The sequence below is a fragment of the Lysobacter panacisoli genome, from assembly GCF_009765165.1.
Classification (GTDB): domain Bacteria; phylum Pseudomonadota; class Gammaproteobacteria; order Xanthomonadales; family Xanthomonadaceae; genus Lysobacter_J; species Lysobacter_J panacisoli.
Genome location: NZ_VLNU01000001.1, coordinates 3,009,316 through 3,062,781 on the forward strand (window position 1 = coordinate 3,009,316; position 53,466 = coordinate 3,062,781).

Sequence of the window (53,466 nt, forward strand, 5' to 3'; positions counted from 1 at the left end):
GCGCTACGACGAACGCTTCCGCCGCATGTGGCGTTTCTACCTCGCTGGTTCGATGGCGGCGTTCCGCAGCCGCCATGCGCAGCTGTGGCAGGTCGTGCTGTCGCGCAATGGCGTGCCGGGCGGGTACGTGGCGCCGAGGTGAGGTCTCCCGTCAACTGCGAGAGGGTTATGGCTCGTCATTCCCGCGAAGGCGGGAATCCAGCTTTAGGCATCGATCCCGACTTCCGGACGGTGTGATTCGCGCACAGTTGGATTCCCGCCTTCGCGGGAATGACAGCCTGGGCAACGATGCCATTGCATCACTTTAGCGGGAGCGACCTGGCCTCAGAACTCCAGGTCCAGCGCCGCGCACAGGTAGTCGGTGAAACGCGCCAGTCCCTGCAGGTCGGTTTCCAGTGTCTTGAGAAGGCGCGGGCCGGTCATCGTGGCGTCCTCGATCGCGCGGTAGGCGACGAAGTTCTTGCGCTTGAGGTCGTCGGCGAACTCGAAATCGTCCGGGAAGCCGCGCGGCATGCGCGTGAGCACTTCGCTGTCGTCCAGGTCGAAGCGGCGACGGAACTTGGCGTCGTGCGCGGCGGCTTTCCAGCTGCCGGGGTTGTCTAGGATGAAGTGGCGCACGCGACGCAGCGTGTCAGGCTCCGGATGCCACAGGCCCGTACCGAAGAAGCAGTTGCCGGGCTGGATCTGCACGTAGAACGACGGTGCCTCGACCTGACGTCCGCGCTCATGGAACAACCGCGCACCCTGCCAGGTCTTGTACGGCGTCTTGTCGTTGGCGAAGCGCGTGTCGCGCTGGATGCGGAACAGCGATCCGCCGACGGTCTTGGGCTCGGCGCGGTAATGCGCGCTCACGCCGGCCAGCACTGGCTGCAGATCGGTGAGCAGGCGCTGGAACGGTTCGCGCACGTTCGCGTCGTAGTCGGCCTTGTGCGCCTGGAACCACTCGCGTTCGTTGTGGCGCGCGATGCCGCGCAGGAACTTGAAGCTTGCGTCGCTGAAATAGGTGGGCATGGGGATTCTTCGTCGGTTTCGTATCGCTTACGCGAGGCTCGCCGCGATCTCGCGGCCCCAGGCGTCCAGGCGGTCGAGCAATACCTGCTTGCCAGTGTCGTCCGCGTGCACGACGCGCAGCGCCGCGATTTCCTCGGCGTAACGCGCGAAGCTGTACTCCGACACGCCGGATTCGGAACACAGGCGCCAGCGGCGGTAGTCGTTCCAGCGCGTCCATTCGTCGTTGGACAGCGTCTGCGGCCAGTTGCGCGCGCGGTAGCGGAACAGCATCTCCGGCAGTCGCACGTCGCGGAATGGGAAATCGGCCAGCCCCAGCGCTTCCGGCGGCGTCGTGCGCACCTGCGGGAACAGGCGCTTGTCGCCGTCGCCGATGAAGCCGTCGTACAGCGACGCATCGACATCGGTCGGCGTGCGCACGCGCTGCGCGGAGAACACCTGTCGCACCTTCTCCACCAGCGACGGACCCGCTTCGCGGATGCGCGCGGCACGCGATTCGGCCAGCACCGGATCGATACGCAGCCGCTCGAAATCCGGGGCACGCAGATGATCCCAGCTGACCAGCGCGGGGCAGCGATTGGTATGGACTTCCTTCAGCGCCACGCGCGATTCGCCTTCCGGCAGGTCCGCGGCACGCACGTACAGGCGCTCGGCGATCTCGTCGGCATCGAGGCGGAGCAGGGCATCCGGATCCTGGTCGAGATCGAACACGATCACACGGCTGTCGATGCGCGGATGCCGCGCGACCGGCACGACCGCGGCGGACGACATCCTGCTCGCAGGAAAGCGTTGCGAGACATGAAGCACCGGCGTCATCGCGACCACGTCGAGCAGACTGGCGGCATAGCGCTTGTCGCGCAGGCGCATCGCGTAATCCCAGAACCGCGGCTGCGCGGTCTTGAGTCGCCGCGCCAGTCCGATCAATGCGCGCACGTCGGACAGCGCCTCGTGCGCGTCGCCGATACGCACGTCGTTGGCGAGGGCCAGATGTTCGAGCTTGAACGAGGTCGCACCGTCCTCGCGCTTGGGCCAGACCAGTCCGTCGGGACGCAGCGCATGCGCGAGCCGCAGCACGTCGAGCAGGTCCCAGCGCGAGTTGCCGCCGCGCCATTCGCGTTCGTAGGCGTCGTGGAAGTTGCGGAACAGGCCGTAGCGCACGAATTCGTCGTCGAAGCGCAGCGAGTTGTAGCCGAGCGAGCAGGTCTCCGGGCGCGACATCTCCTCGAAGATCAGCGAGAACGCCGCTGCTTCCGGCATGCCTTCGGCCAGCGCGTGCTGCGGCGTGATGCCGGTGACCATCGTCGCGCCCGGTGAGGGCAGCAGATCGTCGGCCGGGCGCACGAACACGCTGATGGGCTCGTCGATCTGCTCCAGGTCCGCATCGGTACGGATCGCCGCGAACTGCGCGATGCGCGAGGTGCGCGGGTCCGCGCCGAAGGTTTCCAGGTCGTAGAAGAGGAAACTCGCTGGCATCACGCGTCCACGGAAAGCGGCGACAGGCGCGCGTGCACGGCTGCGTCGACCGCGTGCCAGTCGAGCGTGTCCAGCGAATGGTGCCCGCGGGTCAGTTCGATCAGCAACTCGCGCTGCTGGCGGCCGCGTTCGTAGGCGGTGGCGTAGGGAACGCGCTGGAACGTCACCATCGAATAGCGCGGCACGAAGTGCGCCGGATGGCGCTCGGCCAGCTTGCGTTCGAGCGCGCGCTGCAGCAGGTAGTCGTCGTCGTCGACGCGGTCGCGCATCTCCAGGTAGTTCTCCAGCGCCATCGCCTGGATCGCGCGCGCGTTGGGCAGGCGTTCGGCCTGGAACGCGGCGTAAGCGGAGGCGAGATCCGGTTGTGCGTCGAGGTGTTCGGCCAGCGCAACGCAGTCCTCGAACGCGCAGTTCATGCCCTGGCCGTGGAAGGGCACCATCGCATGCGCAGCGTCACCAACCAGCACCGCGCGATCGTCGAAGTGCCAGCGATCGAGGTACAGCGTGGCGAGCAGGCCGGTCGGGTTCTGCTCGAAGTCGCGTTCGAGGTCCGGGATCAGCGGCAGAGCGTCGGCGAAGTCACGCTCGAACAGCGCGCGCGCATCGGCACCGTTGCGGATGGTGGCGAAACTCGGATTGCCTTCGTTGGGCAGGAACAGCGTGACCGTGAAGGTGCGCTCGTCGTTGGGCAGGGCGATGCACATGTAGCGGCCGCGCGGCCAGATGTGCAGCGCGTTGGGCTCGATCGGGAAGCTGCCGTCGGCGGCCGGCGGGATTTCCAGCTCCTTGTACGAGTGGCCGAGCAGTTCGGTGCGCTCGCCCAGATCCGTGCGCTTGGTCATCGCAGCACGCAACGACGAGCCCGCGCCATCCGCGCCGACCAGCGATTCGAACGCCACCTGGTGCGCGCTGCCGTCGCGCGGATCGGTGAAGGTGGCGATGCGTGCATCGAAATCCACATCGCGCAGCCCGCGATCGAAATGCAGGCGCACGCCGGCGCGCTCGGCGATGTCGAGCAGGACGACGTTGAGTTCGCCGCGGTGCACCGACCAGATCACCTCGCTGTCGTCGCGGCCATAGCGCTGCAGGTCGGTGCGGCCGTCGAGGAAGTGCACCATGCGTCCGCGCATCATCACCGCATGGCGCATCACCGATTCGTCCGCGCCGGCCAGGCGCAGCGCATGGCGTCCGCGTTCGGCCAGCGCGAGATTGATCGAGCGCCCGCCGCCATAGCCCTGCACTCGCGGATCGCCGCGCTTCTCGTACACGTCCACGCGCCAGCCGCGCTGCACCAGCAGCGTGGCGAGCACCGCGCCCGCGAGGCCGGCGCCGATGATCGTGATGTGGCGGTTGTGAGGTTCTGTCACGTTCGATTTCCCGATGTCATCCCCGCGAAGGCGGGGATCCATTTTTCAGATCGAGGCAAGCCCGGGCCAGAGATCGCTCCACTCCGGGTTCTGCTCGGCGATCAGACGAATCTTCCATGCCCGATTCCACTTCTTCTGTTGCTTCTCACGCTGGATCGCTGCCGCCATGTCGTCCCACAGTTCATACCAGACCAGCCGGGCGACGTCATGGCGTCGGGTGAAGCCGTCGACGAGGTGCTCCCGGTGCTGCCACGTCCTGCCGATCAGATTGCTCGTTACACCGACGTAGATCGTGCCATTCGGTCTGCTCGACAGCATGTAGACCGCCGGTTGCTTCTCCATGATCCTTCCGTGATGCGCCTGATCCTTGGATAGTGCCGCCGTTCGGCGGCCCAAGAGACCCCGCCTTCGCGGGAATGACAGCTGGCCTCAGCCGTCCCGCCATGCCTCCACCCCGCGCACGAACCGCAGTACGTCGGCGTGGGTGTTGTAGAGCGGAGCGGGGGAGATGCGGATTACGTCCGGTTCGCGCCAGTCGCCGAGCACGCCGTTCGCGGCGAGATGGTCGAACAGGGCGCGGCCGGCGTCGCGACCGGTCAGGTCGCGGCCGCCGATCACGCGCAGCGACAGCTGGCAGCCGCGCTGTTGCGGGTCGTTCGGCGTGACCACCTGCAGCGTGCCGGCGAGGCGTTGCTGGATCAGCGCTTCCAGGTAACCCGTCAGGCGTAGCGATTTCGCGCGCAATGCGGGCATGCCGGCGCGGTCGAAGAGTTCCAGCGAGGCGCGCAGCGGCGCCATGCCGAGGATCGGCGGATTGCTGAGCTGCCAGCCGTCGGCGCCGGGCGTGGGCACGAACTGCGGGCCCATGCGGAAACGCGTGGACTGATCGTGGCCCCACCAGCCGGCGAAGCGCGGGAGATCGCCGTGCGCGTGGCGCTCGTGCACGAAGCAGCCGGCGACGGCGCCGGGGCCGCTGTTGAGGTACTTGTAATGGCACCACACGGCGAAATCGACGCCGCTGTCGTGCAGTGCGAGTTCGAGGTTGCCGACTGCGTGCGCAAGGTCGACGCCGCACATCGCGCCCTGCGCGTGAGCGGCGTGTGCGATGCGCGCGAGATCGAACGCCTGGCCGGTGCGGTACTGCACGCCCGGCCACAGCACCAGCGCCAGGCGTGGGCCGTGCTCGGCGATGGCGCGTTCGATCGCGTCCATCGACGTGGTGCCGTCGGGTCGGTCGGGCTGCAGTTCGATGAGGTCGGTGGCCGGATCGAAGCCGTGGAATCCGATCTGCGACGCGACCGCATAACGATCCGACGGAAACGCGCCGGCTTCGATCAGGATCGCCGGACGCTCGCGGGTGGGACGGTAGAAACTGACCATCATCAGGTGCAGATTCACCGTCAGCGTGTTCATCGCCACGACTTCGAGCGGTTTGGCGCCGACCAGTCGCGCCAGCGATTCGCGCACGAGTTCGTGGTACGGCATCCACTGCGCCTGGCCGGTGAAGTGGCCTTCGACCGCTTCCTCCGCCCACTTGTCGAGCACTTCCTCCACGTGCGCACGCGCGCCGCGCGGTTGCAGGCCGAGGGAATTGCCGACGAAATAAGCCTGCTCGCGACCGTCGTGGCGGGGAATCAGGAATTGCGCGCGCAGTTCGCGCAGCGGGTCGGCATCGTCGAGGGCGCGTGCGTGTTCGTCGGAATACAGGTCGGTCATCGGATCGATCGGGTGCGTCTGGCGTGGAATGGGTCAGGCGAATCGCGACAGCGGCAGGCCCAGCCATTCCAGCGCGGTGCCGTGGTAGAGACGCTTCTGTTCGGTTTCGGAAAGGTTCAAGGCGGCGATGCCGGCGCCGGGTTCCTGCTCGCCGAGCGGGAAGGGGTAGTCGGTGCCGAGCATCACCCGGTCGACGCCGCAGGTGTCGAGCAGATAGCGCAGTGCGCGCGGATCGGCCACCCACGAGTCGAAGAACAGCTGGTCCAGGTACTCGCGCGGATTGCGGGGATTGTCGGTAGCGACCAGGTCCGGGCGCATGTTGAAACCGTGCTCGATGCGGCCGATGGTGTACGGGAAACTGCCGCCGCCGTGCGCCATGCACACCTTCAGGTTCGGCACGCGTTCCAGCACGCCGCCGAAGATCAGGCAGCACGCTGCGCGCGACTGTTCGGCCGGCATGCCGACCAGCCACGGCAGCCAGTACTTCGGCATCGTCGCCGCGCCCATCATGTCCCACGGATGCACGAGGATCGCCGCGCCGAGTTCGCCCGCGGCCTGGAAGAAATCGAACAGCTCCGGCGCGTCGAGGTTCCAGTCGTTGATGTGGCTGCCGATCTGCACGCCCTGCAGGCCCAGCTGGTCCATGCAGCGTTCCAGTTCCTGGATCGCCAGTCGCGGCGATTGCAGCGGCACGGTGCCGATGCCGGCGTAGTGGCGCGGGTAGTCGCGGCACGTCTCGGCCATGTGCTCGTTGAGCGCCTGGTGCAGTTCGAGCGCGTGGTGCGGCTTGGCCCAGTAGCTGAACATCACCGGCACGGTGCTGATGACCTGCACCTGCACGCCGAAGCGCGCGTAGTCGTCGATGCGCTCCTGCGCGTCCCATGTCTTCGACCAGATCTCGCGGAAGAACTTGCCGTCCTTGTAGATGCGATGGCGGCCGTCCTCGGTGTGGTGGATCACCGGGAAACGGTCGTCGCCGTACTTGCGCGCCAGGTTGGGCCAGTCGCGCGGCATGTAATGGGCGTGGGTGTCGATCTTCAGCATCGTCGCGGCGCTCAGGTGTCCGGCATCACATACTTGGACGGCGCGGAATTCAGGTGTCCGCACTGGGTGCAGGTGCGGTTTTCGCGCGAGGAATAGAAGCGGTCGAACACCGGCGGGAAATCGGTCTCGATGTTCTTGAGGATGAAGAACTCCTCGTACAGCTTGTGGTTGCACTGCTCGCAGAACCACAACAGGCCGTCCTTCTCGTCGGGCAGGCGACGGCGTTCGATCACCAGTCCGATGGAGTCGGGCATGCGCTGCGGCGAGTGCGGCACGCGCGGCGGCAGCAGGAAGATCTCGCCGGCCTTGATCGGGATATCGCGCACTTTCCCGTCTTCCTGGATGCGCAGCACCATCTCGCCTTCGAGCTGGTAGAACCACTCCGCGCCTTCGTCCCAGTGATAGTCGGTGCGCTGGTTGGGGCCGCCGACCACCATCACGATGAAGTCGCCGACGTAGATCACCTTGTTGCCGACCGGCGGCTTGAGCAGGTGGCGGTGTTCCTCGATCCAGGCCTGCAGATTGAGCGGGGCGGGCAGCATGCTTACTCCGTCGTTCCGCCGCGCAGCGCGGCGATGCATTTGAGTTCGATCGCGATCGGCGTCGGCAGCGCGGTGATGCCCAGCGTCGTGCGGCACGGCGCGCGGTCGATGTCGGGGAAAAACTCGGCCCAGACCGCGTTGTAGACCTTGAAATCGCGCGCCATGTCGGTGAGGTAGACGGTGACGTCCACCAGATCCTCCCAGCGCGCGCCGCTGGCTTCGAGCACCGTGCGCACGTTGGCGAACACCGAGCGCGTCTGCGCTTCGATGTCGTAGCTGATGAGGCGTCCGTCGGCGTCGTGCACGTTGCCGACGATGGCGTTGCTGGCCGGATCGCGCGGGCCGATTCCGGACAGGAACAGCAGTTCGCCGACGCGGCGCGCGTGCGGATACTGGCCGACGGGACGCGGTGCGGCGCTGGCGCGGACGACGTCGCTCATCGCGGCGAATCCCCGCCGTAGCCGTTGACCCGTGCGAGCGCGGCACGGTACAGCCCGTCGAGCTGGTCGTGCGCGCTGACGTCGATGCCCATGTCGTGCACCAGGCCGTTGCGCAGGCTGTAGACCCAGCCGTGCACGGTCAGCTCCTGGCCACGCGTCCAGGCGTCGCGGACGATGGTGGTCAGGCACACGTTCTGCACCTGTTCGATGACGTTGAGTTCGCACAGCCGGTCGTGGCGTTCGCCGTTCTGCGCGTGCGCGAGGCAGCCGTCGTGCTTCTCGGCGACGTCGGACACATGGCGCAACCAGTTGTCGGCCAATCCCACGCGTGTGCCATGCAGCGCTGCGTGCACGCCGCCGCAGCCGTAATGGCCGACGACGAGGATGTGCTTGACCTTGAGCACGTCCACCGCGAACTGAATCACCGACAGGCAGTTGAGGTCGGTGTGCACCACGACATTGGCGATGTTGCGGTGGACGAAGACTTCGCCCGGCGCCATGTCGATGACCTGGTTGGCGGGCACGCGCGAATCCGAACAGCCGATCCACAGATACTCGGGTGCCTGCTGCTTCGACAGGCGCTGGAAGAACTCCGGATCCTCGCGGTTGATCCGTTCGGACCACTCGCGGTTGTTCTTCAGCAGATCGGTCAGGGGTCCGGTGGTCATCGATTCATTCCAAGTGCAGTCCGACGTTCTTCGCGTCGGTGAAGAAACGCATCGCCTCGAATCCGCCTTCGCGGCCGAGGCCCGAAGCGCCGGCGCCGCCGAAGGGCGTGCGCAGGTCGCGTTGCAGCCAGGTGTTGATCCAGACCATGCCGGCGTGCAGTTGCGCGGCGAAGCGGTGCGCGCGGCGCAGGTCGCGCGTCCACACCGTGGCGGCCAGTCCGTAATCGCCGGCGTTGGCCAGCGACAGTGCGTGGGTGTCGTCATCGAACGGTTGCAGCGTCGCGACCGGTCCGAAGATTTCCTCGCGGTTGCTCATGCACTCGGGGCCGAGGCCTTCGATCAGCGTCGGTTCGACGAACCAGCCCGGACGGTCGAGCGCGTTGCCGCCGCACAGCACCTTGCCGCCTTCCTCGCGTGCGCGGGCCAGCGCGGCCATCACCTTGTCGAAGTGCGCCTGCGAGACGAGCGGGCCGAGCTGGTTGTCCTCGTCGATGGGATCGCCCACGCGCAGCTGTTGCGCGCGTTCGACCAGCGCATCGCGGAATTCGTTGTAGATGCGGCGTTCGACCAGAAGGCGCGAACCGCACAGACAGATCTGGCCGGAGTTCTGGAAGACCGAGCGCACCAGCGTGTCGAGGTGGTCGCGCCAGTCGCTGTCGGCGAACACCAGCGTCGGGTTCTTGCCGCCCAGTTCCAGCGAGATCTTCTTCAGCAGCGGCGCGCCGAGCCCGGCGATGCGGCGACCGACCGCGGTGCTTCCGGTGAACGACACCGCCTTGACGCGCGGATCGAGCACCAGCGGTTCGCCGACATCCGGGCCGAGACCGTGCACGATGTTGAGCACGCCACGCGGGAATCCGATCTTCGCGGCGAGCTCGCCCAGCATCGTCGCCGTCGCCGGCGTGACTTCGGACGGTTTGGCCACCACCGTGTTGCCGGCGGCCAGTGCCGGCGCGATCTTCCAGGTGAACAGGTACAGAGGCAGGTTCCACGGCGAGATCGTGGCCACCACGCCCAGCGGCTGGCGCAGCGTGTAGTTGAGGCCGGCCTGTCCGTGGTGCGACTCGCTCGCGAACTGCGTGGCCGCATGCGCGAAGAAACGCAGGTTGCTGATCGCGCGCGGGATCTCAACTTCGCGCGCGAGCTTGATCGGCTTGCCGCCATCGCGCGATTCGGCGTGGGCGAAATCGTCGAGCTTGGCTTCGAGCGCGTCGGCGAGTTTTTCCAGCCAGCGCGCGCGCTCGGAATTCGGCAGCGCGGACCAGGCGGGGAAGGCTTCCTGCGCGGCGGCGATGGCGGCGTCGACATCGGCCGCATCGCCGAGCGGCACTTCGGCGAAGGGCTTGCCGTTCGCCGGATCGAAGACCTCGCCCCAGCGGCCCGAAGCGGGGTCGCGTGGTTCACCGGCGATGAAGTGGCGAAGGCGCATGGACCTAGCTTAACAGTGCGGATGTGCCGTGCTGGTGGGTATGGTGCGGGGCGTCGGTCTTGTTTGTCCGTGCCCCATTGCCGTCATTCCCGCGCAGGCGGGAATCCAGCTTCCAGAGCTAGCACGCCTTCCGGAGAGCGTGACACGCCGCGCCGTGGATTCCCGCCTGCGCGGGAATGACGGCTACAAGACTCGCGTGGCTCAGAGCGAGCGCGTCCGGCCGCCATCCACGGGCAGGTTCACGCCGGTGATGTACGACGCCGCCGGCGAGCACAGGAACGCGATCGCCGCGGCGGTTTCCTGCGGGCGCGCGAAGCGGCGCATCGGGATTTCCGAGACCATCTTCTCGAACACCTCCTCGCGGCTGCGGCCGGTCTTGGCCGCGGTGTTGTCGATGATCTGCTCGATGCGCGGCGTTTCGGTGGAGCCCGGCAGCACGTTGTTGACGGTGATGCCGCGCGGCGCGAGTTCCGTCGCCAGCGTCTTGGCCCAGCTCGCCACCGCCCAGCGCGTGGTGTTGGACACGCCCAGTCCCTGCAGCGGTTCCTTCACCGATGTCGAAATGACGTTGACGATGCGGCCGTAGCCGTCGCGCTCCATCCCCGGCACCACCGTCTCGGCGAGCACGTGGTTGGCGATGAGGTGCTGGCGGTAGGCGGCTTCGAATGCGGCGATTTCCGCGCCACGCACCGTGCCGGGCGGCGGACCACCGCTGTTGTTGACGAGGATGTGCACGGGCGAGGCGTTCACCAGCGCCTGCACTTTCGCGCGCAGCGCGTCGGTGTCGGCGCTGTCGGCGGCGATCCAGCCGTGCGCCTGTCCGCGGTCGTTGGGCAGCGATGCGGCGAGTTCGCGCAGGCGTTCCTCGCGACGCGCGAGCAGGGTGACGTTCGCGCCGAGTCCGGCCAGGGCCTGCGCGGTCGCCAGGCCGATGCCCTGGCTCGCGCCGCAGACCAGTGCGTGTTTTCCGGTGAGGTCCAGGTCCACGTTAGTCTCCCTTGGATTGTGCGGTCGAATGTCCGGTCATGCGTTCGCGCATCAGCGCCGCGATTTCGCGGCTGGCCTCGCGCGGATTACCTTCCAGCTGCGCCGCGACCGCTTCGCGGTTGGGCATCGGATGGTTCTGGCTGAGCTTGAACTTCAGCGTCACCGACTCCGCCACGAAGCGGAAGCCGATGATGCCGCGCAGCTGGTTGCGATGGTCGTCGCGTTCGAACTCGAAGCGCCAGTCGCCGCCGACGGTGGCTTCGTGGTCGACGCTGAGGCCGTCCACTACCTGCGCGAGCGAGGCTTCGTCATCGAAGGTCGTCAGCGTGCCGCGCAGGTGCGCGACCGCGTAGTTCCACGTCGGCACGCGCGCGGCTTCTTCCTTGTCGGGATACCAGCCCGGCGACACGTACGCGTGCGGCCCGTGGAAGATCGCCAGTGCAGCGCCTGCGTGCTTCGCCTGCGGATTGGGTCGGGCCCAGTGGCCGATCAGTTCGACGCGGTCGCCGTCGCGGCGGTACAGCACCGGCAAGTGCGTGACGGTGGGCTCGCCGTCGCGCACGGTGATCAACGTGATGAAGCGGTCGCGCTGCGCCAAACGATCCAGCGCGTCCAGGTCCGTTTCGGCGAAGGCACGCGGGAGATACATGGCGGGCGTTCCGTCAGTGATGCGAAGGCAGTTGCTGGACCATCTGCGGGCGCAGCTGCTCGATGTCCTCGCCACTGGGCGGGACGAGTTCTTCGAGGGCGAAGCCACGATCCTGCGCGTCGTCCTCGTCGAGGCCATCGAGCGCGACGAACTCCGCATCCATCAAAGCGGCGCGAGCGGTGTCTTCGCTGTCGTAGGGCTGGCTCACGCCGTCGCTGTCCAGCACTTCGGCGGTGCCGGCATCGAGCACGCGCAGGCGCGCCCAGACCACGGTGCGACCGAGCGTGGCGATCCACCACTCGTCGTGGGTGTGTTGTTCGTTCATCCGATCACCAGCGCAAGCAGCCAGAGCAGTGCGGCGCACACGAGTCCGGAAATGATGGTCAACAGCGAGATGCGCGCCGGCGTGGCCAGGCCGTTGAGGTTGCGGTCGTCGGCCGCGAGGTAGCCACGTCGCAGCAGCCAACCCCAGGCCGATGGCTTCGCGAACGCGCCTTCGCCCAGCTGCGCCTGCAGCTGCGGATGACGGTCGCGGATATGCACCAGCGACAGCGGCCAGAAGATCACGAACGCGCAGAAGCCGGCGATGGCGATGGCGACGAAGAGCAGGGAGAAGAACAGGATCATGGGATGCCGTGGCAGGCGATCCGCGATCGGAGTGCCGATCGCGGATCGCGGTTCATCAGAATTCCGCGTGGCCCGGTGCGCGCGGGTAGGGGATCGCATCGCGGATGTTGCTCAGGCCGCAGACGTAAACCACCAGGCGCTCGAAGCCGAGGCCGAAGCCGGCGTGCGGGACCGTGCCGTAGCGGCGGAAATCGCGGTACCAGCCGTAGTGCGCGGGATCCAGCCCGAACTGCGCCATGCGCGCATCGAGCATGTCCAGGCGCTCTTCGCGCTGGCTGCCGCCGATGATCTCGCCGATGCCCGGCGCGAGCACGTCCATCGCCGCGACGGTCTTGCCGTCGTCGTTGAGGCGCATGTAGAAGGCCTTGATGTGCTCGGGATAGTTGGTGACCACGACCGGGCGGCCGACGTGTTCCTCGGTCAGCCAGCGCTCGTGTTCGGTCTGCAGGTCCAGGCCCCATTCGACCGGGAAGTCGAACTTCTTGTTCGCGTTCTGCAGCAGCTTGATCGCGTCGGTGTACTCGATGCGTTCGAACGGCGCGTTGACGAACGATTCCAGGCGCGTGATCGCGTCGGGCTGCACGCGCTCGGCGATGAAGGCCATGTCGTCGGCGCGCTCGTCGAGCACCGCGCGGAACATGTACTTGAGGAACTCCTCGGCGACGCGCGCGTCCTCGGCCAGATCGGCGAACGCGATCTCCGGCTCGATCATCCAGAACTCGGCCAGGTGGCGCGTGGTGTTGCTGTTCTCCGCGCGGAAGGTCGGGCCGAAGGTGTAGACCTTGCTCAGCGCCAGCGCATAGGCCTCGACGTTGAGCTGGCCCGACACGGTCAGGAAGGTTTCCTTGCCGAAGAAATCGCGACTGAAATCGACTTCGCCCTTCTCGCCGCGCGGCAGGTTGGCCATGTCCAGCGTGGAAACGCGGAACATCTGGCCCGCGCCCTCGGCGTCGGAGGTCGTCACGATCGGCGTGGAGATCCAGTAGAAGCCGTTTTCGTGGAAGTAGCGGTGCGCGGCCTTGGCCAGGCAGTCGCGGATGCGCGTGACCGCACCGAACAGGTTGGTGCGCGGGCGCAGGTGCGCGACTTCGCGCAGGAATTCCAGCGAATGCGCCTTGGGCTGGATCGGATAGGTTTCCGGATCCTCGACCCAGCCGACCACTTCGAGGTTGCTGGCCTGGATCTCGAACGCCTGGCCCTGGCCCTGCGAGGCCACCAGCGTGCCGGTGGCGATCACCGCGCAGCCGGCGGTGAGGCGCTTCACCTCGGATTCGTAGTTGGACAGCTCGGCGGGCGCGACGACCTGGATCGGCGCGAAGCAGGAACCGTCGCTGACGTTGACGAAGCTGAGCCCGGCCTTGGAGTCGCGGCGGGTGCGCACCCAGCCACGGACCGTGACTTCGCCACCGGCCGGGAACTTGCCCGCGAGCGCGTGTTCGACGCTGACCACCGTCATGCCTTGAATCCTTGCCTGTTCGGGCCAATAAGGGGAAAGGCCGGAGTTTACCGAACGCCCGGCATCGCGTCGCTATAATCGTCCGCAGCAACCCGTTGATGCATCACCGGAGTCGTCCATGTCCGTCACCCTCGCTCCCGCCGCTCTCGAACGCGTCCAGCGCTATCTCGTCGAGTCCCCCGACGCGATCGGCCTGCGCTTCGGCGTGTCCCGGACGGGCTGCTCCGGCTGGCAGTACAAGGCCGACCTGACCCGCGAGCAGCACGACGGCGACACCGTGTTCGAGCAGGAAGGCGTGCGCATCTACGTCGACGCGCTGAGCCTGCCGCTGGTGGACGGCACCCAGATCGACCTGGTCAAGCAGCGCCTGGGCGAGCAGTTCCTGTTCCGCAACCCCAATGTCACGGCGGAATGCGGTTGCGGCGAGTCGTTCACGACGAAGGCCGACGCGGCCTGACATCGCGTCCCGCCGCCACGCGCGGCGCGACGCTCATTGCGCGATCCCAAGCTTGTCCGGATTGCGCAGGGTGAACAGCTCGACGATGCGTTCGCCATCGCTGACGGCCACCGTCGCGGACGTCAGCACGCCATTGGTGTAGCCGAGCACCGCGGCCTCGCCGTTGATCGTTCCCATCCGCCAGTCCGAATAACCGTTGCGACGCGCAACCGCCCAGTAGAGCCGGGCGATGCGATCCGCGCCCAGCAGCGGACGGATCACCGCGCGCGCCTTGCCGCCGCCGTCGGCGACCAGTCGCGCATCCGCGTCCAGCAGGCCGACGATGGCCCTGCGATCGCCCTGTCGTGCGGCATGCATGAAGCGTTCGAGCAATTCCCGATGCCGTTCCGGTTCGACCGCGAAGCGCGGGCGTCCGGCCAGCAGGCGTTCGCGCGCGCGATGCACCATCTGCCGGCAGTTGGCCTCGCTGCGGTCGAGCAGAGCGGCGATCTGGTCGTAGTCGTAGTCGAAGGCTTCCTTGAGCAGGAACGCGGCGCGTTCCTCCGGCCCGAGGCGCTCGAGCACGGCGAGGAAGGCCAGCGACACCTGCTGGAACAGGTCGGTCCGGTGCTCCGGGCCGGGCGCGTCGTCCACGCTGAGGGGCTCGGGCAGCCACGGGCCGGGGTAGGCGAGGCGCTCGTGGCGGGCTGCGCGCAGCCGATCGATGCCCAGCCGGGTGGCGGCCGTCACGAGCCAGGCCTCGGCATCGCGGATCGCGTCGCGGTCGGTCTGGTGCCACCGCAGCCAGGCGTCCTGGACCAGGTCCTCGGCCTCGCTGCGGGTGCCGAGCATCCGGTAGGCGAGGGCGAACAGGCGGGGGCGATGGGCTTCGAAGACGGTATCGGGGGCGGTCGTGGCGTTCATGCGGCCAGGACGGAACGGGGTGTCGCATTGTGACAGTCGGGGCCGGACGGGCGGATTGGCCTAAAATGCAGGGCTCCATCCGCGACCCACCGGCAGCCGATCCCCGCAGTCATGACCGTCATCAAGCAGGAAGACTTCATCCAGAGCGTCGCCGACGCGCTCCAGTACATCAGCTACTACCACCCGGTCGACTACATCCAGAGCCTTGCCGCCGCCTACGAGCGCGAGGAATCGCCGGCCGCGAAGGATGCGATCGCGCAGATCCTGATCAACTCGCGCATGTGCGCCGAGGGCCATCGTCCGATCTGCCAGGACACCGGCATCGTCACCGTGTTCCTCGAAATCGGCATGAACGTGCGCTGGGACGACGCCACGATGGGCGTGGAGGACATGGTCCACGAGGGCGTGCGCCGCGCGTACAACCATCCGGACAACAAGCTGCGCGCTTCGGTGCTGGCCGACCCGGCCGGCAAGCGCACCAACACGAAGGACAACACGCCGGGCGTGGTCAACGTGAAGGTCGTGCCGGGCGACACGGTCGACGTGATCGTCGCCGCAAAGGGCGGCGGTTCGGAAGCGAAGTCGAAGTTCGCCATGCTCAACCCGTCCGACTCGATCGTCGACTGGGTGCTCAAGACCGTGCCGACGATGGGCGCCGGCTGGTGCCCGCCGGGCATGCTCGGCATCGGCATCGGTGGCACCGCCGAGAAGGCGATGCTTCTTGCGAAGGAAGCGCTGATGGAGCCCATCGACATCACCGATCTGCAGCAGCGTGGTGCGTCCAACCGTGCCGAAGAGCTGCGCCTGGAGCTGTACGAGAAAGTCAACGCGCTGGGTATCGGCGCGCAGGGTCTGGGTGGCCTGACCACGGTGCTCGACATCAAGGTCAAGGACTACCCGACCCATGCCGCCAACCTGCCGGTGGCGCTGATTCCGAACTGCGCGGCGACGCGCCACGCGCATTTCACCCTCGACGGCAGCGGCCCGGTGATGCTGGATCCGCCGTCGCTGGCCGACTGGCCTGAGCTGACCTACGACGCTTCGAAGGGCCGTCGCGTCAATCTCGATACGCTGACGAAGGAAGACGTCGCCAGCTGGAAGCCGGGCGAGGTGCTGCTGCTCAACGGCAAGCTGCTGACCGGTCGCGACGCCGCGCACAAGCGCATGGTCGACATGCTCAACAAGGGCGAGCCGCTGCCGGTCGATCTGAAGGGTCGTTTCATCTACTACGTCGGCCCGGTCGATCCGGTGCGCGACGAGGTCGTCGGCCCGGCCGGTCCGACCACGGCCACGCGCATGGACAAGTTCACCGAGCAGGTGCTCGCGCAGACCGGTCTGATGGGCATGGTCGGCAAGGCCGAGCGCGGCCCGACCGCGATCGACGCCATCCGCAAGCACCAGTCGGCCTACCTGATGGCCGTCGGCGGCGCCGCTTACCTGGTGTCGAAGGCGATCAAGGCGGCGAAGGTCGTCGGGTTCGCGGACCTGGGCATGGAAGCCATCTACGAGTTCGAAGTGCAGGACATGCCGGTGACGGTCGCGGTCGATTCCACCGGCGAGTCGGTGCACAAGACCGGCCCGCGCGAGTGGCAGGCACGGATCGGCAAGATTCCGGTCGTCGTCGAGTAAGGCGCTTGAGTCCCTCTCCCCTTGCGGGAGAGGGACAGGCCGCCGAAGGCGGCCAGGGAGAGGGGTAGGCGTGCGCGCTACGCGCGCTCCCCTCTTCCGCCCTTCGGGCACCTTCTCCCGCAAGGGGAGAAGGGAAAGCGTTTAGCCCTTTCCGTGCGCAGGAGAGGGGCGCGACCTACAGCTTCGCCACCAGCGCAGCCAGCTTGTTGCGCGTGTCGGCCTGCAGCAGATAGCTGCGCGCCATCGATTCCAGCGCGGCGATGTTCGTCGCGCTGACGTCGTCCAGGTCGTCCAGACCGGTCAGCAACTCGGCCTGCAGGCGGAAATACCCATCGCCGACCAGATGCTGCGCGATGTAGTCGACCGCATCGGTGTTGCCGTCGAACAGCACGTCGATGATAGGGATGGCCCATTCCACCGCGCCCCATTCCTGCGCGGATTTCAGGTCGATCGGACGGCTGCGTTCGCCCGTGCCGACCGACAGCACGACCAGGTTCTGCGCGCTGTCCACGCGCGCGTCCTTGCGCAGCGCTTCGGCGATGGCGCAGGCGGTCGGATTGTTGGCGACCACGCCGCCGTCGATCATCGAGCGCGCGCGCCCTTCGACTTTCATCGGATGCGCCGGGAAGTATGTCGGTGCGGCGGATGAGGCGCGGCACACTTCCCACATCGGCAGGTGGGCGTGCTCGGGCTTGAAGCTCTTGAACACCACCGGCGTGCGCGACAGCGTGTCGTAGCTGGTGACCAGCAGCGGTTTCCTTGCCTGCCCCAGCGTGGTGTCGCCGAACACTTTCTTCAGCACCTTCTCGAGCCCCTTCGCGTCGTAGCGCGGAGCGGACACGCCCTGGGTGAACAGTCGCGTCGCGCGCGACCACAGGCGATCTGCCATACCGGGGAAGATCATGTCGCGGTTCTGGCGGTAGAGATCGGCCAGCTTCGCCGGCGACAGGCCCATCGCCAGCCCGCAGGCGACGATGGCTCCGGTGGAACTGCCGGCGAGCAGGTCGAAGTGCTTCAGCAGCCCCGGCTTGCCGGCCTGGGCGAGTGCGTCCTCGACGCCTTCCAGCCACAGACAGCTGACCAGGCCGCGGATGCCTCCGCCGTCGAGTGAAAGGATGCGGCGCATCTTCATCAACGCGTCTCCCTGCATGCAGTCTCCACGGATGGACGACCGCCATGATCCATCACGGGGATCGCACAGGCTGCGATCCAGCGCACGCCGCATCGCAGCGTGCGATGAGCCGATGCCGGCTCAGTACCACTCGAGCAGCGAGATGCCCAGGCCGATGTAGGTCGCGCGGTGGTTGTAGTCGATCAGGCTCTCGCCGTAGCCATCGAACACCTGCAAGTGGCCGCGCAGGCTGTTGTGGATCGGGAAACCCCAGTCGAACTGCAGCGCACCGTGCGAACGATCGCCGCCGCGCAGCGAATGCCGGCCCATGACCGAGATCTGGTGGTCGCCGTGGACCCAGACCAGCGTGGCGTCGGCGCGACCGACGTAATCCTCGATGTCGGCATTGTTGTCGTCGCTGTCGCTCTCCGGCACGCGCCACCACGGACGCACCGTCAGCGCCCAGTTCTCGCGGTCCAGCCCGATGATGCCGACCACGCGGTTCCAGCTGCGCGAGAGCGGGTCGGCGCGGCCGTTGGACTGGTGGTTGATGCCGATGCCGGCGAGGCGTCCGTTCCAGCCACCGAGGTGGTAGTTGTTGCGGAAGGTGAGCATCACCTCCGGCTCGTAGTTGGTCTCGCGGAACGGACGCGAGGTCTCCGGGCTGTAGACCTGCCAGCGCGAACTCTGGGTGTAGGCGAGCCACAGGTCGCCGTTGTCGCCGAAGATGTTCTCCCACGCCTTGGTCTTGAAGCTGAGCTGGAACTTGGCTTCCAGTGCATCGACCGGAATGGGCTCGGGCACGGTGTTGTTGGGGTTGGGCGAGTTGGGCGTCTCGTTCGGATTGCTGCTCCAGAACGCGGGCAGCAGGTATACCGGCTTGTAGGCGCGGAAGTTGAAGATGCCGAGCTTGGAGTCCTTGGCCAGTTCCCAGCGGCTGTCGAGCAGCGAGCCCTTGCCGGCGTTGGCGATGGCGGTCGTCAGCGGGTCCTCGTGCGGGTACAGGTCGCCACCGGATCCGACCGGCGGCGGCTCCGGCGTGGCCGCCGTTTCGGGTGCCACTTCGTCGGCCAGCTCGAGGTTCTTCTGGATGGCCTTGGCTTCCTTGGCGGCGATGTCCGCGCCACGGGTGTCGCGTGCGCCACGTCGTAGCGCCGCGTCGTAGCAGGCCAGGCGGTCGGCATCGACGGTGATCGAGACGCAGGCCTCGGGCGTGGCCGGTGTCGGCGGCGCCTGCGCGATGGCCGGCAACGGTGCGGCGGCGATCAACAGGGCAAGTGGTGTATGGCGGAGGCGTTCGTATCGGATGACGGCCGGCATGCGTGACTCGTGGGGGAAAAGTGCGCGGGTCGAAGTGTGGCATCGCGCCGCAACGAAGGGATGAACCGCGTTGGCGATCAGACGATCCAGGCGATCGCGAACAGGCCGAGCATGGCGAAGGCGAGTCCGAGTTTGAGCACGATCCCGAAGACGATGCCCAGCCACGTGCCGAAGCCGACATGCGTGGCCTTGCGCAGCTCCCGGCCGTGGATGAGTTCGCCGCCGAGCGCGCCGACGAACGGTCCGGCGAACACGCCGATCGGTCCGAAGAACAGACCGGCCAGTGTGCCGACCAGGGCCCCGGCGACGGCGAGTCTGCTCGCACCCACGCGCTTGGCGCCGAGCGCGGTGGCCATGACGTCCACGCCCAGCGACAGCACGGTCAAAAGGCCAAGGAAAACCAGGGGCACCCAGCCCACCTGCTGGAAATCCCCGGCCCATGCGGCCAGCAACATGCCGATGAAAACCAGGGGCAGTCCGGGCAGTGCGGGCAGGACGGTTCCGGCGATTCCGACCAGGATCAGGACCCCGGCCAGGACGTAGTAAAGCGCCTGCAAATCCATGCGTTTATACCCCTTTGGGACGGACACTTTGCCCGGATTGCATTTTCACCCAGCGCGGGGTACCGTGCGGGCGCTGTGTTTGCCAGGGTCACCGTGAATCGTGGCCCGATGCGGTTGATCATCGATCCGCTACATCGTTGCACCTCGCTTCCTCCTTGCAACCAGCACGCGGCACCGTCGCGTTTTCAACCAGCAACGTTCCAAGGAGTGAGTCAACAATGTCGAACCGTGAAACCGGTACCGTCAAGTGGTTCAACGATGCCAAGGGCTTCGGCTTCATCAGCCGTGAGAATGGCGAGGACGTGTTTGTGCATTTCCGTGCGATCCAGACGCAGGGCTTCAAGAGCCTGAAGGAAGGCCAGAAGGTTACCTTCACGGTCGTCCAGGGTCAGAAGGGTCTGCAGGCCGACGCCGTCCAGCCGCTCTGATCCATCGCCCTGCGATCGCGCGCCCAGCGCGCGATCCGGCAACAGGAAACCCGGCGAAATGCCGGGTTTTTTGTTTTCAGGGATTATCCGGCGAAGTAATCGGGATAACTCATCCAAACAAAACGGCCCGCTTGTGCGGGCCGTTTTGTTTACTGCATGCTGGGTGCTGGAAATCATTACTGCGCCCAGGCGCGACCGTTGTAGACGCGTACGTAGGAACCCTCGCGGATGCCGTCGAGTTCCTTCTGCGTCACGACCGAGGTGCGTCCGTCGTTCATGCGCACGTAGACATTGAACTGCGTGCTGTTGGTGTTCTTCTGGATGGCGTTGCCGGCCACGGCGCCGCCCACCGCGCCAGCCGCGGCGGCGACGTTCTGGTTGCCCTTGCTGCCGCCGGTGTGGGCCGAGATTTCGTGGCCCGCGACCGCGCCGACGATACCGCCGAGGATCGCGCCGGTAGCGCTGGGTGCGCTGCTGCCGGCGGCGACCTGTTCAATGCGCGTAACGGTGCCGCAGTCGTAGCAGTTCGCCGTACTGCCGCCATAGCTCGGCGCGGGTGCGCTGCTGTAGCCCGGCGACGACGTGGCGCAGCCGGCCAGCGCGATGGTGCAGGCCGCGGCGACACCGAGCAGGCGGAGGTTGGAGATGTTCATGCGCGAACTCCAGTGTGGGAGGAAATGGCGCGGCTTTGCGTCCGTCGCCATGCGCTCACGCTAGACGTCCCCGGGTGAACCGGTCATCAACATCCGGGCCGCGCAGGGCGGCCCGGGGTGCATCGTTCAGCAGTGTCGCGACGATGTCAGCGGAAGTCCTGGTGGCAGGCCTTGCAGGCCTCGCCGATGCTGGACGCTGTGGTGCCCAGGCTCGCGCAAGTGAGCGGCGGACTGGCGATGGCCGCGTCGAGGCGCTGGCGCATCAGGCTGGCGTGCTCGGTGAAACGCTTGTCGTCGGCGAGATCCGGGAACGCCGGTTCCAGGTCGTCCGCCATCGTGCGCAGCGCCTTGAGGTTGGGCAGGGTGTCGGTGGCCGCGCAGCGGTTCTGCTCGACCTTCGACTTGAGCTGGCCCAGATGCCACTCCTGCACGTGCATCACGCCTTCGTGGAAGTGATCCTTGCGCGCCTGGATCGCGCGCACCGCCATCACCGTGGCGATCGCGCCGATCACCAGTCCGATCAGGAACACGAACAGGTACCTGCGCGCACTGCTTCCACGCGAACTGCTGGGCTGGGTACTCATGCCTGGCCTCCGTCCAAGAATGCGCAGCACGATAGCATGCGTCCCGCAGGGCTACGTCGCGGCGCAGCGAATACAATGTCTGCATGACGACTGCAGATTCCCTCGATCCCTCGTGGCTGGAACGCTTCGCCGGAGTGGACCGCCTGTACGGCAACGGTACCGTCGCGCGCATGGCCGCGTGCCGCGTAGCCGTGATCGGCATGGGCGGCGTCGGTTCGTGGGTGGCCGAAGCGTTGGCCCGTACCGGCATCGGCCACCTGACCCTGATCGATGCCGACGACCTGTGCGTGTCCAACACGAACCGGCAACTGCCGGCGCTGGCGGGCCAGTACGGACGCGTGAAAGTGGAAGCGATGGCCGAGCGCTGCCGTGCGATCAACCCGCAGATCACGGTCGAGGCCATCGCCAGTTTCGTCACGCCGACGAACCTGGAGGAAATGCTCGATCGCGGCTTCGACCTGGTCATCGATGCCTGCGACAGCTTCCGCACCAAGGTGGTCATGGCCGCGTGGTGCCGGCGCCGCAAGCTGCCGCTGATCGTGGTCGGTTCCGCCGGCGGCCGCACCGATCCGACACTGGTGCGCGTGCGCGACCTGTCGCGCACCGAGCACGATGCGATGCTCGCGCTGGTGCGCAAGAAGCTGCGCAGCGAATTCAACTTCCCCAAGAATTCCGATCGCTACTTCGGCATCTCGGCGATCTACTCGCTGGAGAACGTGAAGTACCCGCAACCCGACGGCACGGTCTGCGGCATCCGTCCGCAAGTGTCCGGCGATGCCGCGCTGAAGCTGGACTGCGGCGCGGGCTTGGGCGCGGCCACGCACATTACCGGGACGTTCGCGTTCGTCGCGGTCGGACGCGCGCTGGAACTGCTGCGCAAGCCGCGCGCGGCCAAGGCCGACTGATGCTCACGCGTCGAGACGGAACAGGCGTCGCGCGTTGTCCGTCGTCGCCTTGGCGATGTCGTCTTCGGATTCGTTGCGCAGCTGCGCGATGATGCGCAGCACTTCGGCCAGTCGTTCCGGCTCGTTGCGTTGCCCTCGGATGCCCGCGTCGGGCTGGTCGGGCGAATCGGTTTCCAGCAGCAGGTGTTCGAGCGGCATCGAAGCGACGAGGCGGCGCAGGCGCTGCGCGCGATCGTAGGTGACCGGGCCGCCGAGGCCGATCATGAAACCTTCGCGCCACAGTTGCCGTGCCTGTTCCTCGCTGCCTGAAAAGCTGTGGACCACGCCGCGCAGCGAACCGGTACGGCGGATCGACGCGATCACCGCATCCACCGCGCGCCGTGCGTGCACGATCACCGGCAGGCCGAACTCGCGCGCGAGCTGCAGCTGGCCTTCGAAGAAGAACTGCTGGCGTTCGTGGTCGAGCCCTTCGACGAAGTAGTCCAGCCCGCATTCGCCGACCGCCACCGGCTTCTCGCGCTCGATCCATTCGCGCAACTGCATCAGGTGTTCGTCGCGATGCGCATCGAGGTACATCGGGTGCAGACCGTAGGCCGCATGCAACCCTTCGCCGTTCGCGCAGATGTCGCGCAGCTTCGGCCAGCCCGCCGCGTCGACTGCCGGCACGATCTGTTGGTGCACGCCGGCCGCGCGGGCACGCGCGACGACGGCATCGCGATCGCGATCGAACTCGCCCGCGTCGAGGTGGCAGTGGCTGTCGACCAGCATGCTCAACGCGGTGGCGGCGCGAGCGGCGGCGTGTCCTTTCGCTTCTTCCAGCTCGCCAGCAGCAGCGTGCCCAGGCCGAGCAGCAGTTCATCGGCCAGCGGCACGAGGTCCGGTACCACCAGGTCGATCAGGAACAACGCGGCGGTCACCACGAACAGACGGGGGAAGCTCAATCTGCCCAGGAACGCGAGCAGAGGGGCGGTGAGTGGGTTGGGCATGGCAGATACAGTTTGACGGCGGTCTCATTGACGCTATCACGGCTGCTGAACAGGTTCACAGCCGGGACGGCTTGGTGTTAAAAAATCGGCGGCCGTTCAGGTTTCCAATGCTCGAATGTCGCCATCCACCAACCGCGGGTAGCCCCCGCCGCAGAGGCCTGAAATGAACAAGAACATGCTCGCCGTAGCCCTGGCTTCGCTGCTCGTCGGCGGTGTCGCCGTGGCCGCATTCAACAGCTTCAAGAGCAACGACAACGCGCAGACCTCGCTGTCGGGCGAGCAGGGTGCGACGGGCCAGGGTGGCGATGTCGCCGCCGATGGCGCGATCCAGTCGGGCAAGGTCGAGTACGCCGACGTGGTCAACGTCAAGCCGATCGCCGAGAAGGAAAAGCAGTACGCGACCGTGATCGGGTCCGACGCGATCCGCGAGACCAGCACCGCCTCCACGCCGCGCGAAGTGTGCGAGGACGTGGTCGTGCAGGAACGCGCGCCGGAGCGCGACGGCAACGTCGGCGGTACGGTCGCAGGCGCCGTGATCGGCGGCCTGCTGGGCAACCAGGTCGGCGGCGGCAACGGCAAGAAGGCCGCGACCGTCGGTGGCGCGGTGGCCGGTGGCTTCATCGGCAACCAGATCGACAAGCGCCATGTCGGCGGCAAGGTCACCAACCGCACCGAGCGTCAGTGCCACACCACCACCTCGACCTCGCAGTCGAGCAAGGTCGTCGGCTACAACGTGACCTATCGCAATCCGGACGGCACCACCGGCACGATGCGCACCGACAGCAAGCCGGGCAGCCGCATTTTCCTGGGCGAAGAGGACAAGGTCACCGGTTACGACGTGACCTACCGCTACGACGGCCAGGAGCAGACCATCCGCATGGACGAGCGTCCGGTCGCCAACCGCCTGCCTGTCATCGACGGCCAGGTCGTGACCCAGACCGCCTCGGCCGCCACGGACAGCACCCGCGGCTGATCCCCGGCGACACGCAGCACCCCGAACGGGGCCGGAGTGATCCGGCCCCGTTTCTTTTTCGGCGCCCTCGTGTTTCGCGGCGTACGCGCCCGGATGGCGCGCTGCAAGCGTTTTCGCGGCCTTACCCCGGCTGCGCACGCCCCGTACAATGAGCCTCTTTCCCCTAGTCGAGTGCGCCATGTCCCTGCATCCGTACGACCTCTACGACGTCCGCTCCCTGCTCAGCGAAGAGGAGCGTGCCGTACAGGACACGGTGGCCAGGTTCACCAACGAGCGCGTGCTGCCGATCATCGGCGACGCGTTCGACCAGGGCCGTTTCCCGAAGGAACTGGTCGGTGAGATCGCCGAGCTGGGCCTGCTGGGCTCCTCGCTGCCGGAGAAGTACGGCTGTGCCGGCCTTAACGCGGTCAGCTACGGCCTGATCTGCCAGGAACTCGAGCGCGGCGACAGCGGCATCCGCAGCTTCGTCAGCGTGCAGTCCTCGCTGTGCATGTATCCGATCTACGCCTACGGCAGCGAAGAGCAGCGCCAGCGCTGGCTGCCGGACATGGCCGCGGGCAAGGTCATCGGCTGCTTCGGTCTGACCGAGCCGCACGGTGGTTCCGATCCGGCGAACATGAAGACCAACGCGCGCCGCGACGGCGGCGACTGGATCCTCAATGGCTCCAAGATGTGGATCACCAACGGCAACGTAGCCGACATCGCCATCGTCTGGGCGCAGACCGACGAGGGCATCCAGGGCTTCGTCGTCGAGAAGGGCATGCCGGGCTTCGCGGCGCAGGAAATCAAGCACAAGATGAGCCTGCGCGCATCGGTGACCAGCTCGCTGTTCTTCGACAACGTGCGCGTGCCCGATGCCAACCGCCTGCCGAACGTGAAGGGCCTCAAGGGCCCGCTGGGCTGCCTCACGCAGGCGCGTTACGGCATCACCTGGGGTCCGATCGGCGCGGCCATCGCCTGCCTGGACGAGGCGCTGAACTACTCGAAGGAACGCATCCTGTTCGACCGCCCGGTGGCGGCGACGCAGAGCGCGCAGATCAAGCTCGCCGAGATGGCGCGACGCATCACCCTGGCGCAGCTGCTCGTGCTGCAGCTGGGCCGCCTCAAGGATGCGGGCAAGATGCAGCCGCAGCAGGTCTCGCTGGCGAAGTGGAACAACTGCCGCATGGCCATCGACATCGCGCGCGAATGCCGCGACTTGCTCGGCGGCGCCGGTATCACCACCGAGCACTCCGCGATCCGTCACGCGCTCAACCTGGAATCGGTGATCACGTACGAAGGCACCGAGACCGTGCACCAGCTGGTGATCGGCCGCGAACTCACCGGCATCAGCGCGTTCTGATCCGGGGCCGGCGATGCAGCTCGGTCCCACGCTCGATACGCCGCGCCTGATCCTGCGCCCGCCGCAGGCGGAGGATTTCGAGGCTTGGGCGGCGTTCAAGGCCGATGAGGAAGCGGTGCGCCATATCGGTGGCGTCGAGCCGCGCGCGGTCGCGTGGCGCAGCTTCGCGGCGATGATCGGCGTGTGGCACCTCAAGGGCTTCGCGATGTTCTCGGTGATCGAGAAGGCGAGTGGCGAATGGATCGGCCGCGTCGGTCCGTGGCAGCCGGAAGGCTGGCCGGGCACCGAGGTGGGCTGGAGCATCGTGCGCGACCGCTGGGGCCGTGGTTATGGACCCGAAGCGGCGGTCGCGACGATCGACTGGGCGTTCGACACGCTGGGCTGGAGCGAAGTGATCCACACCATCGCCCCGGAGAACGCGAACTCGAAGGCGGTCGCCGCCAAACTCGGTTCGCGCCTGCTGCGCATGGGCCGTCTGCCGGCGCCGTACGACACGAAGGACATCGAAATCTGGGGCCAGTCGCGGGAGCAATGGCTCGCGCGACGGGCACGCGACATGGATGCAAGACAGGAGCGCGCATGATCACCGTCTATGGTTATTCCTGTTCCGGCAATTGCCACAAGCTGCGCCTGCTGCTCACGCAACTGAAGCGCGAGTTCAAGTGGGTCGAGATCGACAGCACGGTCGGTGAGACCCGCACGCCGGAGTACCTGGCCAAGAATCCGAACGGCAAGGTGCCGTTGATCGAACTCGAAGACCGTCGCGTGATGACCGAGTCGAACGCGATCCTGTGCTGGCTCGCCGAAGGCACGCCGTTCTGGGCCGGCGATTCGTGGCAACGCGCGCAGGTACTGAGCTGGCTGTTCTTCGAGCAGTACAGCCACGAGCCCTACATCGCCGTGGCGCGTTCCATCCGGGGCTGGACGCCGCTGGATTCGCCGCGCCGCGCGTCGCTGCCGCAACTGCGCGAACGCGGCAACCAGGCGCTGGCGGTAATGGAGGAGCACCTCAAGGACAACCCGTGGTTCAGCGGCGACGCCTATGGCATCGGCGACATCGCGCTGTTCGCCTATACCAGCGTCGCCGACGAAGGCGGCTTCGATCTCTCCGCATATCCGGGCGTGCATGCCTGGCTGGAACGCGTGCGGCAGACGCCGGATTTCGTCGCCATGCCGCCGCCGCCGGTCGAGGCCGCCTCGCGCCTCGCGCTGCCGGATTGACGACGCACCCATCGACTCACACCGATCGGGCCTCGCGCCCGACGACAGACCGGAACAGAACCCCCGCATGTCCGTGATCCCCAATCCGATTCCCGCGCGCATGAAAGGCCTCAACCGGGCCGAGATCTGCGACGTCAACTTCAGCGAATTCGTGAAGGCCTGGAACGGCCGCGCCGATGCGCGTCCCGCACCGGGCGATGCGATCCTCGACGGCAGCGCGCTCGATGCGCGCGGTTTCCGTGAGTTGTTCGAATCGCAGCTGATCAGCCGCCATCTCGATCTGATGGCGCGCGTGCTGCGCGTGCAGAACAAGGTCTTCTACACCATCGGTTCCAGCGGCCACGAAGGCAACGCGATGGTCGCGCGCCTGACGCGCCACACCGATCCGGCGTTCCTGCATTACCGCTCCGGCGGTTTCATGGCCGAACGCTTCCGCAAGCTGCCGGCGACCGCGGGCAAGAAGCTGGATCCGATCATGGATTCGGCGCTGAGCTTCGCCGCGAGCAAGGACGACCCGGCATCGGGCGGACGCCACAAGGTGTGGGGCAGCAAGCCGTTGTGGGTGCTGCCGCAGACGTCGACCATCGCCTCGCACCTGCCCAAGGCGCTGGGCACGGCTGTCGCGATCGAGGCGGGCAAGCGCCTCGGCCATGCGCTGCCGATCCCCGACGACAGCATCGCGATCTGCTCCTTCGGCGACGCGTCGGCCAACCACGCCACCGCGCAGACCGCGTTCAATGCAGCGGCCTGGACCGCTTACCAGAAGCTGCCCGCGCCGGTGCTGTTCGTGTGCGAGGACAACGGCATCGGCATCTCGGTGAAGACGCCGGGCGGCTGGATCGGCAACCGCTTCCGCAACATGGACGGGCTGGATTACTTCGCCGCCGACGGTCTCGATCTCGCGTCCGGTTATGCCGACGTGCAGCGCGCGGTCGAGCACTGCCGCAACACGCGCCGGCCGACGTTCCTGCACCTCAAGACCACCCGCATCATGGGTCACGCCGGCACCGACTTCGAGATCGAATGGCGTTCGATCGAGGAACTGTGCGCGGTGGAAGCGACCGATCCGCTGCTGCGCTCGGCCGCGATCGCGCTGGAATCGGGGCTGATGTCGAAGGACGAAGTGCTCGAGCTGTACGAAGCGACGCGGAAGAAGTGCTTCGCCGCGGCGGAGGAAGCCGACCGTCGTCCCAAGCTCGACAAGCTCGCCGACGTGATCGCACCGCTGGCGCCGTACACGCCGGACAAGGTGCAGGCCGAAGCGCGCCGCGCCGATTTCGCGCAGAAGCGACTGGACGTGTTCGGTGGCGAGGCGAAGCTGCCGGAGAACCAGCCGCCGCGCCACCTCGCGATCCAGATCAACAACGCGCTTCACGACCTGTTCGCCAAGTATCCCGAGACGCTGTTGTTCGGTGAGGACGTGGCGCAGAAGGGCGGCGTGTACACCGTGACCAAGGGCCTGCAGAAGGCATTCGGTCCGCGCCGCGTGTTCAACACACTGCTCGACGAGACGATGATCCTGGGCATGGCACAGGGCTTCGCCAACGTCGGCCTGCTGCCCATTCCCGAAATCCAGTACCTGGCGTATTTCCACAACGCCTGCGACCAGATCCGCGGCGAAGCGGCCAGCCTGCAGTTCTTCAGCAACAACCAGTACGCGAACCCGATGGTCGTGCGCATCGCCGGCCTGGGCTACCAGCGCGGTTTCGGCGGCCACTTCCACAACGACAACTCGATCACCGCGTTGCGCGACATCCCGGGGCTGGTGGTCGGTTGCCCGTCGCGCGGCGACGATGCTGCGACGATGCTGCGCACGCTCACCGCGCTGGCGAAGGTCGACGGCCGCGTCAGCGTGTTCCTCGAGCCGATCGCGCTGTACATGACCAAGGATCTGTACGAGCCCGGCGACGGCCAGTGGCTGACGACGTATCCGAAGCCCGACGAAGCGATGGTGCTGGGCGAAGGCCGCGTCTACGGCGAAGGCAACGACGATCTGGTGATCTTCACCTACGGCAATGGCGTGCCGATGAGCCTGCGTGCCGCGCGTGCCATCGAGAAGAAGCACGGCTGGAAGGCGCGCGTGGTCGATCTGCGCTGGCTGGTGCCGCTCAACGAGGACTACATCCGCGAGCAGGCCCGCACCGCCAAGCGCCTGCTGATCGTCGACGAAGGTCGCCACAGCGCCGGTGTGGGCGAGGGCGTGCTCACCGCGATCGCGGAAGGCGGGCTTTTCAAGGGCACGCACGGCGCGCGTCCGTTCCAGCGCGTGGTCGGCGTCGATACGTACACGCCGCTCGCTGGCGCGGCGTTCCTGGTCATTCCGTCCGACGACGACATCGTCGCGGCGGCCGACCGCCTGGCCTGACCCCGGCAGGCGCGCCCTTCAGCGCGCCAGGCCGTCCAGCAGGGGGCGTTCGCGCGCTTCGCAGTCGCCGATGCGCAGCGCCGATGCGTCGCGCTCCAGCGGCAGCACGGCGAGCGCGAGCGCCTTCACGCCTTCGACGCCCGACGCGATCACCTTGCCCAGCGCGACCGGCCCGGCGCTGACGTCGACGCCGGCCTCGACGGGTTGGTCGAGTTCCAGCAACGCGAGGCCGCGCTTGGCCTGACCGAGGAAATGCGTGCGCGCGACGATTTCCTGGCCCGGATAGCAGCCCTTCTTCACGCTGAATCCACGCAGCCGGTCGAGCGACAGCTGCTGCGGGGTCCAGTGTTCGACCTGCGAGGCGGGCAGGCGGGGCAGGCCGTGGAGGAGATCCTGCGCGTGCCAGCGCGCGGCGGCGTCGGCATCGGTGTGAAGAGACGTGGCGGCGCCGATGAGGAGCGTGCGCGGGCCGCCGTCGCCACTGAGGTCGAGTTCGATCGTCGAGGTCTCGTCGCCGTCAAAGTCAGCGCCGCGAGCGCGCGCAGGGGCGATGAACCGGCCGGAAACCTGCAGGTCCGTCCGTACCTCCAGCGCGACCTTGGCGCGGAAGACGAAGCGCTGCAGCGCAGCGACCACCGCCAACGCGTCGGCGTCGGGCAGGAGCAGCCAGATCGTCTCATCGGACAGCTTCAGCAAAGCGAACAGCGCGACCACACGGCCCTTGGGCGTCAGCCAGCCGCTCCATTGCCACTGGCCGGGCTCGATCAGGGCCACGTCGTTCATGAACTGCGCCTGCGCAAAAGCCGCCGCATCGCGTCCTCGCAACGCGATCACACGGTGGCCGGGCAGGGCGAAAACCGCGTCCGGCGCGGTCTGCGGGTTGTCATGCATGGGGGGCGGGAATTAACATTCAGCGCCGTGATGATAGGCCAAACCACTCCCGTCGCCGCCCCCGAGGCGCCCCAGACACCGGAGCCGCCGCCTTCCGCGGGCGACACCCAGGCGAAGGAGTTCGGCGGACGCGAAGGCCCTGACCCGACCCGTTACGGCGATTGGGAAAAGAACGGCCGCTGCATCGACTTCTGACGCCTCATCGTCCCACGCTCCATCCGCCTTCCCGCCACGCGGCCCCGCCGCCCAGCCGAGAGACCGCCACGCTCATGGCGCATCGCGAACGTCCCCTGTCACCGCATCTCCAGGTCTATCGCTGGCAGGTGCAGATGATGACCTCCATCATCCACCGCGCCACCGGCATCATCCTGGTCGTCGGCAGCCTCATCATCGCCTGGGGCCTGCTCGCGCTGGCCGCGGGTCCCGAAGCGTGGAACGGTTTCACCTCGTTCACCCGCTCGGCGTTCGGTTTCCTGATCCTGTTCGGCTGGAGCTGGGCCCTGTCGTTCCACCTGATCAACGGCATCCGCCATCTGGTCCAGGACGCGGGTTACGCCTACAAGATCGAAGCCTTCGTCCGTAACAGCTGGATCTCGATCTTCGGCAGCCTCGCGCTGACCGTGCTGATCTGGGTCGTGGCGATGATGCAGCGGGGTGGCGCATGAGCCTGAACAAGCCCCGCCTGCGCAATCCGCTGAAGAACGCCCGCGGCCTCGGCTCGGCGAAGGACGGCACCGGTCATTTCATCTACCAGCGCATCACCGCGATCGCGCTGGTGTTCCTGTCGATCTACGTGGTCGGCCTGATCGTCTCGCTGATCGGCGACGACTACGCCAGCGTGCACGCGAGCGTCGCGCATCCGTGCAACGCGATCCTGCTGGTGGCCTTCAGCATCGCGATGTTCTGGCACGCCAAGCTCGGCGTGCAGGTGATCATCGAAGACTACGTGCACACGCCGTTCTACGCGGCGACGCTGCACCTGCTGAACATTTTCGTCTGCGCTCTCGCGGCCATCGCCAGCGTGCTCGCCGTCGTCCGCATCGCGCTGGGAGCCTGAGCCGTGCCCGCTTACAAGATCCACGAACACACCTTCGACATGGTGGTGGTCGGCGCCGGCGGCGCCGGCCTGCGCGCCACCTTCGGCCTGGCCCAGAAGGGCCTGAAGACGGCCTGCATCACCAAGGTCTTCCCGACGCGTTCGCACACCGTGGCCGCGCAGGGCGGCGTCGCCGCGGCGCTGGCCAACATGGGCGAGGACGACTGGCGCTACCACTTCTTCGATACCGTCAAGGGTTCGGACTGGCTGGGCGACCAGGACGCGATCGAATACATGTGCCGTGAGGCCATCCCGGCCATCATCGAGCTGGAACACTACGGCGTTCCGTTCTCGCGCACCGAGGACGGCAAGATCTACCAGCGTCCGTTCGGCGGCATGACCACGCGCTACGGCGAAGGTCCGCCGGCGCAGCGCACCTGCGCCGCGGCCGATCGCACCGGCCACGCGATCCTGCACACGCTGTACCAGCAGTCGCTCGCGCACGACGCGCAGTTCTTCATCGAGTATTTCGCGCTCGACCTGATCATGGACGAGCACGGCGCCTGCCGCGGCGTGCTCGCGCTCGACATGGCCGAGGGCACGCTGCACCTGTTCAAGGCGCAGGGCACGGTGCTGGCGACCGGCGGCTACGGCCGCGCGTACTTCTCCGCGACCTCCGCCCATACCTGCACCGGCGACGGCGGCGGCATGGTGCTGCGCGCCGGCCTGGCGATGCAGGACATGGAGTTCGTGCAGTTCCACCCGACCGGCATCTACGGCGCCGGCTGCCTCATCACCGAAGGCGTCCGCGGCGAAGGCGGCATCCTGCGCAACAGCAACGGCGAGCGCTTCATGGAGCGCTACGCGCCGAGCGTGAAGGACCTCGCCCCGCGCGACATGGTCAGCCGTGCGATGACGATGGAAATCCGCGAAGGCCGCGGCGTCGGCGAGCACAAGGACCACATCCTGCTCGACCTGACGCACCTCGGTCCGGAAGTGATCCACGAGAAGCTGCCGGGCATCGCCGAGTCGGCGCGCATTTTCGCCAACGTGGACGTCGAGAAGCAGCCGATCCCGGTGATCCCGACCGTGCACTACAACATGGGCGGCATCCCGACCAACTACCACGGCGAAGTGGTGCAGCTGCGCAACGGCAACCCGGACGAAGTCGTGCCGGGCCTGTATGCGATCGGCGAAGCCGCGTGCGTGTCCGTGCACGGCGCCAACCGCCTGGGTTCCAACTCGCTGCTCGACCTGGTCGTGTTCGGCCGCGCCGTCGCCAACCGCGCGGCGGATACGGTCAAGCCCGACGGCAAGCAGGCCAAGCTCGCCTCCGACGCCTGCGACCAGGCGCTGGCGCGACTGGACAAGCTGCGCAATGCCAACGGCGGCACGCCGACCGCGGTCATCCGCGACAAGATGCAGCGCACGATGCAGGCCGACGCCGCCGTGTTCCGCACCGGCGAGACGCTGTCCGACGGCGTGAGGAAGATGCGCGAGATCCACGCGTCGTTCGCCGACGTGAAGGTCGCCGACCGCTCGCTGATCTGGAATTCCGACCTGATCGAGACCTACGAGCTGTCGAACCTGCTCGGCCAGGCGCTCGCCACGATCGTCTCGGCGGAGAACCGCACCGAGTCGCGTGGCGCGCACGCCCGCGAGGACTTCCCGGACCGCGACGACGCCAACTGGCAGAAGCACACCCTGTGCTCGGTCAGCGACAGCGGCGAGACCGCCATCGACTACCGCCCGGTGCACATGTACACGTTGACCGACGACGTGTCCGTTGTGCCGCCGAAGAAGCGCGTCTACTGACCGGAGCGAGCACACCGTGGCCGAATTCACCCTCCCGAAGAACTCGCAGATCCAGAAGGGCCGGCACTGGCCGGCAGCGGGCGCCAAGCAACCGCGCACCTTCAAGGTCTACCGCTGGAACCCCGACGACGGCATGAACCCGCGCGTGGACACCTACGAGGTGGACCTCGCCGCGTGCGGTCCGATGGTTCTGGACGCGCTGATCAAGATCAAGAACGAGATCGACCCGACGCTGACGTTCCGTCGCTCGTGCCGCGAAGGCATCTGCGGTTCGTGCGCGATGAACATCGACGGCACCAACACGCTGGCCTGCACCAAGGCGATCAGCGACTGCGACAAGGGCGAAGTGCCGATCTACCCGCTGCCGCACATGCCGGTGGTGAAGGATCTGGTGCCGGACCTGACCCACTTCTACGCGCAGTACGCGTCGATCAAGCCGTGGCTGCGCACGCAGAGCCCGTCGCCGTCCGACCGCGAACGTCTGCAGTCGCCGGAAGACCGCAAGAAGCTCGACGGCCTGTACGAGTGCATCCTGTGCGCGTGCTGCTCGACCAGCTGCCCGAGCTACTGGTGGAACGGCGACCGCTACCTCGGTCCGGCGATCCTGCTGCAGGCCTACCGCTGGATCGTCGACTCGCGCGACGAGGACACGGGTAGCCGCCTGGACGACCTCGAGGATCCGTTCAAGCTGTACCGCTGCCACACCATCATGAACTGCGCCCGCACCTGCCCGAAGGGCCTGAACCCGGCGCAGGCGATCGGCGAGATCAAGAAGCTGATGCTGGCACGCCGCGCCTGAGTCGCGCGGTCGCGATGGACCACCGGAAGGGCGCACGCGAGTGCGCCCCTTCTTTTTCAGGGCGACTTTCCAGGAGCGATATGGACACCAAGCAGGTTTTCCTCCCCGCGCTGGCGATGGTCGCGCTGACGCTCGTGGTCTGGATCCGGATGTACGTGGTCCGCATCGGCGAGATGCGGCGCGAGCGCATCCATCCGCAGTCGATCGCGACCTCCGCGCAGATCGCTCAGCGCCTGGCCGACACGCGCGCTTCGGACAACTTCCGCAACCTGTTCGAACTGCCGGTGCTGTTCTACGCCGCGCTGGCCGCCGCGGCGCTGACCGGGCAGGCGACGACCGCGGTGCTGTCGCTGGCGTGGCTGTTCGTCGCGCTGCGCGTGCTGCACAGCCTGATCCAGTGCGGCTACAACAAGGTCATGCATCGCTTCTGGATCTACATCGCCGGCGCACTGGTGCTGTGGACGCTGTGGGGCGTGATCGCGACCGGATGGTGGACGCGATGAGCGAGGAAATCGAACGCGAGCTGCGTCGCCTGCGCTGGCGCTGCCGTCGCGGCATGCGCGAACTCGACCAGTTGTTCGAGCGTTATCTCGACCGTGCATGGCGGCAAGCTTCCGATGCCGAACACGCGGTTTTCCTACGTTTGCTCGAAATCGAAGACGATAAGCTCTGGCACTGGTTCATGGGGAACGACACTCCGACCGATGCCGAACTCGCTGCGCTCGTCGAACGCATCCGCGCCCTGCCGCCTTGAGTGGCGGCCGTCGCGCTGGCTGATCGTGGCGCTGTTCGCGCTCGGCATCCTCGCCGCGCTAGCCGTGTTGACCTGCGAGATGCCAATGCCCTGTGCGATACCGCTGGCGATCGGTGCGATCGGGCAGGGGATCTGGTCCGCGCGGCGAGAGGCGCGGCGTCCCCGATACTGGCTGGTCATCGCACCGACGGGCCAGGCCACGCTGGACGGACAGGCCCTCGCCGCCTGGAGCGTGCAATGGCGTGGGCCGCTGGCGTTCCTCCGCTACCGCGAGGCGAGCGGGCAGCGAGGACGCCTGTGCTGGTGGCCGGACACGCTGCCGTCCCCGGCGCGTCGTGAACTGCGGCTGGCCGTTCCGGTCCAAGGCGATGCGCGTTCACATGCTTCGATGGCATCCTAGCCCGCTATGTTCAAACCCATCCCCGTCGCCATCGGCCTGCGCTACCTGCGCGCCAAACGCCGAAATGGCTTCATCTCCTTCATTTCCCTGGCCTCCATCGCGGGCATCGCCCTCGGCGTGACCGCGCTGATCACCACGCTGGCGGTGATGAGCGGGTTCCAGCGCGAGATCCGCGACCGCATGCTGCAGATGGCCGCCCACGCCACGGTCAGCGCTTACGGCGAGCCGTTGACCGACTGGCAACAGGCGGTCGACAAGGCGCTGACCGACAAGCGCGTTGCCGGCGCGGCGCCCTACATCGAGAAGGAAGCGCTGCTGTCCGGCGCGCGCAACCAGCCGGCGATGGTGCGCGGCGTGCTGCCCGACCAGGAGGGCCACGTCTCGGTGCTGGCCGACAAGATGGTCCTTGGCAAGCTCGACTCGCTTTCGCCCGGCAGCTTCAACATCGTGCTTGGCAAGGAGCTGGCGATGTGGCTGGGCGTCGGTGTCGGCGACAGCGTGGTGATGACCACCACCGACTTCCGCAGCACCCCGCTGGGCGCGGTGCCGCAGCTCAAGCGCTTCACTGTCACCGGCCTCTTCGAAGCCGGCTACAACGATTTCGACAAGGGCCTGGCCGTCACCAACATGCACGACATGCAGCGCCTGCTGCGCATGGGCGATGGCGTGACCGGCGTGCGCCTGCGCCTGCACGACATGGACCAGTCCTGGGACGTCGCACGCGATCTGGCGGTTTCGCTGGGCGGGCCGTTCCGGGTCAGCGACTGGACCAGCGAGAACGCCAACATGTTCCGCGCGCTGAAGATGGAAAAGACCATCATGGCGATCCTGCTGTCGCTGATCATCGCGATGGGCGCGTTCAACCTGGTCAGTTCGCAGGTCATGCTGGTGACCGACAAGCAGGCCGACATCGCGATCCTGCGCACGCTTGGCCTCACGCCACGTGGCGTGATGCAGGTGTTCGTCGTGCAGGGCACGCTGATCGGCATCATCGGCACCGTGCTCGGTGTGATCGGCGGCATCGTGCTGACGCTCAACCTCGAACACATCCTCAAGGCGATCGAAGCCGTGCTCAGCGTGCAGCTGATGCCGGAGGACGTCTACTACATCACCGGCCTGCCGACCGACCTGCAACCCAGCGACGTGATCATCATCGCCGCCGTGGCACTGGCGATGGCGTTCATGGCCACCATCTATCCCGCCTGGCGCGCCGCGCGTACGGCCCCGGCGGAGGCGCTGCGCTATGAGTGAGGCCGTGATGCAACCGCAGAAGCACCAGGGCGAAGCGCTCCGAGCCGAAGGCCTCGCCATGACCTACGCCGAGGGCAAGCTGCGCACGCCCGTGTTCGACGGCATCGACCTGTCGGTGCACTCGGGCGAGACGGTCGCCATCCTCGGCGCGTCGGGCGCCGGCAAGAGCACACTGCTGCACCTGCTCGGCGGCCTCGACACGCCGACCGCGGGCGAGGTGTTCGTTGCCGGGCAGAAGATGAGTTCGCTCTCGGACAGTGCGCGCGGCGCGCTGCGCAACAAGGCCCTGGGCTTCGTCTACCAGTTCCACCACCTGCTGCCCGAGTTCACCGCGCTGGAGAACGTGATGCTGCCGGTACTGCTGTCGGGCGCGCACGTACCCGACGCATTGAAGCGCGCCAAGGTGCTGCTTGAAGCCGTGGGCCTGGGGCATCGCCTCGAACACAAGCCCGGCGAGCTCTCCGGTGGCGAGCGCCAGCGTGCCGCCGTCGCGCGCGCGCTGGTCAATCGCCCGGCCTGCGTGCTCGGCGACGAGCCCACCGGCAACCTCGACGAGAAGACCGCCAGCACCGTCTTCGAGCTGATGCTCGCGCTCAACCACGAACAGCAGACCAGCCTGGTGCTGGTGACGCACGATCGTCGCCTCGCGCGCCGCCTCGACCGCGTACTGGAGCTGCACGAAGGCAAACTGCGCCAGTTGCGACCCGACGAGGTCTGACGGTGCAACCAGCGGCACGGACGCCGCTCCTCGGAATCCCCACAGCATTCGCGTTGCTGGCCGGCGTCTGCGTCTGCCTGTGGTCACCGTGGCTGGCACCGTGGCCGGTCTCGCTGGCGATACTGGCGATTGCATTGCTGTTGCTTGCTCGCGGCGTGATTCGCGCGAATCGCGCCGCGCTGGTCGTGGGCTGGCTGCTCGTCGGGATGGGCCTTGCCGGCCTGCACGCGGCCTATGCCTTGTCGCGGCAATTGCCGTCGTTCCCGTTGCGGAAAGACGCCGTGATCACCGGACGCATCGTCTCATTGCCGCAGCACGAGCCACGTCGTACGGCCTTCCTGTTTCGCGTTGACGACGATGCGCGCGATGCACGCCTGCGCGGACGCGAGCTACGGTTGGCGTGGTACGACGAGGAGGGTGCGATCCGCCGCACCTTGCGCGCCGGCGAGCGCTGGCGCTTTGACGTACGACTGCGCGCGCCGCGCGGTCTGCGCAATCCGGGCGGCAGCGATGCCGAGCAGTACGCGATGGCACAGCGCATTGCGGCGACGGGTTACGTGCGCAATCCCGCGTCGGCGCGACGACTGGCCGCTGCCACCGGCATCGATGCCTGGCGTGACGAACAGTCGGGGCGGATAGCGGCAGGCGCCGAACGACCTTCCGTCCGCTTCGTGCAGGCGCTGGCGCTGGGCGATGTGCGCGCACTCGACGACGAGGACTGGACGACGCTGCGCGCGAACGGCCTCACCCACCTGATCGCGATTTCCGGCTTCCATGTAGGTCTGGTCGCCGGCTGCTTCGCGTGGCTGACACGCGCGTTGTGGTGGCTGTTTCCCTCGTTCGCGCGACGAATGCCGGCGCCGGTCGCCGCCGCCATCGCGGGAGCCGTCGGTGCGGCGATCTACACGGCGGTCGCCGGCTTCGCGCTGCTAACGGTGCGCACGGCGCTGATGATCGCCATCGTCGCGGCGGTACGCGCCTCGCGCCATTCGCTGCGGATCGCGGACGGCCTGGCGCTGGCCGTGTTCGCAGTGTTGCTCGTCGATCCGCTGTCGGTGCTCGGGGCAGGCTTCTGGCTGAGCTTCGCCGGCGTGGCCTGGCTGCTGTGGTGCCTCCCGGACGGACGCGGCCAGCCCGTGCGCCAGTTCCTGTCGGCGCAGGGCGTGGCGATGCTGGGTCTGCTGCCGTTGAGCGCGCTCCTGTTCGGACAGGCCTCGCTGGCGGGCCCCCTGGCGAACCTCGCCGCGGTGCCGTGGTGGAGTCTCGTCGTCGTGCCGTTGTCGTTGCTGGGACTCGCGCTGGAAACGGCGCGCGACGGCGCGGGAGTGTGGGCGTGGCAGGCGGCTGCGTGGTGTTTCGATGTGAGCTGGCCGCTGTTTCAGCGCCTGGCGAGCAGCCCGCTGTCGCTGTGGTGGTTGCCGGAGCCGCGCTGGTTCGCCCTGCCTCTGGCGTTGGTGGGGGCGTTCTGGCTGCTGTTGCCGCGCGGCGTGCCGGGCAAGGCCTGCGCCGCGCTGCTGTGGCTGCCGTTGCTGTGGCCCGATCGCCACCTGCCGCGAACCGGTGAGGCCGAGCTGCTGGTCGTCGACGTGGGGCAGGGCTTGTCGGTGGTGGTGCGGACGGCGCGGCACGCGCTGCTGTTCGACATGGGACCGGCGGTGCCGGAGGGCTTCGATGCCGGCGAACGCGCCGTCGTGCCCGCGCTGCATGCGCTCGGAGTGGGGCGGCTCGACCGCGCGGTGGTCAGCCACACCGACAACGACCATGTCGGCGGGCTGGAGGCGGTGAGGGCGGCGTTCCCGCTCGCGACCGTTCTGGCGCCGGACGGCGCGCCGCTGCTGGCGAGCACGCCCTGCCGCGCGGGAGAGGACTGGACGTGGGACGGGGTCCGGCTCCGCTTCCTGCATCCGCCCGCAGACTTCCCGTACCTGAGCAATGAATCCAGCTGCGTGCTGCGTGTCGAGGCGGCCGGCCGCGCGGTCCTACTGACCGGCGACATCGGCGAGGTCGTGGAGCGCCGCCTGCTGCGGCATCGGCCCGAAGACGTCCGCGCCGACGTGGTGCTGGTCGCGCACCACGGCAGCGGCGGCTCGTCCGATCCCGGATTCGTCGCCGCGACCGGCGCCCGGGCCGCGCTGGTGTCCGCCGGCCACGGCAACCGTTTCGGCCATCCGCGGCCCGAAGTCGTCCACCGCTGGGCCGCCTCGGGCGCGCAGGTCCACGACACGGCGCGTGAAGGCGCGCTGCGGGTCCGGCTCGGCCGCGACGGTGTGACGGTCGAAGCGCGACGTCAGGCACAACCGCGGCTCTGGGATGCCACGCAGCGCGGGGACCGGCGTGCGGCTGGGCTATCCTATCGGCCTGATTGATACGGCCTGAGGCCGGAGGTTTGCGTGCTGGAACTGGTCAAGGCCGGCGGTTGGCCGATGATTCCGCTGTTGTTGCTGTCGGTGCTGGCGCTGACCCTGGTCGTCGAGCGCGCCTGGACGCTGCGGCGCAGCGCGGTCCTGCCGCCCAACCTGGGCAAGGAAGTGCGCACCTGGGCCGGCAGCGGCAAGCTCGACCCGTCCCACATCGAGTCCCTGCGCCGCACCTCGCCGCTGGGCGAGCTGCTGGCCGCCGCGCTCGACGTGCGCCACCGTCCGCGCGACCAGATCCGCGAGCGCATCGAGGACGTCGGCCGCCATCTGGTCCACAAGATGGAGCGCTACCTCAACACCCTGGGCACCATCGCCGCGGCCGGTCCGCTGCTGGGCCTGTTCGGCACCGTCGTCGGCATGATCCAGATGTTCCTGGGCATCCTCGACCACGGTATCGGCGACGTGAACCAGCTTGCCGGCGGCATCGGCAAGGCGCTGGTGTGCACCGCGGCCGGCATGATCGTCGCGATCCCCGCGCTGATCGCGCACCGCTGGTTCCGCGGCCGCATCGCCGAGTACATCGTGTCGATGGAGCACGAGGCGATCGCGCTGATGGACACGCTCGACACGCGCCCGGCCGCCGCCGCGCGCACGCCGCAGGCCGCGTGAGGCGACCTGCACGATGCGTATCCGCGACCACCGCAGCGATGACGAACCGGACATCAACCTGGTTCCGCTGATCGACGTCATCCTGGTGCTGATCATCTTCTTCGTCGTCACCGCCACCTTCGACGCACGTTCGGTGCTCAAGCTGGAACTGCCGCGCGCCACCGGCGAGCCGGCCAGCGATCCGGCCAAGGCCCTGATCGTGCTGGTGAACGCCGAAGGCCGTTATTTCGTCGACGACCGCGAAGTGCTGCGCAGCGACGTCGAATCGCTCAAGAGCACCATCAGCGAAGTCGCCGGCACCGACCGCGACCGCCCGGTGATGCTGCGCGCCGACGCGCGCACGCCGTACCAGGCGGTGGTCACGGTCTACGACGCGCTCGGCCAGCTTGGCTTCCGCAAGGTGATGAACGCGACCGCGCCGCAGACGCGCGAAGCGGCGGAGTCTGCGAAGTGAGCGACGAAGTGTCGCCCTGGGTTACCTACCGCCGCCTGCTGCACTTCGTCGCGCCGTATCGGGGCGTGCTGCTGATTGCGTTGGTGGGCATGTTGATCGAAGCGGGTGCCGCCGGTGCGTTCGCGAAGTTGATGAACCCGATGGTCGACGAGACCTTCGTCAGCCGCAATGCGAGCGTGAAAGTGCTGTTGCCGCTGACCATCATCGGCATCTTCATCGTGCGCGGCATCGCCGGCTACATCACCGACACCTTCATGGCACGCGCCGGGCGCAGCATCGCGCGCGACCTTCGTGTGCAGGTGCTGGGCAAGTACCTGCGCCTGCCTGGCCTGCGCTTCGACACCGAACCGGTGTCGTCGATGCTCACGCGCCTGGGCTCGGACAGCGACCAGGTCGCGCAGGCCGCCATCGACGCTGCCAAGGTGATGCTGCAGCAGGCGTTGCAGGTCATCGCCATGCTCGGCGTGATGCTCTACACGAGCTGGCGCGTCACACTGGCGGTGCTGCTGCTGGGCCCGCTGCTGGCCTGGACAATGGATAAGGTCGGGCGTCGCTATCGGCGCATCGGCCATCGCATCCAGGAGAGCGGCGCGCAGCTGCTGCAATCGGCCGACCAGGCGCTGTCGAACCACCAGGAAGTGAAGGTCTATGGCGCGCAGTCGACCGAGCTGACGCGCTACACCGGCCAGGCCAACCACCACCTGCGCCTGAGCCTGAAGGTCGAATCCACACGCAGCATTTCCTCGGCGATGGTGCAGCTGATGGGCGCGATTGGCCTTGCGCTGCTGCTGTTCTTCGCTGGGCGTGAAGCCACGCAGGGGCGCCTGACTGCCGGCGAGTTCGTCAGCCTCATGGTTGCGATGCTGGCGATCATCCCCGCGCTGAAGCAGCTCACCAACGTGCAGGGCATGCTGCAGCGTGGCGTGGCTTCGGCCGAACGCCTGTTCGACGTGCTCGACGCACCGGACGAAATCGACACCGGCACGCGCCCGCTGGAGCGCGCGCAGGGCCTGCTGGAATTCCGCGACGTTACCGCGCGGTATCCGGGCCAGGCCGAGCCGGCGCTGTCCGACATCAGTTTCGTGGCGCGTCCCGGCACGGTGACCGCGATCATCGGCCGCTCCGGCAGCGGCAAGTCGACGCTGATCAAGCTGATTCCGCGCTTCTACGACATCGAACAGGGTGAGATCCTGCTCGACGGCCATCCGCTGCAGGAGTACGGCCTGTCCGACCTGCGCCGGCAGATCGCGCTTGTCGGCCAGCAGGTGATGCTCTTCGACGGCACCGTCGCCGCCAACGTCGCCTACGGCGAGATGCAGGCCGCGACGCCCGACGCACTCGATCGCGCGGTGCGCGGCGCAAATGCGATGGAGTTCGTCGAACGCCTGCCGCAGGGTGTCGATACCGACATCGGCACCAAGGGCGGTCGCCTCTCCGGCGGCCAGCGCCAGCGTCTCGCCATCGCGCGTGCGATGTTGAAGGACGCGCCGATCCTGATCCTCGACGAAGCGACCGCCGCGCTCGATACCGAGTCCGAACGACTCGTGCAGGACGCGCTGGACCACCTGATGCCCAACCGCACGACACTGGTGATCGCGCATCGCCTGTCGACGATCGAACACGCCGATCAGGTGCTGGTGCTCGACAAGGGCCGCATCGTCGAACGCGGCACGCACGCGCAGCTGCTCGCGCTCGATGGGCTGTACGCGCACCTGCACCGCATGCAATTCCGCGAGGGCGAATGAGCAAGACAGGCGTGCAACCGCCGGCATTCTGGTACGGCGATGCGCGGGTTCCGCTGAGCGCACGGTTGCTGTCGGCGCTCTACGGGTCGGTCACCGGCCTGCGTCGCAGCGCTTACCTGAAGGGCTGGTTCAAGCGCCACCATCCGGGCGTTCCGGTGATCGTGGTCGGCAACATCACCGCCGGCGGCGCGGGCAAGACACCGCTGACCATCGCGCTGGTTGAACGACTGCGCGCCGAAGGCTGGCATCCCGGCGTCGCCACTCGCGGTTACGGCCGCGAAGACGCGTCCGCCGCGCTGTGGGTGGACGCCCGTACCGACGCCGCGCGCGGCGGCGATGAGCCGGTGTTGATCGCGCATCGCACCGGTGCGCCGGTGCGCGTGGACCGCGATCGCGCGGCCGCCGCGAAGGCGCTGGTCGAGGCTGGTTGCGACCTCGTCATCTGCGACGACGGCCTGCAGCACTACAGGCTTGAGCGCGACATCGAAATCGAAGTCGTCGACGGCCGACGTCGCTATGGCAATGCCCAGCTGCTGCCGGCCGGTCCGCTGCGCGAGCTGCCCGAACGCGGTGCACGCTGCGATTTCCGCGTTGTGAACGTCGGTTCCGGCGCGCCCGGCAACGGCGACACCGGTTTCGGCGAGTGGCCGATGCGACTGCTTGGCGATTCCGCCGACCCGATGATCGGCGGACGCGCGCGCCGGCTCGGTTCGTTCTCGGGCCAGCGCGTGCATGCCGTCGCCGGCATCGGCGATCCGGAACGTTTCTTCGCGATGCTGCGCGATTACGGTATCGCGGTCGTGCCGCACGCGTTCGCCGACCACCACCAGTACCGTGCCGAGGACTTCGAGTTCGGCAGTCGCGAACTGCCGGTGCTGATGACCGAGAAGGACGCCGTGAAGTGCGCCGCGTTCGCCGACGAACGCCACTTCAGCGTGCCGGTGCGCGCCGACCTGCCGGAGGCATTCTGGGTCGCGCTGCTGGATCGCGTGGCCGCGCGTGCGCGCCAGTACCGCGACCACAAGGAGAAGGGCGCATGAGCGCATCCGAACGCCTGGATTTCGTCGTCGCCATTCCCGCGCGCCACGCCGCCACGCGCCTGCCGGGCAAGCCGTTGCGCCTGCTTGCCGGTGAGCCGCTGGTGCTGCACGTCGCCCGTCGCGCGCTGAAGGCCGGCGCGCGCGAAGTGTGGGTGGCCGCCGACGACGAACGGATCGCGGCCGCGCTCGAAGGCGCCGGCGTGCGCGTGGCGATGACCTCGCCGGACCACGCGTCGGGTACGGATCGCCTCGCCGAATGCGCGCGTATCGCCGGCTGGAGCGACGACACCGTCGTCGTGAACCTGCAGGGTGACGAGCCCTTCGCGCCCGCATCCGGTATCCGCGCGGTCGCCGCGCTGATGCATGCGGGGGAGGCGGAGATGGCGACGCTCGCTGCTCCCGTCGAGGACGTCGAAACGCTGCTCGACCCGAACGCAGTGAAGCTAGTGCGCGCCGACAACGGCCACGCGCTGTACTTCAGCCGTGCGCCGATCCCGTGGCCGCGCGACGCGTTCGCACGCGATCGCAGCCGCATGCCGGCCGATGGCGAATGGCTGCGGCACATCGGCATCTATGGCTACCGCGTCGGCTTCCTGCAGCGTTTCGCGGCGCTCCCGCCGGGACGGCTGGAACGCATCGAATCGCTGGAACAGCTGCGCGTGCTCGAAGCCGGCCATCGCATCGCGGTGGGTATCACGCCGGAACCGTTCCCGCCGGGCGTGGACACCCCCGAGGACCTCGCCCGCGCCGAAGCGTGGATCGCGGCCGGGCATGGCTGAACCGGTTCGGCTGCTGATCGTCTGCCTGGGCAACATCTGCCGCTCGCCGGTCGCCGAGGGCGTGATGCGCGCGCGCATCGCCACCTCGACGCTGGCCGGTCGCATCGAGCTGGATTCGGCCGGCACCGGCGACTGGCACATCGGCGAGCCGCCGGACCGGCGCGCTATCGCCAATGCGGCGGAACATGGCGTCGATATCGCCGGCCTTCGCGCACGCCAGCTGGCGCTGTCCGACTACCACGATTTCGATTGGCTGCTCTGCGCCGATCGCGCCAATCTGCGCGACGTCCGCGCGCGTGCGCCCGGAGGTGCGCGCGCGGGCAGTGCGCTGCTGCTGGACTGGTCCGGGCTGGCGCACGAGGGCGAAGTGCCCGATCCGTACACCGGCGGGCCGGCGCAGTTCGAGCACGTCTTCCAGTTGCTGGACCGGGCCGCCGACGGCGTGATCGCGCGACTGCGCCGCGAGTACCCGTTCCTGACGCGCTAACGACCGTCCTGGGCACGCCGCGAGCGGTTGCCCTGCCGCATAATCGGCCCCATACCTGAGCCGATGCTCGCGACCGCAACGCCCGCCACCGCCATGCTTCCCACTCCGGTGTCCGCAGGAGTCGCCCGTTCATGAGTCATGCCGTCCCGGCGGCCTTCGACGGCAAGGCCTTCGTCAAGAACCTCAGCACCGCGCCCGGCGTCTACCGGATGATCGCGGTGGACGAGAGCGTGCTCTACGTCGGCAAGGCCGGCGTGCTGAAGAACCGCGTTTCCAGCTATTTCAACGCCACGCCGAAGTCGGCGCGGATCATGGCCATGCTCGCGCAGACCGCGCGCATGGAAGTCACGGTCACGCGCACCGAGGCCGAGGCTCTGATCCTGGAAAACCAGCTGATCAAGTCGCTCAAGCCGCGCTACAACGTGCTGCTTCGCGACGACAAGAGCTATCCCTACGTGCTGATGACGCAGGAAGCGTGGCCGCGCATCGCCATGCATCGCGGCCCGCGCGCGATCCCGGGCCGCTACTTCGGCCCGTATGCCAGCGTCGGCGCCGTGCGCGACACGCTCAACCTGATGCACAAGCTGTTCAAGCTGCGCAGCTGCGAGGACAGCGTGTTCCGCAACCGCTCGCGGCCGTGCCTGCAGCACCAGATCGGCCGCTGCAGCGCGCCGTGCGTGGGCATGGTGCCGGCGCGCGATTACGCCGAAAGCGTGCGTCGCGCGGGCCTGTTCCTGGACGGCCGCAGCGACGAACTCAGCGACGAGCTGCTGAAGTCGATGGAAGCGGCAAGCGTGCGCCTCGACTTCGAAGAAGCCGCGCGCCTGCGCGATCTCGTCGCTTCGATCCGCAGCCTGCAGGCGCGCCAGTACGTCGACGGCCGTGCCGCCGACCTGGACGTGCTCGCGATCGCGATGCAGGGCGTCGCCGCGTGCGTACTGCTGCTGGCGTTCCGCGATGGTCGCAACCTCGGCACGCGCGCATTCTTCCCGAAGACCAACGGCAGCGAGAACGCCGAGGAAGTGCTCGCCGCGTTCGTCTCGCAGTATTACGGCGAACAGACGCCGCCGGGCGAGATCGTGCTGGATCGCGACATTCCCGATCGCGAACTCATCGAACATGCGCTGTCCAGCACCGGCGAGCGCCGCGTTCAGATCAAATGCAACGTGCGCGGCGAGCGCGCCGGTTATGTCGACCTGGCGCGCCGCAACGCCGAACTGTCGCTGTCGGCCGAGCGCACCAGCCATGCCGCCCAGCACGCGCGCGCCGAAGCGCTGCGCGAACTGCTCTCGATGCCGGCGCTGCCGTCGCGCATCGAATGCTTCGATATCAGCCACACGATGGGCGAGGCCACGGTCGCCTCGTGCGTGGTGTTCGACGCGGAAGGCCCGGTGCGCGGGCAGTACCGTCGCTACAACATCGCCGGCATCGAACCCGGCGACGACTACGCGGCCATGCACCAGGCGATCGAGCGCCGCTTCCGGCGCGCGGTCGAGGAGGGCGGGGTGATGCCCGACATCCTCCTGATCGACGGCGGCGCGGGGCAGGTGGCGCAGGCGCGCGCGGTGCTGGACGACCTCGGCGTGGAGGGCGTGGCCCTGGTCGGCGTGGCCAAGGGCCCTGAACGGCGCCCTGGCGACGAGGAACTGCTCCTTCCCGACGGCCGCAGCGTGCGCCCGGGCGCCGAGTCCCCGGCGCTGCAGCTGGTTCAGCAGGTCCGCGACGAAGCGCACCGTTTCGCCATCACCGGCCACCGTGGCCGGCGCCAGAAGGCGCGCAACACCAGCCGCCTGGAGGACATCGCCGGCATCGGGCCGCGCCGGCGCGCTAACCTGTTGCGGCATTTCGGCGGCCTCGGGGGCCTGAAGGCCGCCGGCATCGAGGAAATCGCCCGGGTGGACGGCATCAACGACGCCCTCGCCGAGCGCATCTATGCGACCCTGCACGGGCTGGACGTGCCCGAGCGACCCACCCCGGACATGGCAGAGCCCACCAGCGGCACGCGGAGCGAAGGATGAAGTTGACGGTACCGACCATGCTGACCCTGCTGCGGATCCTGCTGATCCCGGTGCTGGTCTTGGTGTTCTACCTGCCTTACAAGTGGACCAACTTCGCTGCCGCCTTCATCTTCGCGTTCGCGTCGATCACCGACTGGCTGGATGGCTGGATCGCGCGCCGCTACAACCAGTTCTCGGCGTTCGGCGCATTCCTCGATCCGGTCGCGGACAAGCTGATGGTCGCCATCGCGTTGCTGCTGACCGTGCAGAAGCATCCGACCGTGTGGATGGCGCTGTGGGCCGCGGTGATCATCGGCCGCGAAATCGCCGTGTCGGCGCTGCGCGAATGGATGGCGGAGTTGGGGCAGCGCGCCACGGTGAAGGTCGCCAGCATCGGCAAGTTCAAGACGATCGTGCAGATGGTCGCGCTGGTGTGCCTGCTGTACCAGGAACCGCTGTACGGACTGAACGTGTTCCTGATCGGTGAATGGCTGCTGGCTGCGGCGGCATTGCTGACGCTGTGGTCCGGATTCGCGTACCTGCGGGCTGCATGGCCCGCCTTGCGCGAAGACGCGCGTTCATAGACAATATTCACATCGCGAACGCACACGCGTTCGACGATCCGACCGGAGATGGCTCCCGGATCGGCCGGTTCGGAAAGCCCGGTGACGGGGCCTTCCACGGATTGAAAAGGGTGTTGACACTTTTCATTCCATGCCTAAAATGTCGCTTCCTCTGCGGGAATAGCTCAGTTGGTAGAGCACGACCTTGCCAAGGTCGGGGTCGCGAGTTCGAGTCTCGTTTCCCGCTCCATATTCGGACAAGGCCCCGTGATTCGGGGCCTTGTCGTTTCCGGACCCGGTGCATGAACCGGGTGGAAATGTGGAAGAATCCGGACACCGGATTCAACGTCACCGGCCTGGTGGCAGAGTGGTTATGCAGCGGACTGCAAATCCGCGTACGCCGGTTCAATTCCGACCCAGGCCTCCAGTTCCACGAAAAGCCCGACCGAAAGGTCGGGCTTTTTCTTTTTCTGCGTAGCGCACCGCGCAAGAGCGGCTCGCGTAAGCTAGCGCGCGTCGCTCCCCAGCCCGGATGGCGGAACGGGTAGACGCAGCGGACTTAAAATCCGCCGACCGCAAGGTCGTGCCGGTTCGATCCCGGCTCCGGGCACCAGTAGCAGCAAGAGTTCTCGCCCGCCGTGTGCAGCGGCGCTTGGGGATTGAGCGATCGCTAGGAGTGACCGCACTCCTACATCTTTGTCGTTGGGCTCGATGCGACCACGACATTGCATGGAGCGTGTTATGCGCCTGTCCGAACTCATTGAGCATCTTCGTACCGAACTCGCATTGGCTCGTAAGCCAGATGCGGATGCAAGGTTGTCACTGGAAGAATGCGAGTTGGAAATTGGGGTTGAAGTTGAGGAGCATGGTGACGGAGAACTTGAGCTCAAGGTTCTCGGAACCGGCGTGAAGGTAGGCGGGAGTGCGGCTCACGCAGCCTCGCACAAAGTCAGGGTGCGGTTTTCACCACTGCCAACCATGACCTTCAGTGAGCAACTTGCGACGCTCAAAAGCATGATTGAGATGATGAACAAGGAGAAGGTCTCACCGGAAATGGCTAGCACATTGATTGGCCAGTATTTTCCGAAGAGCCCAAACTATCTCAATTCCACGCTGCCAGGTCGCGGCCTCACCGATGGAGCATTTGGATTCAATCCGAAGCTTGGCGGAAAGAACGAATAGCGGAAAAATGGGGTCGATTCATCTACTGCTCTGCGAAGAGAGCCCCGCAATCAGGGGCTGGAAGCGTTGAGACGCGAACTGTCCGGGCGATTCAACAAGACGCCCTCGGCCACACGCTCGACGCCGAAGCCGGCCTGATGCCGCGCGGCGCTTTCCGCGCCGTGCGTGTCTCGAAAAGCCGCTCCCGAGCGGCTTTTCGCGTTTTCGGCGACGCTGCTTGCGCCGGCTTCGACGCTTTCCGCGCCGTCGCTGGCGAAAAAAGCGTCACCGCCGACGCTTTTCGGATTGCTGTTGTCCGAAAAAAGCGCCGCTGCCGACGCTTTCCGCGCCGCCGCTGCCGCTTCGCGCGCCATCGTTGGCGAAACAAGCCTCAGGGGCGACGCTTTTCGCGGCGAGGGGTGGCGAAAAAAAGTGTCACGGCCGACGCTTCAAGCGCCGCCGGAGGCGCATCGGACGCCGACGTTGGCGCTTGTTTCGACGCGTACGCTGCTTCCTGCGTGTGGAGCGCGCGCTCCAGCGCCATCCACGACGGGCCTATGCCCAGTTGATGGCGCTGTGCAGAGGCATTCGTCGAATCATGCTCATGGACCGATTCAATCCAAGCGCGATCCGTGCCCGACTCGCCGACTTCACCGCTACTTTCGACTCATCGAGCTGCCCATTGGCACGCTCTCCAGAAAGCCCTGCAACAACGCACTCCGATACTTGCGTCGATGCAGCACGAGGCTGAGTTGCCGTTTCAGGTTGAGGAAAGGCGTGCGCAGCACGACGAGGCGGCCGGCGCTTTGCGCATCGACGACGGAGACCGCTGGCAGCAGGGCCAGTCCAAGTCCCGCGATCACGGCTTGCTTGATCGATTCGCTCTGGTCGAGTTCCAGCACCGTCTCGCCAGCGGGCAGCGATGCGAGCGCGCGTTCGGCCTGCGTGCGCGTGGCCGAGCCGGCTTCGCGCAGGATCCATCGCGCGCCGGCGAAATCCGCCGGTTGCAGGCGGCGACGGCGGGCGAGGGGATGGCCGGGGGCGGCGCACACGCACAGCGTGTCGTCGCGCCAGCGCAGCAGTTCCAGGTCGGGATGCGCGGCGGGACCTTCGATGCAGCCGATGTCGAGCCGGTAGTCGAGCACGGCGGCGACGATCTCCGCGCTGTTGTCCACGCGCAGCTTCACCGCGACCTGCGGGTGCGCGGTCACGAACCGGCCGAGCAGGTCGCCGACAAGGTAGTTGCCGACGGTGTTGCTCGCGCCGACGTGCAGTTCGCCGACGAGCCGCTCGTCGCTGTCGGTCGCGCGCGCGGTGAGTTCGCGCATGCGTTCCAGCAGCTCCTGCGCCAACGGTAGCGTGCGTCGGCCGTGCGCATTCAACTGGAGTCGACGCTGTGTGCGGTCGAACAGCGGCGTGCCGAGCGAGCGTTCCAGTTCGGCCAGCGCCATGCTGGCCGCCGGCTGGGTGAGGTGCAGTTGTTCGGCGGCGGCGCGCACGGTGCCACCGACGGCGATGGCGACGAAGACTTCCAGCTGGCGTGGCGTGATCCCAATCATCAGCTGATCTTATCGGTAGGTTAAGAAGTTTCAAATTTACTTAAGTTGGTGCGGGGCGGACCATGCGCCCCTATGGCTTACGTCGAATCCCGCTCCGCGCCCGTCCTGCAACGCGTTCCCTGGCTGCCCGGTGTGGCGTTGGCGGTGGGATTGGGAGTGGTCGCGCTGTGGGCGTCCGAGACGGCCTGGCTGCGACAGTGGCACCTGAGCGCACTGACCGTGGCGATCGTCATCGGTCTGCTGCTCGGCAACCTGTCGGGAGGACGATTGTCGCCGGCGTTCACGCCGGGGCTGGCCCTCGCGCAGCGGCAACTGCTGCGAGCGGGCGTGGTGCTGTACGGCCTGCGCCTGAGTTTCCAGGACGTGGCGGCGGTCGGTGCGCCGGGACTCGTGTTGGACCTGCTGATCGTGGCGTCGACGCTGGGCCTTGGCGTGTGGGCCGGTCGCCGCTGGTTCGGACTGGACCGCGACACCGCGCTGCTGACTGCCGCCGGAAGCGCGATCTGCGGCGCGGCGGCAGTGCTGGCGGTGGAGCGAGTGATCCGGCCGGAGCCCGGGAAGGTCGCGATTGCGGTGGCCAGCGTGGTGCTGTTCGGTACGCTCAACATCTTCCTGTATCCCGCGCTGTACCCGCACCTTGGGCTGGACGCCGCCGCGTTCGGGCTCTACACCGGCGCGACCGTGCATGAGGTCGCGCAGGTGGTCGCGGTCGGCAGCGCCATCGGCCCGGAGACCGCCGACGCGGCGGTGGTGGTCAAGCTCACCCGCGTGCTGATGCTGGTGCCGGTGCTGTTCCTGCTGGGCTGGCGCGAGGCGCGCGCGGGCGGGCAGCGGGCGATGGTGGTGCCGTGGTTCGCGCTGGGGTTCCTCGGTGTGGTGGCGCTGAATTCGCTGGTGACGATCCCCGCGGCCACGAAGTCGGCGCTGCTTGCCCTCGACACGCTGCTGCTGGCCACCGCGATGGCCGCGCTCGGCATGGAAACGCGCCTGTCGCGCCTGCGCGCGCTCGGTCCGCGTCCGCTGCTGCTGGCGGGCCTGCTGTTCCTGTGGCTGTGCGGTGGCGGATATGTGCTGGTGCGCTGGTTGGGTTGAGCCCCGCGCAGCCTAGAATGGGCGCACGGTGTCCGCGTCGGACACGGATCGTTCGTGGCGGGGGAGTGGATGCTGGATCTGTCGAAGGCACGCATCGCGGTCATCGGACTGGGCTACGTAGGGCTGCCACTGGCCGTGGAGTTCGGCCGCCAGTACGACACGCTCGGCTTCGACATCGACGCGCGTCGCGTCGAGCGCCTGCGTCGCGGCGAAGATGCCAACGGTGAAACCGGCGCCGACGAGATCGCCGCCGCGCAGCGCCTGGATGTCACCGCCGATCCGGCGCGGTTGCGCGAATGCAACGTGTTCGTCGTCACCGTGCCGACGCCCGTGGACGAACACAAGCGTCCCGACTTCACTCCGCTGGTTCAGGCCAGTCGCACGATCGGTGCCGTACTCAAGTCCGGCGATACGGTGATCTACGAATCCACCGTCTATCCCGGTGCGACCGAGGAAATCTGCGTGCCCGAGCTGGAACGCGCGTCGGACCTCGTGTTCAATCGCGATTTCTTCGTCGGCTACAGCCCGGAACGCATCAACCCCGGCGATCGCAAGCGCCGGCTGGTCGACATCCCGAAGGTGACGTCCGGTTCCACGCCCGAGGCCGCCGAGTTCGTCGATGCGCTTTACCGCAGCATCATCCGCGCGGGCACGCACAAGGTGTCCACGTTGCGCGTCGCCGAAGCATCGAAGGTGATCGAGAACACCCAGCGCGACGCCAACATTGCGCTGGTCAACGAATTTGCGCTGATCTTCCAGCGTCTGGGCATCGACACGACTGAAGTGCTGGAGGCGGCGGGCACGAAGTGGAACTTCCTGCCGTTCCGTCCCGGCCTGGTCGGCGGACACTGCATCGGCGTGGATCCGTACTACCTGATCCAGAAGGCGCAGGCCACCGGCTATTACCCCGACATCCTGCTCGCCTGCCGGCGCATCAACGATGCGATGGGCGAACACGTCGCTGCCGACGTGGTGAAGCTGATGATCCAGCGCGGCATCGCTGTGGCCGGCGCGCGTATCCTGATCCTTGGCATCACCTTCAAGGAAAACTGCGCGGACCTGCGCAACACGCGCGTGGTCGAGCTGGCGCAGAAGTTCGGCGAGTACCGCGCCCATGTCGATATCCACGACCCGTGGGCGGACGCGGGTGAAGCGCGCGCCGCGTACGGTGTCGACCTGATCGCAGCGCCGGAGCAGGGCGCCTACGACGCGGTGATCCTGGCCGTAGCGCACGAGCAGTTCCGCGAGCTCGGTGCGGAGGGCGCGCGGGCCTTCGGACGGCCGCACGCGCTGCTGTACGACATCAAGAGTCTGTATCCGCGCGAAGGCGTCGACGCGCGTCTGTAACGCACACCGCCCGCGTTCAGTCGAGCAGTTCGAGGACGCGTTCCGGCGGACGACCGATGACGGCCCGGCCACGATGCACGAACACCGGCCGCTCGATCAGGCGAGGGTGCGCATGCATCGCCTCGATGAGCGTCGCCTCGTCCAGAGATTCGTCGGCGAGTCCTAGCGCGGCGTACTCCTCTTCGCCACTGCGCAGCAGCGCGCGGGCAGGCAGGCCGATCAGGCCGATCAGTTCGCGCAGTTCATCCACGCTCGGCGGCGTGTCCAGGTAGGCAATGACCACCGGCTCGATGCCGCGTTCGTGCAGCAGCTCCAGCGCACCGCGCGATTTGGAACAACGCGGGTTGTGGTACAGGCGGGTCTCGTTCATCTCGTCCTCCGTCGCTGCAAAAGCAAAAGGCCGGCTTTCGCCGGCCTTTGCCTGAAACTGGTGGGCGGTACAAGTTTCGAACTTGTGACCCCTGCCGTGTGAAAGCAGTGCTCTACCGCTGAGCTAACCGCCCGTAAGGGCTGCGCAGTATACACCAGCGGGCACCGGATTTGGCAACAGGCGTCATGCCGCGGCGGTGTTCCTTCGAGGGGTGAGAAAAATAGGAATGATCCGGTGGTCCCGTCCCGGGCCGGATGGCGAAGATGTCGCCATGATTCGCACGCTGCTAGTAGACGATCACGCGATCGTGAGGGAAGGGTTCAAACGGCTGTTCCAGGGAACGGGCCGTTATTCCGTCGTAGCCGAGGCCGCCGATGCGGCCCTGGCGCTGGAGGCCGTCCGCCGGCGTCGCGTCGATGTCGCCGTGATCGACCTCAGTCTCGACGGGCCTGATGCCGGATTCTTCCTGTTGCGCGACCTGATGCACGTCGCGCCTGATGTCCTGCGTGTGGTGGTGAGCATGCACGACGATCCCGGCGTCGTGCTGCGCGCGCTCGACCACGGCGCGCAGGGTTACGTGAGCAAGGCGGCGGCCATCGCGGAATTGACGGACGTACTGGATCGGGTCGTGGCGGGCGAGATCGCGCTCAGCAGCGACGTGCGTCGCGCGATCGAGCGACCGCGCGGATTCGGCCTGACGCAGCGCGAGGAAGAAACGCTGCGTGGCCTGCTGTCGGAACTGCCGCCCAAGGCGATCGCCGCCGACCTGGGTATCAGCGTCAAGACGCTCTATCGCCATCGCACCAGCCTGCTGGTGAAGCTCGGTGCGCGCAGTGTGGCGGCGTTGCCGCGCATCGCACGCGAGCGCGGCCTGCTGCTGTCGAAACCGGAACGCTAAACCGCGCAGTTACTCCAGCTGCGACGCGGCGTATTGCGCGTCCAGCGCCTCCATCGCATCCAGCGGTTCGAGTTTCGACGCCTTCTCGTATTCGCTGGCGGCAGCGTCCTCCTTCTTGTCGCCGTGCAGCAGCATCAGCACGTTGCCGTACTCGATGTGCGCGATCGGCGACTGCGGTGTCAGCTTGAGCGCGGTGGCGATGTGCTTTTCCGCTTCGGCGGCTTTGGCGCCGTAGGTCAGGCCGCCGATCACGCCGCCGACCTTGCCGATGATCTCGGCGTGGTACAGCGCCAGCGCGGTGTGCGCCTCGGCATGCTTGGGCGAAAGCTCCAGCGCCTTGTCCAACGCGGTGCGCACCTTGCCCGCGATGCCGGCCTTCAGTGCCTTGGCGATGCTCAATCCCTGGCTGTAGCGGCCCAGCGCGAAGGCGTGGCGATA

General features: G+C 67.4%; 60 protein-coding genes, 4 tRNA genes and 1 pseudogene (2 of these 65 cut by a window edge). 36 read left to right on the forward strand and 29 right to left on the reverse strand.

Annotated elements, in window-relative coordinates:
• Window positions 1-142: the 3' end of a cyclopropane fatty acyl phospholipid synthase gene (gene cfa, locus FOF45_RS14045; RefSeq protein WP_158985901.1), read on the forward strand. The gene continues 986 nt to the left of window position 1, outside the view; only the last 142 of its 1,128 coding nucleotides appear in the window; the start codon falls outside the window, past its left edge; the stop codon is at window positions 140-142.
• Between the two features lie 182 nt (window positions 143-324).
• Here cfa and FOF45_RS14050 read toward each other — a convergent pair whose 3' ends face one another.
• From FOF45_RS14050 to asnS, 15 genes are all read right to left on the reverse strand, one after another.
• Window positions 325-1,011 carry a DUF2461 domain-containing protein gene (locus tag FOF45_RS14050; protein WP_158985903.1) on the reverse strand — a complete coding sequence of 229 codons (687 nt, stop codon included), beginning with the start codon at window positions 1,009-1,011 and terminating at the stop codon, window positions 325-327.
• Between the two features lie 27 nt (window positions 1,012-1,038).
• Window positions 1,039-2,481 (reverse strand): exodeoxyribonuclease I, encoded by a 1,443-nt coding sequence (gene sbcB, locus FOF45_RS14055; protein WP_158985905.1) that lies wholly within the window; start codon window positions 2,479-2,481, stop codon window positions 1,039-1,041.
• Complete coding sequence (locus tag FOF45_RS14060) at window positions 2,481-3,848, reverse strand: FAD-dependent oxidoreductase (protein WP_233264148.1); 1,368 nt, start codon at window positions 3,846-3,848, stop codon at window positions 2,481-2,483. The genes sbcB and FOF45_RS14060 overlap by 1 nt, the downstream gene beginning before the upstream one ends.
• Window positions 3,849-3,893: 45 nt before the next feature.
• A complete protein-coding gene (locus FOF45_RS14065; RefSeq protein WP_158985909.1) occupies window positions 3,894-4,190 on the reverse strand; it encodes a GIY-YIG nuclease family protein in 297 nt (98 codons plus the stop codon).
• Window positions 4,191-4,277: 87 nt separating this feature from the next.
• Window positions 4,278-5,564: a kynureninase gene (kynU, locus tag FOF45_RS14070; protein WP_158985911.1), complete on the reverse strand. Its 1,287-nt coding sequence runs from the start codon at window positions 5,562-5,564 to the stop codon at window positions 4,278-4,280.
• 33 nt (window positions 5,565-5,597) lie between these two features.
• Window positions 5,598-6,608 carry an amidohydrolase family protein gene (locus FOF45_RS14075; RefSeq protein ID WP_158985913.1) on the reverse strand — a complete coding sequence of 337 codons (1,011 nt, stop codon included), beginning with the start codon at window positions 6,606-6,608 and terminating at the stop codon, window positions 5,598-5,600.
• Between the two features lie 11 nt (window positions 6,609-6,619).
• A complete protein-coding gene (locus FOF45_RS14080) occupies window positions 6,620-7,150 on the reverse strand; it encodes a 3-hydroxyanthranilate 3,4-dioxygenase (RefSeq protein WP_158985915.1) in 531 nt (176 codons plus the stop codon).
• Window positions 7,151-7,152: 2 nt separating this feature from the next.
• Window positions 7,153-7,590, reverse strand: a complete 438-nt coding sequence (locus FOF45_RS14085; protein ID WP_158985917.1) for a RidA family protein — start codon at window positions 7,588-7,590, stop codon at window positions 7,153-7,155.
• Entirely contained in the window at window positions 7,587-8,258 is a 672-nt protein-coding gene (gene can, locus FOF45_RS14090; RefSeq protein ID WP_158985919.1) for a carbonate dehydratase, read from the reverse strand. Before can ends, FOF45_RS14085 begins: the two co-directional genes overlap by 4 nt.
• Window positions 8,259-8,262: 4 nt before the next feature.
• On the reverse strand, window positions 8,263-9,687 hold the full coding sequence (locus FOF45_RS14095) for an aldehyde dehydrogenase (RefSeq protein ID WP_158985921.1): 1,425 nt from the start codon (window positions 9,685-9,687) through the stop codon (window positions 8,263-8,265).
• Window positions 9,688-9,888: 201 nt separating this feature from the next.
• Window positions 9,889-10,674 carry an SDR family oxidoreductase gene (locus tag FOF45_RS14100; protein WP_158985923.1) on the reverse strand — a complete coding sequence of 262 codons (786 nt, stop codon included), beginning with the start codon at window positions 10,672-10,674 and terminating at the stop codon, window positions 9,889-9,891.
• A gap of 1 nt (window position 10,675) precedes the next feature.
• Window positions 10,676-11,323 carry an FMN-binding negative transcriptional regulator gene (locus tag FOF45_RS14105; protein ID WP_158985925.1) on the reverse strand — a complete coding sequence of 216 codons (648 nt, stop codon included), beginning with the start codon at window positions 11,321-11,323 and terminating at the stop codon, window positions 10,676-10,678.
• Window positions 11,324-11,336: 13 nt separating this feature from the next.
• Window positions 11,337-11,648 (reverse strand): hypothetical protein, encoded by a 312-nt coding sequence (locus tag FOF45_RS14110; protein ID WP_158985927.1) that lies wholly within the window; start codon window positions 11,646-11,648, stop codon window positions 11,337-11,339.
• Window positions 11,645-11,950 (reverse strand): hypothetical protein, encoded by a 306-nt coding sequence (locus tag FOF45_RS14115; RefSeq protein ID WP_158985929.1) that lies wholly within the window; start codon window positions 11,948-11,950, stop codon window positions 11,645-11,647. The genes FOF45_RS14110 and FOF45_RS14115 overlap by 4 nt, the downstream gene beginning before the upstream one ends.
• Window positions 11,951-12,005: 55 nt before the next feature.
• Window positions 12,006-13,406 carry an asparagine--tRNA ligase gene (asnS, locus tag FOF45_RS14120; RefSeq protein WP_158985931.1) on the reverse strand — a complete coding sequence of 467 codons (1,401 nt, stop codon included), beginning with the start codon at window positions 13,404-13,406 and terminating at the stop codon, window positions 12,006-12,008.
• Between the two features lie 118 nt (window positions 13,407-13,524).
• Between asnS and FOF45_RS14125 the strand changes: the two genes are divergently transcribed.
• Window positions 13,525-13,863, forward strand: coding sequence for a HesB/IscA family protein (locus FOF45_RS14125; protein ID WP_158985933.1), 339 nt, complete (start codon window positions 13,525-13,527; stop codon window positions 13,861-13,863).
• A gap of 33 nt (window positions 13,864-13,896) precedes the next feature.
• On the opposite strand, the gene FOF45_RS14130 is transcribed toward FOF45_RS14125, so the two are convergent.
• Window positions 13,897-14,766: an RNA polymerase sigma-70 factor gene (locus FOF45_RS14130; protein WP_158985935.1), complete on the reverse strand. Its 870-nt coding sequence runs from the start codon at window positions 14,764-14,766 to the stop codon at window positions 13,897-13,899.
• A 111-nt stretch (window positions 14,767-14,877) separates the two neighbouring features.
• On the opposite strand from FOF45_RS14130, the gene FOF45_RS14135 reads away from it, so the two are divergent.
• A complete protein-coding gene (locus FOF45_RS14135; RefSeq protein ID WP_158985937.1) occupies window positions 14,878-16,395 on the forward strand; it encodes a fumarate hydratase in 1,518 nt (505 codons plus the stop codon).
• 175 nt (window positions 16,396-16,570) lie between these two features.
• Here FOF45_RS14135 and FOF45_RS14140 read toward each other — a convergent pair whose 3' ends face one another.
• The 3 genes from FOF45_RS14140 to FOF45_RS14150 all read right to left on the reverse strand — a co-directional run bounded on the left by FOF45_RS14140 (window position 16,571) and on the right by FOF45_RS14150 (window position 19,389).
• Window positions 16,571-17,527 carry a CBASS cGAMP-activated phospholipase gene (locus tag FOF45_RS14140; protein WP_158985939.1) on the reverse strand — a complete coding sequence of 319 codons (957 nt, stop codon included), beginning with the start codon at window positions 17,525-17,527 and terminating at the stop codon, window positions 16,571-16,573.
• 120 nt (window positions 17,528-17,647) lie between these two features.
• Window positions 17,648-18,826, reverse strand: a complete 1,179-nt coding sequence (locus FOF45_RS14145; RefSeq protein WP_158985941.1) for a phospholipase A — start codon at window positions 18,824-18,826, stop codon at window positions 17,648-17,650.
• Between the two features lie 77 nt (window positions 18,827-18,903).
• Window positions 18,904-19,389 (reverse strand): DUF456 domain-containing protein, encoded by a 486-nt coding sequence (locus FOF45_RS14150; RefSeq protein ID WP_158985943.1) that lies wholly within the window; start codon window positions 19,387-19,389, stop codon window positions 18,904-18,906.
• Window positions 19,390-19,607: 218 nt separating this feature from the next.
• Here FOF45_RS14150 and FOF45_RS14155 point away from each other — a divergent pair, with 218 nt between their 5' ends.
• Entirely contained in the window at window positions 19,608-19,817 is a 210-nt protein-coding gene (locus tag FOF45_RS14155; RefSeq protein WP_158985945.1) for a cold-shock protein, read from the forward strand.
• A gap of 176 nt (window positions 19,818-19,993) precedes the next feature.
• On the opposite strand, the gene FOF45_RS14160 is transcribed toward FOF45_RS14155, so the two are convergent.
• Both FOF45_RS14160 and FOF45_RS14165 read right to left on the reverse strand, forming a co-directional pair.
• Window positions 19,994-20,470 carry a glycine zipper 2TM domain-containing protein gene (locus tag FOF45_RS14160; protein WP_158985947.1) on the reverse strand — a complete coding sequence of 159 codons (477 nt, stop codon included), beginning with the start codon at window positions 20,468-20,470 and terminating at the stop codon, window positions 19,994-19,996.
• A gap of 146 nt (window positions 20,471-20,616) precedes the next feature.
• Window positions 20,617-21,054, reverse strand: a complete 438-nt coding sequence (locus tag FOF45_RS14165; RefSeq protein ID WP_158985949.1) for a cytochrome c — start codon at window positions 21,052-21,054, stop codon at window positions 20,617-20,619.
• 83 nt (window positions 21,055-21,137) lie between these two features.
• Between FOF45_RS14165 and FOF45_RS14170 the strand changes: the two genes are divergently transcribed.
• Entirely contained in the window at window positions 21,138-21,959 is an 822-nt protein-coding gene (locus tag FOF45_RS14170) for a tRNA threonylcarbamoyladenosine dehydratase (RefSeq protein WP_158985951.1), read from the forward strand.
• Between the two features lie 3 nt (window positions 21,960-21,962).
• Here the strand turns inward: FOF45_RS14170 and FOF45_RS14175 are convergent, their stop codons facing one another.
• The gene (locus FOF45_RS14175; protein WP_158985953.1) at window positions 21,963-22,733 is read right to left on the reverse strand and encodes a TatD family hydrolase; all 771 of its coding nucleotides are present in this window, start codon (window positions 22,731-22,733) and stop codon (window positions 21,963-21,965) included.
• The gene (locus FOF45_RS14180; RefSeq protein ID WP_158985955.1) at window positions 22,730-22,945 is read right to left on the reverse strand and encodes a DUF6116 family protein; all 216 of its coding nucleotides are present in this window, start codon (window positions 22,943-22,945) and stop codon (window positions 22,730-22,732) included. The genes FOF45_RS14175 and FOF45_RS14180 overlap by 4 nt, the downstream gene beginning before the upstream one ends.
• Before the next feature lie 175 nt (window positions 22,946-23,120).
• Here FOF45_RS14180 and FOF45_RS14185 point away from each other — a divergent pair, with 175 nt between their 5' ends.
• From FOF45_RS14185 to FOF45_RS14205, 5 genes are all read left to right on the forward strand, one after another.
• Window positions 23,121-23,918, forward strand: a complete 798-nt coding sequence (locus FOF45_RS14185; protein ID WP_158985957.1) for a glycine zipper 2TM domain-containing protein — start codon at window positions 23,121-23,123, stop codon at window positions 23,916-23,918.
• A gap of 178 nt (window positions 23,919-24,096) precedes the next feature.
• Window positions 24,097-25,260, forward strand: a complete 1,164-nt coding sequence (locus tag FOF45_RS14190) for an acyl-CoA dehydrogenase family protein (protein WP_158985959.1) — start codon at window positions 24,097-24,099, stop codon at window positions 25,258-25,260.
• 13 nt (window positions 25,261-25,273) lie between these two features.
• On the forward strand, window positions 25,274-25,843 hold the full coding sequence (locus FOF45_RS14195) for a GNAT family N-acetyltransferase (protein WP_158985961.1): 570 nt from the start codon (window positions 25,274-25,276) through the stop codon (window positions 25,841-25,843).
• Entirely contained in the window at window positions 25,840-26,481 is a 642-nt protein-coding gene (locus FOF45_RS14200; protein WP_158985963.1) for a glutathione S-transferase family protein, read from the forward strand. The genes FOF45_RS14195 and FOF45_RS14200 overlap by 4 nt, the downstream gene beginning before the upstream one ends.
• A 67-nt stretch (window positions 26,482-26,548) precedes the next feature.
• Window positions 26,549-28,846: a thiamine pyrophosphate-dependent enzyme gene (locus tag FOF45_RS14205; protein WP_158985965.1), complete on the forward strand. Its 2,298-nt coding sequence runs from the start codon at window positions 26,549-26,551 to the stop codon at window positions 28,844-28,846.
• A gap of 18 nt (window positions 28,847-28,864) precedes the next feature.
• Here FOF45_RS14205 and ygfZ read toward each other — a convergent pair whose 3' ends face one another.
• Window positions 28,865-29,737, reverse strand: a complete 873-nt coding sequence (gene ygfZ, locus FOF45_RS14210; protein WP_158985967.1) for a CAF17-like 4Fe-4S cluster assembly/insertion protein YgfZ — start codon at window positions 29,735-29,737, stop codon at window positions 28,865-28,867.
• 30 nt (window positions 29,738-29,767) lie between these two features.
• On the opposite strand from ygfZ, the gene FOF45_RS14215 reads away from it, so the two are divergent.
• The 23 genes and pseudogenes from FOF45_RS14215 to FOF45_RS14325 all read left to right on the forward strand — a co-directional run bounded on the left by FOF45_RS14215 (window position 29,768) and on the right by FOF45_RS14325 (window position 47,783).
• Window positions 29,768-29,932: a DUF1674 domain-containing protein gene (locus FOF45_RS14215; protein WP_158985969.1), complete on the forward strand. Its 165-nt coding sequence runs from the start codon at window positions 29,768-29,770 to the stop codon at window positions 29,930-29,932.
• A gap of 74 nt (window positions 29,933-30,006) precedes the next feature.
• Window positions 30,007-30,402 carry a succinate dehydrogenase, cytochrome b556 subunit gene (gene sdhC, locus FOF45_RS14220; protein WP_158985971.1) on the forward strand — a complete coding sequence of 132 codons (396 nt, stop codon included), beginning with the start codon at window positions 30,007-30,009 and terminating at the stop codon, window positions 30,400-30,402.
• On the forward strand, window positions 30,399-30,794 hold the full coding sequence (gene sdhD, locus FOF45_RS14225) for a succinate dehydrogenase, hydrophobic membrane anchor protein (RefSeq protein WP_158985973.1): 396 nt from the start codon (window positions 30,399-30,401) through the stop codon (window positions 30,792-30,794). Before sdhC ends, sdhD begins: the two co-directional genes overlap by 4 nt.
• Before the next feature lie 3 nt (window positions 30,795-30,797).
• On the forward strand, window positions 30,798-32,588 hold the full coding sequence (gene sdhA, locus FOF45_RS14230) for a succinate dehydrogenase flavoprotein subunit (protein ID WP_158985975.1): 1,791 nt from the start codon (window positions 30,798-30,800) through the stop codon (window positions 32,586-32,588).
• Between the two features lie 16 nt (window positions 32,589-32,604).
• Complete coding sequence (locus tag FOF45_RS14235; protein ID WP_158985977.1) at window positions 32,605-33,387, forward strand: succinate dehydrogenase iron-sulfur subunit; 783 nt, start codon at window positions 32,605-32,607, stop codon at window positions 33,385-33,387.
• Window positions 33,388-33,467: 80 nt separating this feature from the next.
• Window positions 33,468-33,890, forward strand: a complete 423-nt coding sequence (locus FOF45_RS14240; RefSeq protein WP_158985979.1) for an MAPEG family protein — start codon at window positions 33,468-33,470, stop codon at window positions 33,888-33,890.
• Window positions 33,887-34,141: an FAD assembly factor SdhE gene (locus FOF45_RS14245; RefSeq protein WP_158985981.1), complete on the forward strand. Its 255-nt coding sequence runs from the start codon at window positions 33,887-33,889 to the stop codon at window positions 34,139-34,141. The genes FOF45_RS14240 and FOF45_RS14245 overlap by 4 nt, the downstream gene beginning before the upstream one ends.
• Window positions 34,092-34,541 carry a YgfX family protein gene (locus FOF45_RS14250; protein ID WP_158985983.1) on the forward strand — a complete coding sequence of 150 codons (450 nt, stop codon included), beginning with the start codon at window positions 34,092-34,094 and terminating at the stop codon, window positions 34,539-34,541. Before FOF45_RS14245 ends, FOF45_RS14250 begins: the two co-directional genes overlap by 50 nt.
• 6 nt (window positions 34,542-34,547) lie before the next feature.
• Complete coding sequence (locus FOF45_RS14255) at window positions 34,548-35,792, forward strand: lipoprotein-releasing ABC transporter permease subunit (protein ID WP_158985985.1); 1,245 nt, start codon at window positions 34,548-34,550, stop codon at window positions 35,790-35,792.
• Between the two features lie 7 nt (window positions 35,793-35,799).
• Window positions 35,800-36,510, forward strand: a complete 711-nt coding sequence (gene lolD, locus FOF45_RS14260) for a lipoprotein-releasing ABC transporter ATP-binding protein LolD (RefSeq protein ID WP_425481934.1) — start codon at window positions 35,800-35,802, stop codon at window positions 36,508-36,510.
• Between the two features lie 35 nt (window positions 36,511-36,545).
• Window positions 36,546-38,986 (forward strand): annotated as a pseudogene (locus FOF45_RS14265) (DNA internalization-related competence protein ComEC/Rec2); the annotation flags it as partial.
• Window positions 38,901-39,536, forward strand: a complete 636-nt coding sequence (locus FOF45_RS14270; protein WP_158985989.1) for a MotA/TolQ/ExbB proton channel family protein — start codon at window positions 38,901-38,903, stop codon at window positions 39,534-39,536. The pseudogene FOF45_RS14265 and the gene FOF45_RS14270, both read left to right, overlap by 86 nt.
• 13 nt (window positions 39,537-39,549) lie before the next feature.
• Window positions 39,550-39,990: an ExbD/TolR family protein gene (locus FOF45_RS14275; protein ID WP_158985991.1), complete on the forward strand. Its 441-nt coding sequence runs from the start codon at window positions 39,550-39,552 to the stop codon at window positions 39,988-39,990.
• Window positions 39,987-41,735: a lipid A export permease/ATP-binding protein MsbA gene (gene msbA / locus FOF45_RS14280; RefSeq protein ID WP_158985992.1), complete on the forward strand. Its 1,749-nt coding sequence runs from the start codon at window positions 39,987-39,989 to the stop codon at window positions 41,733-41,735. Before FOF45_RS14275 ends, msbA begins: the two co-directional genes overlap by 4 nt.
• On the forward strand, window positions 41,732-42,775 hold the full coding sequence (gene lpxK / locus FOF45_RS14285) for a tetraacyldisaccharide 4'-kinase (protein ID WP_158985994.1): 1,044 nt from the start codon (window positions 41,732-41,734) through the stop codon (window positions 42,773-42,775). Before msbA ends, lpxK begins: the two co-directional genes overlap by 4 nt.
• Window positions 42,772-43,554, forward strand: a complete 783-nt coding sequence (gene kdsB / locus FOF45_RS14290; protein WP_158985996.1) for a 3-deoxy-manno-octulosonate cytidylyltransferase — start codon at window positions 42,772-42,774, stop codon at window positions 43,552-43,554. Before lpxK ends, kdsB begins: the two co-directional genes overlap by 4 nt.
• Window positions 43,547-44,041, forward strand: coding sequence for a low molecular weight protein-tyrosine-phosphatase (locus FOF45_RS14295; protein ID WP_158985998.1), 495 nt, complete (start codon window positions 43,547-43,549; stop codon window positions 44,039-44,041). Before kdsB ends, FOF45_RS14295 begins: the two co-directional genes overlap by 8 nt.
• Before the next feature lie 131 nt (window positions 44,042-44,172).
• On the forward strand, window positions 44,173-46,059 hold the full coding sequence (uvrC, locus tag FOF45_RS14300; protein ID WP_158986000.1) for an excinuclease ABC subunit UvrC: 1,887 nt from the start codon (window positions 44,173-44,175) through the stop codon (window positions 46,057-46,059).
• Entirely contained in the window at window positions 46,056-46,622 is a 567-nt protein-coding gene (gene pgsA, locus FOF45_RS14305) for a CDP-diacylglycerol--glycerol-3-phosphate 3-phosphatidyltransferase (RefSeq protein WP_158986002.1), read from the forward strand. The genes uvrC and pgsA overlap by 4 nt, the downstream gene beginning before the upstream one ends.
• A gap of 153 nt (window positions 46,623-46,775) precedes the next feature.
• A tRNA-Gly gene (locus tag FOF45_RS14310) sits at window positions 46,776-46,851 on the forward strand.
• Between the two features lie 103 nt (window positions 46,852-46,954).
• Window positions 46,955-47,028, forward strand: a tRNA-Cys gene (locus FOF45_RS14315).
• A 99-nt stretch (window positions 47,029-47,127) separates the two neighbouring features.
• Window positions 47,128-47,214 (forward strand) — tRNA-Leu (locus tag FOF45_RS14320).
• 128 nt (window positions 47,215-47,342) lie between these two features.
• Window positions 47,343-47,783, forward strand: coding sequence for a trypco2 family protein (locus FOF45_RS14325; RefSeq protein ID WP_158986004.1), 441 nt, complete (start codon window positions 47,343-47,345; stop codon window positions 47,781-47,783).
• 50 nt (window positions 47,784-47,833) lie between these two features.
• On the opposite strand, the gene FOF45_RS14330 is transcribed toward FOF45_RS14325, so the two are convergent.
• A complete protein-coding gene (locus tag FOF45_RS14330; protein WP_158986006.1) occupies window positions 47,834-48,136 on the reverse strand; it encodes a hypothetical protein in 303 nt (100 codons plus the stop codon).
• A 282-nt stretch (window positions 48,137-48,418) separates the two neighbouring features.
• Window positions 48,419-49,321: a LysR substrate-binding domain-containing protein gene (locus FOF45_RS14335; protein ID WP_158986008.1), complete on the reverse strand. Its 903-nt coding sequence runs from the start codon at window positions 49,319-49,321 to the stop codon at window positions 48,419-48,421.
• Window positions 49,322-49,393: 72 nt separating this feature from the next.
• Here FOF45_RS14335 and FOF45_RS14340 point away from each other — a divergent pair, with 72 nt between their 5' ends.
• Window positions 49,394-50,413 carry a YeiH family protein gene (locus FOF45_RS14340; protein WP_158986010.1) on the forward strand — a complete coding sequence of 340 codons (1,020 nt, stop codon included), beginning with the start codon at window positions 49,394-49,396 and terminating at the stop codon, window positions 50,411-50,413.
• 69 nt (window positions 50,414-50,482) lie between these two features.
• A complete protein-coding gene (locus tag FOF45_RS14345) occupies window positions 50,483-51,760 on the forward strand; it encodes a nucleotide sugar dehydrogenase (protein WP_199244491.1) in 1,278 nt (425 codons plus the stop codon).
• A gap of 16 nt (window positions 51,761-51,776) precedes the next feature.
• On the opposite strand, the gene arsC is transcribed toward FOF45_RS14345, so the two are convergent.
• Window positions 51,777-52,130: an arsenate reductase (glutaredoxin) gene (arsC, locus tag FOF45_RS14350; RefSeq protein ID WP_158986012.1), complete on the reverse strand. Its 354-nt coding sequence runs from the start codon at window positions 52,128-52,130 to the stop codon at window positions 51,777-51,779.
• Window positions 52,131-52,188: 58 nt separating this feature from the next.
• Window positions 52,189-52,263: transfer RNA gene (locus FOF45_RS14355), tRNA-Val, on the reverse strand.
• A gap of 138 nt (window positions 52,264-52,401) precedes the next feature.
• Between FOF45_RS14355 and FOF45_RS14360 the strand changes: the two genes are divergently transcribed.
• Window positions 52,402-53,028, forward strand: a complete 627-nt coding sequence (locus FOF45_RS14360; RefSeq protein ID WP_158986014.1) for a response regulator transcription factor — start codon at window positions 52,402-52,404, stop codon at window positions 53,026-53,028.
• Window positions 53,029-53,037: 9 nt separating this feature from the next.
• Here FOF45_RS14360 and FOF45_RS14365 read toward each other — a convergent pair whose 3' ends face one another.
• Window positions 53,038-53,466, reverse strand: the 3' portion of a protein-coding gene (locus tag FOF45_RS14365; RefSeq protein ID WP_158986016.1) for a tetratricopeptide repeat protein. Its footprint extends 426 nt past the window's final position; 429 of the gene's 855 nt are visible here — the last part of the coding sequence; its start codon lies beyond the right edge, outside the window; its stop codon occupies window positions 53,038-53,040.

Bases quoted from the DNA above. Each gene is read 5' to 3' on its own strand.
- FOF45_RS14345 (WP_199244491.1), top strand. From the start codon at position 50,483: ATGCTGGATCTGTCGAAGGCACGCATCGCGGTCATCGGACTGGGCTAC.
- FOF45_RS14190 (WP_158985959.1), top strand. From the start codon at position 24,097: ATGTCCCTGCATCCGTACGACCTCTACGACGTCCGCTCCCTGCTCAGC.
- FOF45_RS14335 (WP_158986008.1), bottom strand. From the start codon at position 49,321: ATGATTGGGATCACGCCACGCCAGCTGGAAGTCTTCGTCGCCATCGCC.
- FOF45_RS14110 (WP_158985927.1), bottom strand. From the start codon at position 11,648: ATGAACGAACAACACACCCACGACGAGTGGTGGATCGCCACGCTCGGT.
- FOF45_RS14360 (WP_158986014.1), top strand. From the start codon at position 52,402: ATGATTCGCACGCTGCTAGTAGACGATCACGCGATCGTGAGGGAAGGG.
- FOF45_RS14340 (WP_158986010.1), top strand. From the start codon at position 49,394: ATGGCTTACGTCGAATCCCGCTCCGCGCCCGTCCTGCAACGCGTTCCC.
- FOF45_RS14165 (WP_158985949.1), bottom strand. From the start codon at position 21,054: ATGAGTACCCAGCCCAGCAGTTCGCGTGGAAGCAGTGCGCGCAGGTAC.
- FOF45_RS14140 (WP_158985939.1), bottom strand. From the start codon at position 17,527: ATGAAGATGCGCCGCATCCTTTCACTCGACGGCGGAGGCATCCGCGGC.
- FOF45_RS14075 (WP_158985913.1), bottom strand. From the start codon at position 6,608: ATGCTGAAGATCGACACCCACGCCCATTACATGCCGCGCGACTGGCCC.
- kdsB (WP_158985996.1), top strand. From the start codon at position 42,772: ATGAGCGCATCCGAACGCCTGGATTTCGTCGTCGCCATTCCCGCGCGC.
- FOF45_RS14050 (WP_158985903.1), bottom strand. From the start codon at position 1,011: ATGCCCACCTATTTCAGCGACGCAAGCTTCAAGTTCCTGCGCGGCATC.
- FOF45_RS14115 (WP_158985929.1), bottom strand. From the start codon at position 11,950: ATGATCCTGTTCTTCTCCCTGCTCTTCGTCGCCATCGCCATCGCCGGC.
- arsC (WP_158986012.1), bottom strand. From the start codon at position 52,130: ATGAACGAGACCCGCCTGTACCACAACCCGCGTTGTTCCAAATCGCGC.
- FOF45_RS14330 (WP_158986006.1), bottom strand. From the start codon at position 48,136: ATGGCGCGCGAAGCGGCAGCGGCGGCGCGGAAAGCGTCGGCAGCGGCG.
- sbcB (WP_158985905.1), bottom strand. From the start codon at position 2,481: ATGCCAGCGAGTTTCCTCTTCTACGACCTGGAAACCTTCGGCGCGGAC.
- FOF45_RS14250 (WP_158985983.1), top strand. From the start codon at position 34,092: ATGCCGAACTCGCTGCGCTCGTCGAACGCATCCGCGCCCTGCCGCCTT.
- FOF45_RS14135 (WP_158985937.1), top strand. From the start codon at position 14,878: ATGACCGTCATCAAGCAGGAAGACTTCATCCAGAGCGTCGCCGACGCG.
- sdhD (WP_158985973.1), top strand. From the start codon at position 30,399: ATGAGCCTGAACAAGCCCCGCCTGCGCAATCCGCTGAAGAACGCCCGC.
- FOF45_RS14065 (WP_158985909.1), bottom strand. From the start codon at position 4,190: ATGGAGAAGCAACCGGCGGTCTACATGCTGTCGAGCAGACCGAATGGC.
- FOF45_RS14085 (WP_158985917.1), bottom strand. From the start codon at position 7,590: ATGAGCGACGTCGTCCGCGCCAGCGCCGCACCGCGTCCCGTCGGCCAG.
- ygfZ (WP_158985967.1), bottom strand. From the start codon at position 29,737: ATGCATGACAACCCGCAGACCGCGCCGGACGCGGTTTTCGCCCTGCCC.
- FOF45_RS14170 (WP_158985951.1), top strand. From the start codon at position 21,138: ATGACGACTGCAGATTCCCTCGATCCCTCGTGGCTGGAACGCTTCGCC.
- asnS (WP_158985931.1), bottom strand. From the start codon at position 13,406: ATGACGGTGGTCAGCGTCGAACACGCGCTCGCGGGCAAGTTCCCGGCC.
- FOF45_RS14125 (WP_158985933.1), top strand. From the start codon at position 13,525: ATGTCCGTCACCCTCGCTCCCGCCGCTCTCGAACGCGTCCAGCGCTAT.
- FOF45_RS14185 (WP_158985957.1), top strand. From the start codon at position 23,121: ATGCTCGCCGTAGCCCTGGCTTCGCTGCTCGTCGGCGGTGTCGCCGTG.
- FOF45_RS14150 (WP_158985943.1), bottom strand. From the start codon at position 19,389: ATGGATTTGCAGGCGCTTTACTACGTCCTGGCCGGGGTCCTGATCCTG.
- FOF45_RS14195 (WP_158985961.1), top strand. From the start codon at position 25,274: ATGCAGCTCGGTCCCACGCTCGATACGCCGCGCCTGATCCTGCGCCCG.
- uvrC (WP_158986000.1), top strand. From the start codon at position 44,173: ATGAGTCATGCCGTCCCGGCGGCCTTCGACGGCAAGGCCTTCGTCAAG.
- pgsA (WP_158986002.1), top strand. From the start codon at position 46,056: ATGAAGTTGACGGTACCGACCATGCTGACCCTGCTGCGGATCCTGCTG.
- lpxK (WP_158985994.1), top strand. From the start codon at position 41,732: ATGAGCAAGACAGGCGTGCAACCGCCGGCATTCTGGTACGGCGATGCG.
- FOF45_RS14205 (WP_158985965.1), top strand. From the start codon at position 26,549: ATGTCCGTGATCCCCAATCCGATTCCCGCGCGCATGAAAGGCCTCAAC.
- kynU (WP_158985911.1), bottom strand. From the start codon at position 5,564: ATGACCGACCTGTATTCCGACGAACACGCACGCGCCCTCGACGATGCC.
- FOF45_RS14215 (WP_158985969.1), top strand. From the start codon at position 29,768: ATGATAGGCCAAACCACTCCCGTCGCCGCCCCCGAGGCGCCCCAGACA.
- FOF45_RS14240 (WP_158985979.1), top strand. From the start codon at position 33,468: ATGGACACCAAGCAGGTTTTCCTCCCCGCGCTGGCGATGGTCGCGCTG.
- FOF45_RS14145 (WP_158985941.1), bottom strand. From the start codon at position 18,826: ATGCCGGCCGTCATCCGATACGAACGCCTCCGCCATACACCACTTGCC.
- FOF45_RS14105 (WP_158985925.1), bottom strand. From the start codon at position 11,323: ATGTATCTCCCGCGTGCCTTCGCCGAAACGGACCTGGACGCGCTGGAT.
- FOF45_RS14130 (WP_158985935.1), bottom strand. From the start codon at position 14,766: ATGAACGCCACGACCGCCCCCGATACCGTCTTCGAAGCCCATCGCCCC.
- FOF45_RS14245 (WP_158985981.1), top strand. From the start codon at position 33,887: ATGAGCGAGGAAATCGAACGCGAGCTGCGTCGCCTGCGCTGGCGCTGC.
- lolD (WP_425481934.1), top strand. From the start codon at position 35,800: ATGCAACCGCAGAAGCACCAGGGCGAAGCGCTCCGAGCCGAAGGCCTC.
- FOF45_RS14200 (WP_158985963.1), top strand. From the start codon at position 25,840: ATGATCACCGTCTATGGTTATTCCTGTTCCGGCAATTGCCACAAGCTG.
- FOF45_RS14255 (WP_158985985.1), top strand. From the start codon at position 34,548: ATGTTCAAACCCATCCCCGTCGCCATCGGCCTGCGCTACCTGCGCGCC.
- FOF45_RS14180 (WP_158985955.1), bottom strand. From the start codon at position 22,945: ATGCCCAACCCACTCACCGCCCCTCTGCTCGCGTTCCTGGGCAGATTG.
- FOF45_RS14295 (WP_158985998.1), top strand. From the start codon at position 43,547: ATGGCTGAACCGGTTCGGCTGCTGATCGTCTGCCTGGGCAACATCTGC.
- FOF45_RS14095 (WP_158985921.1), bottom strand. From the start codon at position 9,687: ATGCGCCTTCGCCACTTCATCGCCGGTGAACCACGCGACCCCGCTTCG.
- FOF45_RS14080 (WP_158985915.1), bottom strand. From the start codon at position 7,150: ATGCTGCCCGCCCCGCTCAATCTGCAGGCCTGGATCGAGGAACACCGC.
- FOF45_RS14325 (WP_158986004.1), top strand. From the start codon at position 47,343: ATGCGCCTGTCCGAACTCATTGAGCATCTTCGTACCGAACTCGCATTG.
- can (WP_158985919.1), bottom strand. From the start codon at position 8,258: ATGACCACCGGACCCCTGACCGATCTGCTGAAGAACAACCGCGAGTGG.
- sdhC (WP_158985971.1), top strand. From the start codon at position 30,007: ATGGCGCATCGCGAACGTCCCCTGTCACCGCATCTCCAGGTCTATCGC.
- FOF45_RS14155 (WP_158985945.1), top strand. From the start codon at position 19,608: ATGTCGAACCGTGAAACCGGTACCGTCAAGTGGTTCAACGATGCCAAG.
- FOF45_RS14160 (WP_158985947.1), bottom strand. From the start codon at position 20,470: ATGAACATCTCCAACCTCCGCCTGCTCGGTGTCGCCGCGGCCTGCACC.
- FOF45_RS14275 (WP_158985991.1), top strand. From the start codon at position 39,550: ATGCGTATCCGCGACCACCGCAGCGATGACGAACCGGACATCAACCTG.